The organism is Rhizobium sp. BK312, assembly GCF_014193605.1.
Classification (GTDB): domain Bacteria; phylum Pseudomonadota; class Alphaproteobacteria; order Rhizobiales; family Rhizobiaceae; genus Rhizobium.
The window spans coordinates 56,934-114,604 of record NZ_JACHZP010000002.1; the positions used below are offsets into that span (position 1 = coordinate 56,934).

The 57,671-nt window shown below is 60.0% G+C and carries 48 protein-coding genes (2 of these 48 cut by a window edge); 19 read left to right on the top strand and 29 right to left on the bottom strand.

Features of this window, described 5'->3' with window-relative positions; translation table 11 throughout:
* The 4 genes from FHT85_RS05005 to FHT85_RS05020 all read left to right on the top strand — a co-directional run.
* Positions 1-543 carry the 3' portion of an HlyD family type I secretion periplasmic adaptor subunit gene (locus tag FHT85_RS05005; RefSeq protein ID WP_112410192.1) on the top strand. The gene continues 768 nt to the left of window position 1, outside the view, so only the last 543 of its 1,311 coding nucleotides appear in the window; its start codon lies off the left edge, out of view; its stop codon occupies positions 541-543.
* 88 nt (positions 544-631) lie between these two features.
* A complete protein-coding gene (locus tag FHT85_RS05010) occupies positions 632-1,990 on the top strand; it encodes a calcium-binding protein (protein WP_246779886.1) in 1,359 nt (452 codons plus the stop codon).
* Positions 1,991-2,175: 185 nt separating this feature from the next.
* Positions 2,176-3,750 (top strand): carbohydrate-binding domain-containing protein, encoded by a 1,575-nt coding sequence (locus FHT85_RS05015; RefSeq protein WP_112410439.1) that lies wholly within the window; start codon positions 2,176-2,178, stop codon positions 3,748-3,750.
* A gap of 227 nt (positions 3,751-3,977) precedes the next feature.
* A complete protein-coding gene (locus tag FHT85_RS05020; protein WP_112410194.1) occupies positions 3,978-4,526 on the top strand; it encodes a cytochrome c in 549 nt (182 codons plus the stop codon).
* 737 nt (positions 4,527-5,263) lie between these two features.
* On the opposite strand, the gene FHT85_RS05025 is transcribed toward FHT85_RS05020, so the two are convergent.
* The 9 genes from FHT85_RS05025 to FHT85_RS05065 all read right to left on the bottom strand — a co-directional run bounded on the left by FHT85_RS05025 (position 5,264) and on the right by FHT85_RS05065 (position 14,855).
* Positions 5,264-6,103, bottom strand: coding sequence for a MurR/RpiR family transcriptional regulator (locus FHT85_RS05025; RefSeq protein ID WP_112336098.1), 840 nt, complete (start codon positions 6,101-6,103; stop codon positions 5,264-5,266).
* A 92-nt stretch (positions 6,104-6,195) separates the two neighbouring features.
* Complete coding sequence (locus tag FHT85_RS05030; RefSeq protein ID WP_112410195.1) at positions 6,196-6,876, bottom strand: aspartate/glutamate racemase family protein; 681 nt, start codon at positions 6,874-6,876, stop codon at positions 6,196-6,198.
* Positions 6,877-6,939: 63 nt separating this feature from the next.
* A complete protein-coding gene (locus FHT85_RS05035) occupies positions 6,940-7,905 on the bottom strand; it encodes an ABC transporter ATP-binding protein (protein ID WP_112410196.1) in 966 nt (321 codons plus the stop codon).
* 1 nt (position 7,906) lies between these two features.
* Entirely contained in the window at positions 7,907-8,968 is a 1,062-nt protein-coding gene (locus FHT85_RS05040) for an ABC transporter ATP-binding protein (protein ID WP_112410197.1), read from the bottom strand.
* The gene (locus FHT85_RS05045; RefSeq protein ID WP_112410198.1) at positions 8,965-9,855 is read right to left on the bottom strand and encodes an ABC transporter permease; all 891 of its coding nucleotides are present in this window, start codon (positions 9,853-9,855) and stop codon (positions 8,965-8,967) included. The genes FHT85_RS05040 and FHT85_RS05045 overlap by 4 nt, the downstream gene beginning before the upstream one ends.
* A 2-nt stretch (positions 9,856-9,857) precedes the next feature.
* Positions 9,858-10,811, bottom strand: coding sequence for an ABC transporter permease (locus tag FHT85_RS05050; protein ID WP_112336093.1), 954 nt, complete (start codon positions 10,809-10,811; stop codon positions 9,858-9,860).
* Between the two features lie 87 nt (positions 10,812-10,898).
* Positions 10,899-12,491, bottom strand: coding sequence for an ABC transporter substrate-binding protein (locus FHT85_RS05055; RefSeq protein ID WP_112410440.1), 1,593 nt, complete (start codon positions 12,489-12,491; stop codon positions 10,899-10,901).
* Positions 12,492-13,067: 576 nt separating this feature from the next.
* The gene (locus tag FHT85_RS05060; RefSeq protein WP_112410199.1) at positions 13,068-14,063 is read right to left on the bottom strand and encodes an MDR family oxidoreductase; all 996 of its coding nucleotides are present in this window, start codon (positions 14,061-14,063) and stop codon (positions 13,068-13,070) included.
* A gap of 39 nt (positions 14,064-14,102) precedes the next feature.
* The gene (locus FHT85_RS05065; RefSeq protein WP_112410200.1) at positions 14,103-14,855 is read right to left on the bottom strand and encodes a FadR/GntR family transcriptional regulator; all 753 of its coding nucleotides are present in this window, start codon (positions 14,853-14,855) and stop codon (positions 14,103-14,105) included.
* A 178-nt stretch (positions 14,856-15,033) separates the two neighbouring features.
* Between FHT85_RS05065 and FHT85_RS05070 the strand changes: the two genes are divergently transcribed.
* The 8 genes from FHT85_RS05070 to FHT85_RS05105 all read left to right on the top strand — a co-directional run bounded on the left by FHT85_RS05070 (position 15,034) and on the right by FHT85_RS05105 (position 25,743).
* Positions 15,034-16,446 carry an FAD-binding oxidoreductase gene (locus tag FHT85_RS05070; RefSeq protein ID WP_112410201.1) on the top strand — a complete coding sequence of 471 codons (1,413 nt, stop codon included), beginning with the start codon at positions 15,034-15,036 and terminating at the stop codon, positions 16,444-16,446.
* Entirely contained in the window at positions 16,447-19,959 is a 3,513-nt protein-coding gene (locus FHT85_RS05075) for an indolepyruvate ferredoxin oxidoreductase family protein (RefSeq protein WP_112410202.1), read from the top strand.
* A complete protein-coding gene (locus FHT85_RS05080) occupies positions 19,956-20,777 on the top strand; it encodes an enoyl-CoA hydratase/isomerase family protein (RefSeq protein WP_112336088.1) in 822 nt (273 codons plus the stop codon). Before FHT85_RS05075 ends, FHT85_RS05080 begins: the two co-directional genes overlap by 4 nt.
* Before the next feature lie 75 nt (positions 20,778-20,852).
* Positions 20,853-21,818, top strand: coding sequence for an isopenicillin N synthase family dioxygenase (locus tag FHT85_RS05085; RefSeq protein ID WP_112398796.1), 966 nt, complete (start codon positions 20,853-20,855; stop codon positions 21,816-21,818).
* A 69-nt stretch (positions 21,819-21,887) separates the two neighbouring features.
* Complete coding sequence (locus FHT85_RS05090) at positions 21,888-22,925, top strand: PotD/PotF family extracellular solute-binding protein (protein WP_112410203.1); 1,038 nt, start codon at positions 21,888-21,890, stop codon at positions 22,923-22,925.
* 117 nt (positions 22,926-23,042) lie between these two features.
* Complete coding sequence (locus FHT85_RS05095; protein ID WP_112410204.1) at positions 23,043-24,107, top strand: ABC transporter ATP-binding protein; 1,065 nt, start codon at positions 23,043-23,045, stop codon at positions 24,105-24,107.
* Entirely contained in the window at positions 24,104-24,961 is an 858-nt protein-coding gene (locus FHT85_RS05100) for an ABC transporter permease (RefSeq protein ID WP_112410205.1), read from the top strand. The genes FHT85_RS05095 and FHT85_RS05100 overlap by 4 nt, the downstream gene beginning before the upstream one ends.
* Positions 24,961-25,743, top strand: a complete 783-nt coding sequence (locus FHT85_RS05105) for an ABC transporter permease (RefSeq protein ID WP_112410206.1) — start codon at positions 24,961-24,963, stop codon at positions 25,741-25,743. Before FHT85_RS05100 ends, FHT85_RS05105 begins: the two co-directional genes overlap by 1 nt.
* A 105-nt stretch (positions 25,744-25,848) precedes the next feature.
* Here the strand turns inward: FHT85_RS05105 and FHT85_RS05110 are convergent, their stop codons facing one another.
* The 11 genes from FHT85_RS05110 to FHT85_RS05160 all read right to left on the bottom strand — a co-directional run bounded on the left by FHT85_RS05110 (position 25,849) and on the right by FHT85_RS05160 (position 42,563).
* Complete coding sequence (locus tag FHT85_RS05110) at positions 25,849-28,194, bottom strand: beta-glucosidase family protein (protein ID WP_183774010.1); 2,346 nt, start codon at positions 28,192-28,194, stop codon at positions 25,849-25,851.
* Between the two features lie 51 nt (positions 28,195-28,245).
* Positions 28,246-28,725: a MarR family transcriptional regulator gene (locus FHT85_RS05115; protein WP_112398802.1), complete on the bottom strand. Its 480-nt coding sequence runs from the start codon at positions 28,723-28,725 to the stop codon at positions 28,246-28,248.
* Between the two features lie 52 nt (positions 28,726-28,777).
* The gene (locus tag FHT85_RS05120) at positions 28,778-29,374 is read right to left on the bottom strand and encodes a cysteine hydrolase family protein (protein ID WP_112336080.1); all 597 of its coding nucleotides are present in this window, start codon (positions 29,372-29,374) and stop codon (positions 28,778-28,780) included.
* 2 nt (positions 29,375-29,376) lie between these two features.
* Complete coding sequence (locus tag FHT85_RS05125; RefSeq protein ID WP_112336079.1) at positions 29,377-30,426, bottom strand: ABC transporter ATP-binding protein; 1,050 nt, start codon at positions 30,424-30,426, stop codon at positions 29,377-29,379.
* On the bottom strand, positions 30,413-31,192 hold the full coding sequence (locus FHT85_RS05130; protein WP_112410208.1) for an ABC transporter permease: 780 nt from the start codon (positions 31,190-31,192) through the stop codon (positions 30,413-30,415). Before FHT85_RS05130 ends, FHT85_RS05125 begins: the two co-directional genes overlap by 14 nt.
* A gap of 15 nt (positions 31,193-31,207) precedes the next feature.
* Positions 31,208-32,122, bottom strand: a complete 915-nt coding sequence (locus tag FHT85_RS05135) for an ABC transporter permease (RefSeq protein ID WP_112336077.1) — start codon at positions 32,120-32,122, stop codon at positions 31,208-31,210.
* The gene (locus tag FHT85_RS05140) at positions 32,112-33,188 is read right to left on the bottom strand and encodes a PotD/PotF family extracellular solute-binding protein (RefSeq protein ID WP_112410209.1); all 1,077 of its coding nucleotides are present in this window, start codon (positions 33,186-33,188) and stop codon (positions 32,112-32,114) included. Before FHT85_RS05140 ends, FHT85_RS05135 begins: the two co-directional genes overlap by 11 nt.
* A gap of 373 nt (positions 33,189-33,561) precedes the next feature.
* Entirely contained in the window at positions 33,562-35,790 is a 2,229-nt protein-coding gene (locus tag FHT85_RS05145) for an MGH1-like glycoside hydrolase domain-containing protein (protein ID WP_112410210.1), read from the bottom strand.
* Positions 35,791-35,795: 5 nt separating this feature from the next.
* Entirely contained in the window at positions 35,796-38,483 is a 2,688-nt protein-coding gene (locus tag FHT85_RS05150; RefSeq protein ID WP_112410211.1) for a carbohydrate-binding protein, read from the bottom strand.
* Between the two features lie 10 nt (positions 38,484-38,493).
* Positions 38,494-42,042 carry a molybdopterin cofactor-binding domain-containing protein gene (locus tag FHT85_RS05155; RefSeq protein ID WP_112410212.1) on the bottom strand — a complete coding sequence of 1,183 codons (3,549 nt, stop codon included), beginning with the start codon at positions 42,040-42,042 and terminating at the stop codon, positions 38,494-38,496.
* A complete protein-coding gene (locus FHT85_RS05160; protein WP_112336072.1) occupies positions 42,039-42,563 on the bottom strand; it encodes a (2Fe-2S)-binding protein in 525 nt (174 codons plus the stop codon). Before FHT85_RS05160 ends, FHT85_RS05155 begins: the two co-directional genes overlap by 4 nt.
* Positions 42,564-42,919: 356 nt before the next feature.
* On the opposite strand from FHT85_RS05160, the gene FHT85_RS05165 reads away from it, so the two are divergent.
* From FHT85_RS05165 to FHT85_RS05195, 7 genes are all read left to right on the top strand, one after another.
* Positions 42,920-44,056, top strand: a complete 1,137-nt coding sequence (locus tag FHT85_RS05165; RefSeq protein WP_112410213.1) for an FAD-dependent monooxygenase — start codon at positions 42,920-42,922, stop codon at positions 44,054-44,056.
* Positions 44,053-44,853: an alpha/beta fold hydrolase gene (locus tag FHT85_RS05170; RefSeq protein WP_112410214.1), complete on the top strand. Its 801-nt coding sequence runs from the start codon at positions 44,053-44,055 to the stop codon at positions 44,851-44,853. The genes FHT85_RS05165 and FHT85_RS05170 overlap by 4 nt, the downstream gene beginning before the upstream one ends.
* Positions 44,854-44,924: 71 nt before the next feature.
* Entirely contained in the window at positions 44,925-45,677 is a 753-nt protein-coding gene (locus FHT85_RS05175; RefSeq protein ID WP_041678490.1) for an Asp/Glu racemase, read from the top strand.
* 11 nt (positions 45,678-45,688) lie between these two features.
* Positions 45,689-46,330, top strand: a complete 642-nt coding sequence (locus FHT85_RS05180) for an N-carbamoylsarcosine amidohydrolase (RefSeq protein ID WP_112410215.1) — start codon at positions 45,689-45,691, stop codon at positions 46,328-46,330.
* A gap of 42 nt (positions 46,331-46,372) precedes the next feature.
* Positions 46,373-47,404 carry a leucyl aminopeptidase gene (locus FHT85_RS05185; protein WP_112336068.1) on the top strand — a complete coding sequence of 344 codons (1,032 nt, stop codon included), beginning with the start codon at positions 46,373-46,375 and terminating at the stop codon, positions 47,402-47,404.
* 152 nt (positions 47,405-47,556) lie between these two features.
* The gene (locus FHT85_RS05190; protein ID WP_112410216.1) at positions 47,557-48,870 is read left to right on the top strand and encodes an MFS transporter; all 1,314 of its coding nucleotides are present in this window, start codon (positions 47,557-47,559) and stop codon (positions 48,868-48,870) included.
* Between the two features lie 159 nt (positions 48,871-49,029).
* Positions 49,030-49,503: a MarR family winged helix-turn-helix transcriptional regulator gene (locus FHT85_RS05195; RefSeq protein WP_041678274.1), complete on the top strand. Its 474-nt coding sequence runs from the start codon at positions 49,030-49,032 to the stop codon at positions 49,501-49,503.
* A gap of 456 nt (positions 49,504-49,959) precedes the next feature.
* Here the strand turns inward: FHT85_RS05195 and FHT85_RS05200 are convergent, their stop codons facing one another.
* The 9 genes from FHT85_RS05200 to FHT85_RS05240 form a co-directional block, all read right to left on the bottom strand.
* A complete protein-coding gene (locus FHT85_RS05200; RefSeq protein ID WP_112410217.1) occupies positions 49,960-50,421 on the bottom strand; it encodes a MarR family winged helix-turn-helix transcriptional regulator in 462 nt (153 codons plus the stop codon).
* A gap of 110 nt (positions 50,422-50,531) precedes the next feature.
* Positions 50,532-51,248, bottom strand: a complete 717-nt coding sequence (locus tag FHT85_RS05205) for an SDR family oxidoreductase (protein ID WP_112410218.1) — start codon at positions 51,246-51,248, stop codon at positions 50,532-50,534.
* Positions 51,249-51,316: 68 nt separating this feature from the next.
* Entirely contained in the window at positions 51,317-51,691 is a 375-nt protein-coding gene (locus FHT85_RS05210) for a hypothetical protein (RefSeq protein ID WP_112410219.1), read from the bottom strand.
* Positions 51,692-51,718: 27 nt separating this feature from the next.
* A complete protein-coding gene (locus FHT85_RS05215; RefSeq protein WP_112410220.1) occupies positions 51,719-52,600 on the bottom strand; it encodes an NmrA family NAD(P)-binding protein in 882 nt (293 codons plus the stop codon).
* A 256-nt stretch (positions 52,601-52,856) separates the two neighbouring features.
* Positions 52,857-54,659 (bottom strand): allophanate hydrolase, encoded by a 1,803-nt coding sequence (gene atzF / locus FHT85_RS05220; protein ID WP_112410221.1) that lies wholly within the window; start codon positions 54,657-54,659, stop codon positions 52,857-52,859.
* Positions 54,656-55,009 (bottom strand): cupin domain-containing protein, encoded by a 354-nt coding sequence (locus FHT85_RS05225; RefSeq protein ID WP_112410222.1) that lies wholly within the window; start codon positions 55,007-55,009, stop codon positions 54,656-54,658. The genes atzF and FHT85_RS05225 overlap by 4 nt, the downstream gene beginning before the upstream one ends.
* Positions 55,002-55,670, bottom strand: a complete 669-nt coding sequence (locus FHT85_RS05230; protein ID WP_112336059.1) for a cysteine hydrolase family protein — start codon at positions 55,668-55,670, stop codon at positions 55,002-55,004. The genes FHT85_RS05225 and FHT85_RS05230 overlap by 8 nt, the downstream gene beginning before the upstream one ends.
* The gene (locus FHT85_RS05235) at positions 55,670-57,220 is read right to left on the bottom strand and encodes an ABC transporter ATP-binding protein (protein ID WP_112410223.1); all 1,551 of its coding nucleotides are present in this window, start codon (positions 57,218-57,220) and stop codon (positions 55,670-55,672) included. The genes FHT85_RS05230 and FHT85_RS05235 overlap by 1 nt, the downstream gene beginning before the upstream one ends.
* 1 nt (position 57,221) lies before the next feature.
* On the bottom strand, positions 57,222-57,671 hold the final stretch of the coding sequence (locus FHT85_RS05240; RefSeq protein ID WP_112410224.1) for a ring-opening amidohydrolase. The gene runs 606 nt beyond the window's last position; 450 of the gene's 1,056 nt are visible here — the last part of the coding sequence; its start codon lies off the right edge, out of view — the gene reads right to left on this strand; the stop codon is at positions 57,222-57,224.

A 57,671-nucleotide genomic window follows, 5' to 3' on the forward strand; every position in this document is an offset into this window, starting at 1 on the left:
GAAGTGTCTGAGCAACTGCGCCAGGCGCAGAGCGATACTGGGCAATTTACGGAGCGATTGATTGCCGCGGAGGACGATCTGAAGCGGATCGACATAAGAGCACCACAGGCCGGTATCATCGATCATCTGAGCGTGCATGCGGCGGGTGCCGTGATATCGCCCGGAGAAACCATTATGCAGATTGTGCCGGATCGGGATGCGCTTGTCGCCGAGCTTAAACTGTCGCCGCAGGATATCGACCAGGTGACCGTCGGGCAGCCGGTCATGCTCAGGTTTTCAGCGTTCAATCAGCGGGATACGCCTCAACTGAACGCGCAAGTCACAAAGATCTCGGCCGAGCCGACCACTGACCAGCATTCCAGTGCAAGTTATTACGTCCTTCGCGCCAGCATATCGAAGGAAGAGTGGGCGCGGCTCGGAAAGCTGACGCCCGTCTCCGGCATGCCGGTCGAGGCCTTCTTGCAGACCGGTGATAGAACGGTACTGACCTATTTGACAAAGCCGATGGCAGATCAGATGGCGCGAGCCTTTCGCGAAGAATAGCGCCGCGCTCTCCTATTTCGCTTCGCTTAATTCGCTGCAGCTAAAAAACCTAGTCTGCAGGATCAATAGGATAGGAGGCGAGCTTGATTTGACCCTTGATTTCAGGGGGGTTCGGTCGCAAGGTGAAATTTCATTTAAGCTTGGAGGGGCCGAGATGATTAAAGTAATTCCCATAACAACGGCGAATTTAACTGACCATCAAATCGGCTCGGACGATATATTGATAGCGCCGGATTCGACGAACATCCTTTACGGGGATGCCGGAGGCAGCCTGTTGGATCACTCCACGGGCGGCAACGATAATCTGACCATACATGGCTCGGGCAGCTTTTATGGCGATGTCGTCAGAAATATCGCTGATCACGCGATCGGTGGCGACGATTTTCTGTTCGTCCAGATAACCGGATCAAGCAGTACTACGACCAACTTGTATGGGGACGCGGGAGGTAGTCTCTCTGACAGCGCGAAAGGCGGCAACGATGTTTTCAGCGTAGCTCCAAGCCCAACCAACATCACGGTCGCCATGTATGGTGACGCCGGAAAGGATATGTCAGGGCACGCAGCGGGAGGCAACGATACGTTTCAGCTTTCTGCTTTTCAGAGCACCTTCACAATCTACGGCGACGCTGGCGGTAACCTGAAGGATCATGCCGTCGGCGGTAGCGACACAGTCACAGACGGTAGCTCCGAGGGCTTCGTTACATTCTACGGCGATGCGGACAAGAACATGTCCGGCCATGCGCATGGCGGTAATGATGTTCTTAATACAGGCCTCGAAGACAGCGTAACGTTTTACGGTGATGCTGGTGGTGATCTCCGCGATCATGCCATCGGCGGCAACGATACAATGAACGTTGCTTCCGTCGGGGCCGTTCTGGCCTATGGCGATGCGAATAGCATGTCGGGTAATGCCCGTGGTGGCGATGACAGCCTTATTGTTAAGGCGCAACAGACCGCGAATGATATACTCATAGGCGATGCGCAAACGATGTCGGGCCATGCGCATGGAGGCGACGACGTACTGAACGTCTCTGCGGTTCGTCACACGGACGGGCCTATTACCCTGATTGGCGACGCGGTGAAGATGTCCGGTAATTCCCATGGCGGCAACGACACCCTGATCAGCGGCAACGGCAACGAGGACATGTGGGGTGATGCACAGGTAATGGTCGGCCACGCCGAAGGTGGAAATGACACGTTTATATTCAAGCCCAGTAACGGCAGTGACAAAATCGAGGATTTTGGTCAGGGCGCTTGCGGGGTCGGGTCGAATTGGGGAGTCGACCATATCGACGTCTCGGCACTGGGAATCAAAGACTTCAGTCAGCTCAATATTATCTCAGCGTTCGACCCAGTTACGCACGACACCACGATTGTATTCGGTACGGGTGGTGTGGTCGTGCACAGTCAGCATGCGCTGCTGGCGCATGACTTTCTGTTTGCATAAGCAGCGGAGTTAAGGCCCTTTGGGGATGAGCCGAGAGGCAGCAGCGTCAATTTGACGAGGGTGCCATCGGACAACGGGATATAGTACCCCTGTATTGTTGCGTATTTGCATTTTGTTGGCATTGCATGTTGGCGGTCCACGCAATGGCGAAAACCGGAGCGGACCAATTTGTCGTGGAGGTAGAGATGTCTACGATCGATCTTACCCAATACCAACTGACGTTTGACGACGAGTTCAACACACGCAGCATTTCTCAGACTGGTAACGGCACGACTTGGGCCGATATCCGTCCGCAATGGCGCTATGACGCCAATTCTGATATCGGCTTTGGTCATTCTTCATTCGTTGACCCTTCGTCGGGTTACGATCCTTTCGAAGTGAACAACGGTGTGTTGAAGATTACGGCCGTGCCCGACCACACCGCATCCGGCTTCCCCGGCAGCTGGGAGTCTGGCCTGATAACGACGCAAGGGCATTTTTCGCAAACATATGGCTACTTCGAGATGCGGGCTGATTTCTCGAACCTTCCGGGAGCATGGGCCGCATTCTGGCTTCTACCGGACCATATGATAGCCGATCCCAATAATGCCGGGCACTGGCAGGAACTTGATGTCGTCGAAAACTATGGAAGTTTCGAGAAGGGCATATATAGCGGTATTCACACGACCGATGCCGCGCCGAATCTTAACTGGCAACAAAATTTGCAGGTCTATAGCGAGCTCGCTCAGCCATCCGGTTTTCATACATATGGATTGGATTGGAACGCCGATACCCTAGGCTTCTACGTCGATGGTCAGCTTATGGGAACGAAGGCCACACCCAGTGATATGCATGGGCCAATGTATCTCTTGGCCGATCTGGCCACGCAGGACGATCCCAATAACAATGCGGATGTTACCAAAGCGCCGATTTCAGAGCAGATCGATTATATCCGCGTGTATTCTCACCTTCCCGCTACCACTCCGACGCCTCCGGTAACCGTTCCTCCGCCAGCGAGCGACGGGACCACGATCGGTACCGGAGCCGACAAACTCGTTTTGTTGATCAGCGAGGATGCCTATCTTGGCGACGCCCAGTACAGGGTTACCGTCGACGGAATACAAATCGGTGATATACAAACGGCGCACTCTCCTCACGGCTCTGGCCAGTCAGATCACTTGGTGGTGCAGGGTGATTGGGACCAAGGTGTCCATGACGTGAGCGTGACGTTCCTGAACGACGCGTGGGGCGGGACACCCACCACCGACCGAAATCTGTATTTGGATGGTGCTACCTACAACGGCGCGGATGTCTCCGGCGCGCAACATGCTTTGATGGGTGTCAGTGCATTCCACTTCAATATAGTTTCTGACCCTCCCGCTACCACTCCGACGCCTCCGGTAACTGTTCCTCCGCCAGCGAGCGGCGGGACCACGATCGGCACCGGAGCCGACAAACTCGTTTTGTTGATCAGCGAGGATGCCTATCTTGGCGACGCCCAGTACAGGGTTACCGTCGACGGAAAGCAAATCGGTGATATACAGACGGCGCACTTTCTTCACGGCTCTGGCCAGTCAGATCACTTGGTGGTGCAGGGTGATTGGGACAAAGGTGTCCATGACGCGAGCGTGACATTCCTGAACGACGCGTGGGGCGGGACACCCACCACCGACCGAAATCTGTATTTGGATGGTGCTACCTACAACGGCGCAGATGTCTCCGGTGCACAACATGCTTTGATGGGCGTCAGCGCGTTCCACTTCAATTTCTTCGATGTCTGAGGCCGGTGGTGGTCACTGTTGGTGCATTCGGATCATTGGCGCCATGCAGGACTGCATGGTGGCTGCCGCCCCTGCGCAGAAAGTTCCCGTCAAATGACAGCCTAGGATGAAGGGTGCTCCGCGCCCTCTTTTTGCCCGCTTCGCAACCGAGAGGATGGACGTCAGACAGACGGCGGTGATGGCTTCGCTAAAGTCTCTATTGAAGCCATCGAACGTGCGGGGTTCTTATGATTGTTTCCAAAATGGTGCCGCTCTTCAGTTTGGTGGCTCTCGCCGCCGTGCTCGCCTCCATCGCTTTTGCAGCGCAAGACCTCGTCGCGCTCCGACAGGCCGACATGAAGGCCATGGCAACTGCTACGAAGACCATGGCGGAGATGTTCCGCGACCCTGGCAGCTATTCGTCGATGGAATTCGAGAGAGCTGCCGCTGCGATCAGCGCCAGATCCGGTACGGTGCTGGCTGGTCATTTCGCGCAAGGATTGGGCGATCCAGGCTCGAAGGCCAGCTCCGAGATCGGCGCCGAACGCGAACGCTTCGGCGCTTTGGCGAACGATCTGCGCGATTATGCGCGGGCGCTAGAGGCGGCCGCTGTCGAGAACCCCGGAGCGATGACAGAGAGCATGCGGATGAAGCCCGGCGAGGCGATGGGCGGAGGTCCGTTCGGGACTCACGTCCAGAGCAAGGCACAACTGGCATCCATTCCTGCCGAGCACATCTTCCACTTGATGATGCAGACCTGCACGACTTGCCACGCAAGGTTCAGAACGAGCCGCTAAGACATCGGTCGCGACAAGTGGTAGGCGGGTAACTGCCAAAAGCGCTGGCAAGCCACGGCCACACTTTGGCAAAGTAGCGGTAATATCGTTGATCCCAAAACAGCTTTGCCAAAAAGTTCCGATCATCTTTCGTTAGAGCTGATGAAAGATAGGCTGTTGAATGGTCCGGAAACTGTACTGCAACCAACTCGCATTTCTTTATCAGGGCATCCCATTGTTGGGCGAGATCGGAAGACATCTCAGAAAACGCATCAGGCCAAGGGCCTTTCCCGGGGGCATAGCTCACCTCATAAAAAGGCTTTGTCCAACCAGTGTTCCATGGCATTTCCAAAGGCGCAGGCTTGGCTGGAACGCCAAAAGCGAAATAGCTGATTCCTATCAGCCAACATGCGCGGCTGCCTATAAGCCACAGCCGGAAAAAGCCGCCGCGCCAATTCTTTGACGCTCTTCTTTCTCAGGCCTTCATTGTGTCCCGCTCTTTCGATGAGCGTTCCCTCGTCATTAAAGGATTCAACGGCAGCTCAGCATGGTGCTGGCGCGGACGATCACCTGGGCCGAAAACGGACTTCCGCAACCTGCGGCAGCTTTCGTATCTTGCGTTCGCGAAGCAGTCAGACCGCGCACGGCCTCAAATCGGTCGTTCCTGCGGACAAAGTCAATGTCCGTTACTGAGGAATTTCAGACAAATAACTTTTGTGACAACCGGGTCGCGGGCTCGAATACGCTCAAGAGCTTCATCAGAGTTCTTCTAGGCTTTCATTGAGCGCCTCGATGTTGCGTAGGCGCTTGCGCCCTTCCACGCCGGCTTTTTCGAGGCAGCGGGTGATCAGCAGGTGGCATAGCGCCATGACCGCGGTGTGATTGAAGAGCGGGCCGGGGGCGAGCGTCTGGCACTGGAAATGCCAGGTCGCGCCGGTTTCGAACGCGGCGCCCTCGTCGGTGATGTAGAGAAGCTTCGCCTTCGACATGCGGACCTGTGCGAGAATGGTGTCGACCTGGGCGATCCGGCGGCGCATGGCGAAGAAGACCACCACATCCTCCTCCCGCAGGCTGACGAGATGTTCGCCCAAAGTCTGCCCGGCGCCGGGGACCGCGACAATTTCCTCGATCACCTGCGTCAACTGCCATTGCAGGTAAGAGGCGAAAGGATGGCTGCTTCGGAAGCCGAGCACCCAGACCTTGCGGGCCGCCATCATGGCGTCGGTCACGGCTCTGATCTGGCCATCGGAAATGGAGAGAAACGTCGCTTCCAGATTGGCGATGCCTTGCGCGACATGCGCCTGCATCGACTGTGCCGCCGACGCATCGGCCGCCGCCGTCAGGAACAGCCGCGATCCCGTCTGCTTTTCCGCGCGCGCGTGGCGGCGCGCTTCTTCATAGGTCTGGTAGCCGAGGCGCTGGATGAAGCGGGTGACGGTCGCCTTGGAGACATGTGCAAGGGCCGCAAGTTCCTGCGCCGAATAGCTGGCGAGTTCGCCCGGAAAGTCGCAAACGAATTCCCCGAGCCGCTTTTCGGCGGGATGCAGATCGGGCAAGGCCTGCCTTACGCGATACAGGAACGATCTATCCTTCGGCACCGGAAGCTCCTCCAAGACATCAGGGGGCGGAATTTCGCGTGGAGCTCTCGGGCTTGCAACAGAAAAAGCATCCCGGTGACGGCGCGATGCGCTCATCGCCGTGGCCCCGCATTTGCCGTCCGCAGCCCGGCGATACGGGACAGGAGAAGTTCGACGGCGGAGCGGATCGGCGCGATCACCGGCGCAAACATCAGCCGCTGCAGGTCATCGGCCGCCTGTCCGAGTGGCCCGCCGCCGATGATGACGGCTTCCGCCCTGTCCTTTTCGAAACATTCGCGCACGGCGACCGCGAGTGCCGCGTGCAGGCGTTCGAGATCGGAGGCGAGGGCGACCGGGTCGCCGCTCGTCAGCCGCGTGCCCATGAAGAGCGGGGAAATACCCAGCGCATCGGCCTTTGATGCGAAGCTTCCGACAAGGTTGGGCGTTACCGTCGCGATGCCGAAGCGCCGTCCGCCGGCGGAAGCTTCCAGCATGCTCGCCTCGCAGATGCCGACCGCCGCAATGCCGGAGACCTCCCTCAGCCGCTCGAGCCCCGGATCTCCGAAGGCGCTGACGATCAGCCCGTCCGAGCGGCCGGCCGCGGCGACCCCCATGTCCACAACGCCCTCCGCTGCTGCCGAAAGCGCCGCAGCGTCGAGGATCATCGGCACGCCCCGGGCGGCGGTGACGCCCTCAATGGTGAATTCCCCGGGAATATATTTTCGGGCGATCTCGGTCATCATCGCAGTGGTCTTCCGCGACGTGTTGGGGTTAATCAGGGTGATGTGCTTCATGTCGAGACCGGTATGCTCCGCCGGCCGCCTCCCTTTGTTTGTTTTTCATCATCCTAGTCCCCTTCAGGCATATTGCACACAGGCGACCTTCGAGGTTTCATCGGCTGCCATAAGCGCAGGTATTTCGGTTCGGCAGAGATCGGAAACTTGGGGGCAGCGGGGCGCGAATGCGCAGCCGGCCGGCATGTTGGCGAGATCCGGGGGCGCGCCGGGAATGGTGATCAGCCGGTCACGGCCATTGGCGAGCTCGACGCGGGCGCCGAGTAGTCCTCGCGTGTAGGGGTGCCGCGGGTCGCGGATGATGTCCGTCACCTTGCCTTCTTCGACGATCCGTCCGGCATACATGACGGCGATCCGGTCCGCGACTTCGGCGGCGACGCCGATATCGTGGGTCACGAAGATGACCGCGAGGCCGTATTCCTTCTGAAGCTCGCGGATCAAGAGCAAGATCTGGATCTGCACGGTGGCGTCGAGTGCCGTCGTCGGCTCATCTGCGAGTAGGACCTTCGGATTGCAGGCAAGCGCCATGGCGATCATCGACCGCTGCAGCATGCCGCCCGACATTTCATGCGGATAGTTCTGCAGCCGGCGTTCGGGGGAGGGGATCCTCACCTTCTGGAAAAGCGCAAGCGCCCGCGCCGCCGCTTCCGACCGCGAAATGCCCTCGTGCCGCATGATCGTCTCTTCGATCTGCCGGCCGAGCGTGTAGACCGGGTCGAGCGCCAGCCGCGGCTCCTGGAAAACCATCGAGACGACCGCGCCGCGCAGCCCCGAAAGGTCGCGCGAGGAAAGCCCCATCACATCCTGCCCCGCGACGAACATCGAGCCTTCGATTTTCGTGCCTTTCGGATGCAGGCGCAGCAGCGAGCGCATGGTGACGCTCTTGCCGGAGCCCGATTCGCCAAGCAGCGCCACCACCTCGCCGGGCCGGACCGACAGGCTGACGCCGGTGACTGCCTTCACGGGCTTACGGCCGCGGTTGAATGTGACGGAAAGGTTGTTGATGTTGATCATCGCATCGTTATGCATCTCAGCTCTCCATCCGGGCCGGCGCGCGGCCGTGGCCGGATCCCGGTATGGACATCAGGCAGGCGGCCGCCTGGCTTGCGGACACGTCGGTGAGCGGCGGTAGCTTTTCGCTGCACACGTTTTCGGCAAACGAACAGCGTGTGTGGAAACGGCAGCCGGACGGCGGATCGATCGGGTTGGGCGGGTCGCCGGAAAGCGGCGGCTCCGTGGTCCGCGCGGACGGGTCCATCTTCGGCATCGAGGCAAGCAGCGCCGACGAATAGGGATGCCGGGTATTGTCGAAGATCGCCTCGCGGCTGCCGACTTCGGCAACCTTGCCGAGATACATGACCATCACCCGGTCGCACATGAAGCGCACGACGTTTAAGTCGTGGGAGATGAACAGGTAGGTCAGGCCGAAATCCCGCTTCAAATCGAGCAGCAGGTTCAGCACCTGCGCCTCGACGGATTTGTCGAGCGCCGAGACTGCCTCGTCGAGAATGACGAGACGTGGTTCGAGCGCTAAGGCGCGAGCGATGTTGACGCGCTGGCGCTGGCCGCCGGATAGTTCATGCGGATAGCGGCCGGCAAATCGGGATGGTTCCAGCCCGACCCGGAAGAGCAGGTCATGGACCCTCGCGATCGCCTTGGCGGTAGGCACGCCGTGGACGCGCGGGGCAAAGGCTATGGATTCCTCGATCGTCAGACGCGGATTGAGCGAGGCGTAACTGTCCTGGAAGACCATCTGCACCTGGCGGCGGTAATCTGCGAGCGCCAGCGCCTCGCCGACCTTTTCGCCGTCGAACAGGATATCGCCCCGGTCCGGCACGATGAGCTGCATGAGCAGGCGCGCCGTAGTCGACTTGCCGCAGCCGCTTTCGCCGACGATGCCGAGTGTTTCGCCCTTGAGGATGTCGAAATCGACACCGTCGACGGCGCGGACGGCCTTTTTGGGCCTCAGGAAGCCGCTTCCCTTCACCGGAAAATGCTTGAGCAGGCCGCGGGCGGAAATCAGCGGCTGGGCTGGGCCGCCGCGTTCGCCGACGGGCAGGTCGTAGGCCGGTTTTTCAACGATGCTGATCATGATTTCACGTCCATGGCTGAGCGCAACCCGTCTGAGAAAAGATTGAAGCAGATCGAGGTGATGAAGATCATCACGCCGGGAAGGGCGGCCACGAACGGGTTGTTGTAGATCGCCGTTCTCAGCGTATTGAGCATCAGCCCCCATTCGGCATCCGGTGGGCGCACGCCGAGCCCGAGGAAGGAGAGGCCGGAGGCGAGGATCATCGACACCGAGATCAGGCTGGTCGCAAAAACGAAGATCGGCCCGAGAACGTTGCCGAGGATGTGCACCCGGATGATTGTGGCCGGCGGGGCGCCGGAGGCACGGGCGGCATCGACGTAATCGAGCTTGCGCACTTGTGTCATGACGCTTTCAGCGACGCGGGCGATCTGTGGGATGAACACCACGGTCAATGAGACGAGCGCGTTGGTGAGTCCTGATCCGAGCGCACCTGAGAGCGCGACCGCCAGGAGCACCGAAGGGAAGGCATAGAACACGTCGATGGTGCGCATGATCAACGTGTTGACGAGACCGCCGGCGTAACCGGCGATGATACCAATCGCCGAGCCGATCACGAAGGCGACTGGCACCGGCACGACACCCATGATCAGCGACAGCCGGGCGCCGTAGATCAGCCGGGACAGCATGTCGCGGCCGAGTTCGTCCGTGCCGAGGATATAACCTTCTGTGCCAATCGGCTTCAGGCGGCGAATGACGCTGCCCTTGGACGGGTCGTAGGGCGCGATATAGGGTGCCAGGATCGCGATCAGCACGAGGATGATGAGGATCGCCAGCGCCGTGATCGCGACGGGATCATGACGGAGGCGGCGCAGTACGCCGCTCCAGAAGCCCGGGGACCTGGCGATGTCAGGTGGGGGAACCGAAATGTCTGCGGTGACGACGGCCATGGTTAGTTCCTCTGGATGCGCGGATCGATCACGCTCTGCAGCACGTCGACCACCAGGTTGAGGAAAACGAAGAACATTGCCAGCACCAAGATCGTGCCCTGCAGGATCGGCAGATCGCGGGTGAAGATCGCTCCGTTCAGCAGGAAGCCGGTGCCCGGCCAAGAGAAGACGGTCTCGATCAGGATCGAGCCGCCCAGGAGATAGCCGAGCTGCAGGCCCATGACCGAAAGCGCGGTAGGCGCCGCGTTGCGCACCACGTGCCGCAGGATTTGCCGCGTCATCAGTCCCTTAGCCGCGAGTGCCTGGGTGAAATCCTGGGAAAGGATGTCGGCCACCAGCGAGCGGATGGTACGGGCGATGATTCCCATGGGGATGACCGACATAGTCACTGCCGGCAGGATGAGGAACTGCAGATAGGCCCAGCTCAGGCTGCGGCCCGATGACCCTTCCGGCCCGCCTCCCATTGCCGGTAGCCAGCCGAGCGTGACGGAGAAGGCGATCACCAGCACCATGCCGAGCCAGTAATGCGGCACGCTGACGCCGAGCATTGACACCGCCGAGGCCAGCCGGTCGATCCAGCCGCCGCGGAAGACGCCGGCGAGGAAGCCGAGCGTCAAGCCGGCCACAAAACCGATGAAGGCCGCGGCGACCGCCAGGATGATCGAGTTGACCGAGGCATCGAGGATCTCACCGAGCACCGGACGGCCGGTGGCGATCGAAGTGCCAAGATCGCCCTGCAGTGCATGCCAGGCCCACAGCGCGTATTGCACGGGTAGGGGCTGATCGAGGCCGTAGAAGGCACGCATCCGCGCCTGCATGTCGGCGGAAGCGTCCGAGGGCAGGATGGCGGCGAGCGGATCGCCCGGCGCGATATGGATGAGCATGAAACAGACGATGCTGACGCCGATCGTGACAGGGATGACGTGGAGCAATCGTTTCAGGGCATAGAGCAGCATGGTGTCCTCACCGGAAAGGGTTGATCGGGCATCATGAAAGGCGTTGCGCCGCCGTGGTGCAAATGGCAGCACACCGCATGCTCGAAGTCATTCTATCGAGATCGGTGAGAAATCCTGGAACCAATTCTGCGCCTGCACGAAGCCCTTGACCTTGGCCGTCATGGCACGCGGGTTGACATCATGCGTCACCATCAAGAACAGCGCATCGTTCACATATTTCTCGTGAATCTGCTGCATCACCTTGTCCTGTTCCTTGGCGTCGAAAGTGTTGCGCACCTTGTCGAACAACGCGTCCATCTCCTTGTCGCAATAATAACCCCAGTTGGTGCCGGTCGGCGGAGCGAGGTTGCACTGCGACTGACGGATCATCGCCGTGAACGGATCCTGGATAAAGTAACTGTAGTTGATTGCCGTGGCGCCCTTGGCGCTCGCATCCTTGGCACCGGCGCGCCAGACATTGATTACCGTGTTCCAGTCCATCACCTCGTATTCGACCTTGATGCCGACTTCGGCGAGCGTCTGCTGGATGTATTCGTTCATCTGCAGCGGCAACATTTGGCCGGAACCAGACGAGGAGATGATGACCTTGGTTGTCAGCGGCTTTTCCGGCGTGTAGCCGGCTTCCTTCATCAGCTTCTTGGCTTCCTCGACATTGTAATCAAGCTTGAAGGTCGGCTTGCCGAACCACTGGTGGCCGGGCGGCATGTAGCCTTGGGCCGGCACCGATAGGCCGCCGAGCAGTTCGTTGAGGCCGGTGCGGTCGACCGCGAGGTTGGCGGCCTTGCGAATGCGGATGTCGTTCCACGGCGAACCTTCGATGCGCGATAGATGCCAGGTCCAGTTATGCGGGTAGGAATTGGTGATGACCTTGAAGCCGGCGTCCTTCAGCGACTTCACCGAATCCGGCGCCGGGGCCTCGATCCAGTCTACCTGGCCCGAGCGCAGGGCGGCGACGCGGGTGTTCGGCTCTGGCAGCGGGATCAGCACCAGTTTATCGAGCTTCGGGATGCGCGCCTTGTCCCAATACTCCTTGTTCGGGGTCAACTCGGCGCGCTCGCGTGGGGTAAAGCCGTTTTCGAGCTTCCAGGGACCGGTACCGGAGGGCTTCTGGGCAACGGTATCCCAGTTCTTGCCCTGCTTCTCCCAGTTTGCCGGCGAGGACATGAGGATCCAGCTCAGCTGGTAGGGAAGCGTTGCATCGGGTCCATTGGTGGTGATCTCCACCGTCAGGGGATCGATCGCCTTGTAGGACGCAACGCCAGGAATACGCGACTTGCCCTGCGCCGACTGGCGCTTGTCGAACTGCGGCGCGTCGGGCTTCAAAAGCTTGTCGAGGTTCCAAACGACGGCATCGGCATTGAACACGCTGCCGTCATGGAACTTGACGCCGTCCCGCAGCTTAAAGGTCCACTTAGTTTTGTCGGTCGCATCCACCTGCCAGGACGTGGCGAGGCTCGGGATGAGGGCAGAGGGCTTGTCGGCGCTCGACAGGTCCCATTCGATTAGCGAATTGTAGACCGTGTAGCCCATGAAGCGCTGACCTTCGCCGCCCTGGTCGGTCTGGCCGGTGGTGAGCGGAATGTCGGAAGCCGTCATGCCGATGCGCAGCGTCCCCGCTGCAAGCGCCGGATCTGCGGCCGCCGCCGTTAGGACGATGGCCGCGAAGCCGGCCGCCGCCATCGTCTGAAGGGTCGCAATCAGGCCGGTGTCATGTTGGGTATTCGATGATGTTCTGGTCATGCTGTTTCCCTCCTTTATGAATTGCTGCCGAGCTTTCGCCCAGTCAGGAAAAGAGAAGCAGATTTCATGCCATTTTATGTGAAATTATAGTTTCATATAAATATCATAAGGATAGAAGAAAATCGCCAAAATGCGCCGGAAGATTTGCTGATTTCCGAGGCGTGGCAACGCGATCTGATGAAAATTGTAACGCCGATCATCCGGTATGGTGTCGGCCGCAATAGCCCTCCAGTGGACACCAGGCGACTTTGCGGAGTAGGTGCTTGCTGAAATCACCAGGCGCAGGGCCTTTTCTCATCCCTATCCTCCGGTCGCTCTTGTGCCTTGGGATGAGGATGGTCGGGTGTGATGCCCCTACCATGAGCTGTCCATAGTACGTGCTTCGAGGCACCAGCTACCCGGTGGATATGCGGCGATTGCTCCGAGGATGAGAGCCCATCGCAACGGCTGCTCATTCTCGGCATGACATCTGGCAATGGCGATTTACGGTAGGGCAGATCGCGGGTGGGAGCAGCCTTACGGTGCGATCTCCACCACGACACGCCCCCTGATTTTGCCCTCGACGATATCCTGAGCGAGGCTCGGAAGCCGGGAGAAGGGCTCGATCCTCGCCAATGTCCCGATCCTTTCTGCTTTCAGGTGTTCGGCCAGGGTCTGCCATGCGCGGATTCGTTTGGGCATCGGTGCCATAACGGAATCAATGCCAAGCAGTGCCACGCCGCGCAGGATATGCGGGAGAACCGTTGCCGGCAGGTCTGCGCCTGCCGCAAGGCCGCAGGCAGCAACCGCCCCGCCGTAGACGGTCTGTGAAAGTGCGTTTGCAAGCGTCGTCGAGCCAACGGAATCAATTACTCCGGCCCAGCGCTCCTTTTGTAGAGGGCCGCCCTTTTCTGAAAGCGATGCCCGGTCGACGAAAGCGCTCGCGCCGAGCGACCCGAGATAATCCCAAGTTTCCGGGCGGCCGGTCGATGCGGTTACTTTGTAACCCTTGTCCGCAAGCAGGCTGATCGCCACCGAGCCGACACCGCCCGCCGCACCGGTCACGAGAATTTCGCGATCATCGTTGGCGATCGTGCCCCAATCCTCAAGTGCATTGACACACAGCGCCGCCGTGTAGCCGGCCGTTCCAATTGCCATTGCCTGCGAAAGACTGAAGGTTTCGGGCAGTGCGATCAGCCATTCCGCTTTCAGGCGCTGAAATCGCGAATATCCGCCCCATTCTGTTTCGGACAGGCCCCAGCCGTTGACGATGACCTTGTCGCCGGGCGCCCATTTGTCCGATCGGGATTTAACCACGATTCCGGCAAGGTCGATACCTCCGACCATGGGAGTACGCCGGGCTATCCGTCCCTTGCCGGTTAGGGCAAGACCATCCTTGTAATTGACGGTCGAATAATGAACCTCGACGAGAACATCATGATCCGGCAGATCGGAGAGTGAAAGCTGGCGGAAGCCGGCCTGCGGCTTGCCATCGGCCATGTCGATGACCATTGCCTGGAATGTATCGGACATGCGTTCCCCCTTTACACTTGAAATCGGCCGTTCGCCTTGTCAGGCCTGAGGCTGTGCCTTCATCCTGTCGCGTGCGTCCATCGCGGTTGCGTAGCTGTTGCGAATGTAGGCTAGCAGGTCCGCCAATGCCCTTGTTGCCGTCTCGGTATCGCGCTTGGCGACGGCCTCCATGATCTGCCGATGGAAGCCAGTGACCTTGCGGCGCTCGCGAACCCGGAACACGATCATGTTGGTGATGGGGATGAAGGACTCGATCACCGTGTACATCATCAGCTTCAGTGGGCCATTGCAGGTGGAATCCACCAGAGCGCGATGAAAGCGCACGTCGGATGCACAGAAGTCTTCGTCACTGATCGTCTCGTCGCGCTGGATCTCTATCTCCGCCGCCATTCGCTCCAGATCGGTAGCGCCGTGATTTTCGCAGGCGAGCCTGCAACAGATCGTCTCCGTCTCAAGGCGGGCCGTAATGATCTCGTCGATATCGAAGGCGCCGATGCCGACAAGCAGGGTTGCTGCTGCCGTGATCGCGTTGGAAAGACCTTCCGGATCTGGCCTCTTGACGAAGTTTCCGCCGAGCGGGCCACGCCTCGAATGGATGAGGTTTTGCGCTGCCAGGCGTTTCAGCGCCTCGCGCACGGTCGGCCGCGATATGCCGAAGCTTCTCGCGAGATCCTCTTCCGTGGGGAGCCGTTCGTCGATCTTCAGGCGGCCATCCATGATCGCGGACTTTATATTCTCCGCAACCTGCTTGGCGATGCCAGCCCTCACCACCTCATCAAATTTCAACGTCATCGATTGTTGCCCTTACCTCGATTCATAGATGCCATGGCTGCCTCGAAAACGCTACTGAAAATTGAATATAGGTTTGACAAATATCGGATAGACGATAACCTGCCCTCGATCCAGATAACCAAGGGGAACGAAATTGGGCGGATCGACTGGTCGGGCGAAGATTGCCCAAGATGCCTGTATGCCTGTCGGCCGGCATGCAGAGTTGCTGCGCCGTCTGAGCGGGAGGATCGGTAGTAAGGCCGTTCTCGCCGGCGACGACGTCGGCGACGGCTATCGTGGTGACGCAACCGACGAGCGCGGTGAGCGCCCTATAATCGTTTTCCGGCCAGCGGATACGGCGGAAGTGTCTGCTATCCTTGAAGAATGCAATCGTCTGGGTCAGCCCGTCGTCGTCCAAGGCGGCAGGACGGGCCTTGCGGGCGGGGCAAGGCCTCGTGTCGGCGAAGTGTCGCTTTCGCTTGAGCGAATGGTGAACCTGTCGCCGGTGGATGAGAATGCCGCCACCATCATCGTAGAGGCCGGTGTTACGCTTCAATCGGTACAGGAGGCTGCGGCAGGCTGCGGGCTGTTTTTCGGCGTCGATATCGGCGCGCGCGGCACGTCCACGGTTGGCGGCAATGTTGCCACCAATGCGGGCGGTATTCGTGTCCTGCGCTATGGCATGTATCGGTCCCAGGTTCTGGGGCTTGAGGTTGTGCTGGCGGATGGCTCCGTGTTGACCAGCTTGAAGGGATTGCCCAAGGACAATTCGGGCTTCGATCTCAATCAGCTCTTCGTCGGAAGCGAAGGTGTGCTTGGCGTGGTCACGCGGGCCTGTCTGCGGCTGCATCCAGAGCCGCGGTCGCAAACGAACGCCTTTTGCGGATTGCCGTCGTTAAGTGCCGCTATTGCCCTTCTGAAGCATTTGCGTTCTGCGCTCGGCCCGTCGCTGTCGGCCTTCGAAGTGATTTTTCCGAACGTTTATGACGGGGTTCTGTCGCTGACCGGTGCTCAGCCACCTGTTGCGGCAGGTGCCGGGATGTATGCCCTTGTGGAGATGCAGGGGCAGGACGAGGCCGGCGATCAGGAGCGTTTTTCCGAAGCGCTCATGGCGTGCTACGAAAGCGGAATCGCGACGGACGTGGCTGTTTCGGGGTCGTTGCGCGAGTATCACGCAATCTGGAAGCTTCGCGAGGCTGCCAGTGAATTCATCTTCTCGATGGACCATGTCTCCGGCTTCGATGTCAGCCTGTCCTTGTCCAACATACAGGCCTTCCTTGATGCTGCCAGCCACGAGATCGCGGCCGCTGATCCGAATGCCGAGATCTATATTTTCGGCCATCTCGGCGATGGCAACCTGCATTTTCTTGTCCGCACTCATCATCACGAGGAGATCGCCGACATCACTCTCTCTGCCGTGATTCGTGCCGACGGCGCGATTTCCGCCGAGCACGGAATTGGCCTTGAGAAGAAGAAGTGGCTGCCTCTCGGGCGAAGTGCCGCCGAGATGAATGCCATGCGCCGCCTGAAGGTCGCCTTCGATCCTAACGACATTCTCAATCCTGGTCGGGTTTTCGATATGCCGTCGCCGGGCGTGCCGGAGCGTGCGTAGATGCAGAACCTGTCCGAGACGGCCCGCGCATTGCCCAGTGAAAAAGGCCCGAGCCTTGATGACCGGTATACGGTCGATCATGGAAAAATCCTTGTGTCGGGCACACAGGCGCTGGTGCGTCTTCCGATGATCCAGCGACAGCGCGATCTGGCAAGGGGCCTCAACACCGCCGGTTACGTCTCCGGTTATCGCGGTTCGCCGCTCGCAAGCTTCGACCGCGAGATGGCGCGCGCCAAGACCTATCTCGACCGGAACCATATCCGCTTTCAGCCCGGCCTCAATGAGGACATGGCGGCGACGGCTGTATGGGGAACGCAGCAAACGGCAATGTTCTCCGGCGTCCGCTACGACGGTGTCTTCTCGATGTGGTATGGCAAGGGCCCGGGCGTCGATCGCACCATGGATGCGATCCGGCATGCCAATGCCGTCGGCACCAACCCGAACGGTGGCGTGCTGCTGCTCGTCGGCGACGATCATGGCGCCGTCTCATCGACCTTGCCGCATCAGAGCGAGCACAACCTGATATCGGCCATGGTGCCTTTGCTGTCGCCTGCCGGCGTCGCCGAATATATCGACTACGGTTTGCTGGGATTTGCGCTGAGCCGCTATTCGGGTGCGTGGATCGGCTTCAAGTGCCAGACCGAGATTGTCGAATGCACGGCAACAGTCGATCTCGATCCGGCTCATCCCGCGATCGTCTATCCGGATGCACAAGGCAATCTGTCGCTTCGCTGGCCTGACGGGCCGCATGCGATGGAGCGCCGGCTGGAAGACAAGCTTTCTGCGGTCCATAGATTTGCCCGTCACAACGGGCTCGACCGCACTATCTGGCAGGGGCAGCGCACCAAGGCACGTCTCGGCATCGTCTCGACCGGCAAGTCCTGGCTCGATCTGATGGGCGCGCTTTCGCGCCTCGGCATAGACGAGCGGCGCGCCGGCGAGCTCGGCATCCGGCTCTACAAGGTGGGCCTTGTCTGGCCAATCGAGCCGGAGGGGATCGCACGGTTTGCCGCCGGCGTCGAGACGCTGCTGGTCATCGAAGAAAAACGTCCGATCATGGAAGACCAGATCAAGGCTCTGCTCTTCAACATGCCATCCGATGACAGGCCAAGAGTGTTCGGCAAACTCGGGCCGGCGGGCACGCCGCTTCTATCCGCCGTTGGCGAGATCGATGCGGTGGCCGTCGCGAGGGCCATTCTTGCTGTGCTCGGGCCACAGGCCGATGATCTCGATAGCCGGTCGCGGGAGATGGAAGCAATTGTTGCAGCCAGCGTGACGGAAAGTCCGGCACTAAAGCGTGATCCGTATTTCTGCTCCGGCTGTCCGCACAGTGTCTCGACCCGACTGCCCGAAGGAAGCCGTGCGTCGACCGGTATCGGATGCCACATGATGGTCATCGGGCTTGAGGACCGGAACACCTCGACCTTTACCCAGATGGGAGGTGAGGGCGGCGCATGGATCGGGCTTTCTCAATTTACCGATGAAAAGCATATCTTCGTCAATATGGGCGACGGCACCTATTTTCATTCGGGCCTGCTTGCGATCCGGGCCGCGATCGCCGCGAAGGTCAACGCCACTTACAAGATCCTCTATAACGATGCCGTCGCCATGACCGGCGGTCAAAAGCACGACGGTGAGGTCTCCGTCCCCGGTATTGTCGGGCAGATGCTGGCCGAAGGGGCTGCAAGAGTGGCCGTCGTCGCCGAGCGGCCGGAGGTCTGGCAGGGCCGCTTGCCTCGCAATGTCACGGTCAACCATCGCGACGAACTCGATCAGGTGCAGCGTGAGCTGCGTGAGATCGACGGGGTGACGGTGCTGGTCTACGATCAGGTCTGCGCGGCAGAGAAACGCCGGCGTCGCAAGCGCGGGGCGCTGGCGGTCTCGGACAAGCGAGCCTTCATCAACGAACTGGTCTGCGAAGGATGCGGCGATTGCTCGGCCGTTTCCAACTGCATCTCGATCGAGCCGAAGGAAACGGAGTTTGGCCGTAAGCGCAAAATCAACCAGTCGAGTTGCAATACCGACCTTTCCTGCATCAAGGGCTTCTGTCCGAGCTTCGTCACGGTGGAGGGCGGAAAGATCAGAAAGCCGGCTGCGAAAGCTCAGCAAGCGACATTCGATGACATGCCGCTACCTGTTCTGCCGGATATCGGAGCGCAGCCATACAACATGCTCTTAGCCGGTATCGGCGGGACGGGGGTGATTACCGTCAGCGCTGTCCTCTCCATGGCGGCGCATCTCGATGGTCTTTTTGTGCAGACGCTGGATCAAACGGGGCTTGCGCAGAAGAACGGGGCTGTCATTTCGCATCTTCGCGTGGCGCGGATGGCTGGTGACTTGTCGTCGGTCCGGATCGGCGTTGGCGAAAGCGATCTGGTGCTCGGCTTCGACATCGTGGTGTCGGCCGGTCGCAATGCGCTATCGACCTTTGGCGCTGGCCGCACGCGCGCTGTTCTCGACGATCACTTCGCGCCGACGGCGTCTTTCGTCCAGAACACGGCGATCGATTTCCAGCAGGAAGCGACGCTGAAAACGCTGCGCCGCGCAGCCGGCGAGGACGCCGTTTACCTCGTCTCGGCGACCAAGCTTGGCGCGGCGCTGATGGGCGATGCGATTGCAGCCAACATGTTCCTGCTTGGTCATGCATGGCAGCGCGGCCTGGTGCCGATCAGCCTTGCCTCCATCGATCAGGCGATTGCACTCAATGGAACCGGCGTTGCGATGAACCGTGCCGCCTTCGGCTGGGGCCGCCGCTCGGCGGTCTCCCCCGATATCGTCGCCGGCGCTGCGGGAACTGACCTAGCCGAGGTCAAGGCCGTCGAGACACTCGACACGATCATCGAGCGCCGTGAGGCTTTTCTCGTCGCGTATCAGAGCGCTGCCTATGCACGCCGGTACCGGGCACTGGTCGATGCTGCGCGGCGGGTCGAAAACAGGCTCATGGCTGGCGAGGAGTTTGCAATGGCCGTCGCCAAAAATGCCTTCAGGCTGATGGCCTACAAGGACGAATACGAGGTGGCGCGCCTGCACCGCGACCGGAGCTTCAAGGCTGCGATCGAAGCCCAGTTCGAAGGCGACTTCAGCATCAAGCATCACCTGGCGCCACCAATCCTGTCACGGCGGATCGACAAGCGCACCGGAAACCCGGCGAAGATCGCCATCCCTCAGAAAATGGTCGGACCGGCATTCGCGCTTCTGGAAAAGCTGCGCTTCCTGCGCGGTACGGCGCTGGATCCCTTCGGCTATACCGAAGAGCGCCGGATGGAGCGGCGCCTGATCGCTGACTATCAGGCGATGATCGAGTCTCTCACCAGACAGCTTTCCGCCGAAACGCACGGCCAGGCCGTCGCGCTTGCCCGGCTGCCGGAAGAGATCAAGGGGTTCGGCCCCGTCAAGATGGCGTCGATCGGGCGCTTCGAGAAGAAGATGGCGGCCTTGCTTGCAGCGCCGGCCAATGACGAGAAACGAACAGCGATGCCGGATCAGGACGCGGCCAAGAGGAAAAGCATATGAGCACTTCCGAGACCTTCGAGACAATCCTTTACGAGAAGGACGGCCAGGATAAATTCGCGACGATCACCATCAATCGTCCTGAAAAGCTCAATGCGATGAACAAGACGACGGTGCGCGAAATCGATCGCGCCGTCGCCATGGCTATCGCCGACAAGGAGGTCAACGCGCTCATCATCACGGGGGCGGGCCGCGCATTCTCGTCCGGCTATGATCTTCAGGGCGCCGATTACGACGTCGGTATCGAGGACTGGCATGCGGATATGTCGGAGAACGCTCAGGCGCTCCTCAACATCTGGAAGGCACCGATCCCGGTCATCGCTTCCGTGAACGGTTATGCGCTTGCCGGTGCGCTTGAGCTGATGATGGCCTGCGATCTAGCCATTGCCAGCGACAATGCGAAGTTCGGCGAGCCGGAGGTGCGGCACAATTCCGGCCCGCCGGCACTGTTCATGCCCTGGCTGCTGGCCACCCGTGACGTGCGCTGGCTGATGTACACAGGCGATGTGGTCGATGCCGAGGAAGCCTTGCGCATGCACCTCATCAACAAGATCGTACCCGCCGATCAATTGAGGGAAAAGACCGAGAACCTGGCACGCAAGCTGGCCCGCATGCCCGTGCCGGCAATCAAGTTCGCCAAGTCCTCCATCAACAACCAGCAGATGGCCGCTGGCCTGATGACATCCTTCGATTTCAACGTCCACGCCATCGCCGCCCTGCATGTCAGTCGCGACGGGCAGGAGTGGATGCGCAATCTGCAGAAGATGTCGCTGAAGGAATATCTCGAGTTCCGCGATGCCCCGTTCAAGGGGCTCGACTGACCCTGTTTTACGATGTCGCCCGGCGGCACTCATTCGGTGCCACCGCCACCGCCGATCAAGGAAGGAGGCTCCAGGATGCAGACGATCACAGCGCCGGATGAGGTGCAGGACAGCATACCCGTCATCGATATCGCACCATTCATCGCAGGCGCGGAAGCAAGCCCGAAGGTCGTCACCGCCATCGAGGATGCCTGCCGCCGAACCGGCTTCTTCCTCGTTACGGGGCACGGCGTCAGCGCTGACGTGACAACCCGTCTCTATAACCTCGCTCGCGATTTCTTCGATGAGCCGCAGGAGTGGAAGATCGGGCAGGGAAGGGGTACGTCGATAGAGGGTGGTGTTGCCTTCTCGCCGATCGCCGACGAGGCGCTTGCAGCGACGCTCGGCATCAAGACGCCGGGCGATTACAAGGAAAGCCTGAACTTTGGCCCGCGCCTGCCCGGCGATCTATGGCCAACCAGGCCGGAAGGGCTGGAACAGGCCTTTGCCGACTATTTCACAGAGATGGAAAAGCTTGCGGGTCACTTGCGCCGGGCATTCTGTGAGGCTTTAGGCCTCGCCCCGGACTATTTCGAGCCGGCCTTTGAAAACCACCTCTCGGCGCTACGGGTGATCAATTATCCGGAGCAGAAGGAGAGCCCGCTTCCGGGGCAACTCCGCGCCGGCGTCCACACCGATTACGGCTTCATGACCATCCTGCGTTCGGAAGCCTCTCCGGGTGGACTGCAGGTGAAAAACAGGGCGGGTGACTGGCTGGATGCGCCGAATGTCGAAGGCGCCTACGTCATCAATATTGGTGACGCCTTCATGCGCTGGTCCAACGATGAATGGCTGTCCACGCCGCATAGGGTCGCCAATCCGCCCGGTGCTTTCAAGGGGGCGACGCGTCGCCAGTCCATCCCGTTCTTCCTCAATCCGTCCAGGGACACCGTGATTGAATGTCTCGCGCCTTTTGCAGCAAAGGGCGCCGCCAAATACGAGCCGATCACCTACGGCGACTACATTTCACTGAAGACCAGCCAGGCCTTCGGCAAAAGCTGACGGCAAGAAGCGGAATACCGCCTGCCCCGCAATGCATGACCAAGTCAGAACCATTTTGAGGGAACGTCAATGATGAACATGAACAGGCGGCAGGTTCTTGCCGGAATGGGTGGAGTAACAGCGGCGGCCATGGTTGGCCTGCCGGCATGGGCGCAATCCAAGACACTTGTCGTGCCGACGCTCGGCGGTGCATGGGAGCAGTTCTGGCGCCAGACGCTGGCACCGGCCTTTACTCAGAAAAGCGGCGCCCAGGTGACGCTGGACGCGGGTAACGGGCGTGTCTGGAGCGCCAACCTGCGGGCGGCAGGGGCGCAGAAGCCGCCATATTCGATCCTGATGACCAATGAGGCATTCGCATCGAGCCTGCGCAAGGAAGGCTTCTTCGAAAAGCTCGATCTGGCGAAATTGCCGAACTATGCCGACCTCTATCCGCTTGCCAAGAAGACCGACGGCTGGGGTGCCGTGGCCATGGTGTCGCCGATCGGCCTCGCCTATCGCACGGACATGGTCCAGACGCCGCCGAAAGCCTGGAAGGATCTCTGGGACAACCCCGAGTTTAGGGGGCGCATCGGCCTCTACAATTTTGCCAATACTGCCGGCAAGATGGAACTGATGCTGGCATCCAAGATCTTCGGCAAGGATCAATATGATGTCGATGCCGGTTTCAAGGCGCTGGAAAAGCTTGGCCCGGTCATCCAGGCCGATTTCAACCTTTCCACCGGCATCGCATCCGGCGAGTTCGTCGTCGCTCCCTTCGATTTCGGCGAGGTGGCGCGTCTGCGCGGCCAGGGCCTTCCCATTGACGTCATCGTGCCGGAAGAGGGGCTTTTGATGTTCGATCAGACCCTCAACATTCTCGCAAACGGCCCCGAGAAGGATCTGGCCTACCAGTATGCCGACTTCCTTCTGTCACCTGCAGGCCAGTTGCCGCTGATGAAGCAGTTCTTCGTCTCGCCGACCAATGTCAAGGTTGTCGTCCCTGACGATCTGAAGAAGGACGTGCCGATTTCCGGCGAAGTGATGGACAAGATCCTCACCTGGGACTGGGACTTCATGAACGAGAAGCAGGCGGGCTTTGCCGAGACCTGGGCGAAGATCATGAAATGATCTCTGCCGCTCACTATGAGGCAGCAACACCGGATCGCCTCGTTGCGGCGATCCTGCATTCTCCCCTGACGCAGTGAGATTTGCGGTGCGCCGCACAGACAATCTGGAAGATCGATCATGACCGAGGTGAGCATTGAAGGGCTGACCAAGCATTATGGAGCCTCGCGCGCCGTCAACGGCATTTCCGTCAAGATAGGGCAGGGCGAGTTCATCTCGCTGCTCGGGCCATCAGGATGTGGCAAGACGACGACGCTTAAGATGATTGCCGGTTTCGAGGACGTCACATCCGGCGCCATCCGCTTCGACGGACAGGATGTCTCGCATGTGCCGGCGGAAAAGCGCGATATCGGCATGGTGTTCCAGAACTATGCGCTCTTCCCGCACATGACCGTGGCGCAGAACCTGGCTTTCGGGCTGGAAATGCGCAGGATTTCGCGGTCTGAAATCACAATCCGCACCGCCAAGGTTCTGGACATGGTGCAGCTATCCGGATATGCCGACCGCTATCCGCGCCAATTGTCCGGCGGGCAGCAGCAGCGCGTGGCGCTTGCCCGCGCGCTGATCATCGAACCCCGTATCCTGTTGCTTGATGAGCCACTTGCCAATCTCGATGCCAAGCTTCGTGACGAAATGCGGGTCTTCATACGCGACCTGCAGAAGCGCGTGGGCATTACCACGGTCTATGTGACCCACGATCAGGCCGAAGCGATGACGATGTCGGACAGGATCGTCGTGATGTTCGGCGGGCAAATTGCGCAGTATGGCGCTCCGTCTGATGTTTATGACCGACCGGCAAGCCTGGAAGTCGCGCAGTTCGTTGGGCAGGTGAATACGTTGCCCGGCCGCCTGAAGGGCAGGAACGATGACGGTACGTCGGTCGTCGAAACCGCGCTTGGAGCGGCGAATGTCAAAGGTACCGTGCCGTCAAGCGACGGCTCCATCCCCGTATTGCTGCGGCCGGAGGCCATCGAACTTGCGGCCGCGGGGGAAGAGGACGCTGGTATTATCGCAACCGTTTCGCAGAGCTATTATTCCGGCAGTCTGATCGACTATCGGCTGGTGCTCGAAAGCGGCGAAGCGCTGAGCGTCCAGACCTTTCCGCGAAGCCGCTTCCAGCCGGGTGATCGCGTGACGGTGAAGGTCGACAGCGAGCGTTTCTGGGTGCCGGGAACGATCGCATGATACACCGCGCCAGATCCGCCTATCCGCTTCTCCTGATCGCGCCTTCGGCATTGCTTCTCGGGCTGTTTCTTGTTCTGCCTTATCTCAATATTGTGGTGATGAGCCTGCGCAACCCGGCCAACGGCTCGCCCTATGCGCCCGGATTTACGGTCGGCAATTACCTGAGGCTGGCGACCGATACCTTCTACATGCAGCAGGTGGCGAACACGCTCTTGATCGGTCTGTTCACGACCCTTGTTTGCCTCATTCTCGGCTTTCCGGTTGCGTGGCAGCTATCGCGCGAGAAGATGCGATTTCGCGGCCTTGCCTATGGGCTCGTGCTGTCGCCGCTTCTTGTCGGCATTGTCATCCGTAGCTATGGGTGGACGATCCTTCTTGGGAATAACGGCATCATCAACAAGACGCTGATGAATTTGGGCCTGGTCGATCGCCCGATCGGACTGATGTACAACGTCCTCGGCATCGTCATTGCGCTCGTCCACGTCTTCCTGCCCTTCATGATCCTGCCATTGATGAGCGCGCTGCAGGGGATCGACCCGTTGTTGAAGTCGGCTGCGCGCTCGCTTGGTGCGGGAAAGCTGACGGTCTTCAGGCGCGTAATCCTGCCGCTGGCCATGCCGGGTATCCAGGCAGGCTGCATTCTGGTGTTCGTGCTTTCATTGAGCGCCTACGTCACCCCCGCCCTGATCGGTGGCCTGAGGGTGAAGACAATGGCAGTCAGTGTCGTTGATGCGCTGATCGACACCTTCCAGTGGCCGTTCGGCTCCGCCATGGCGCTGACCCTTTCCTTCACCGGAGCGGTGATCGTCGTGATCTTCGCGAGGCTTACCCGCATGAAATGGAAGATGAGCTGATGTCCAAGCATATGTTGAATGGCTATTGCTTCATCATCTACGGCTTTCTGCTGCTGCCCATTCTCGTAGTCGTCGGTGCCTCCTTCAATGCGGGAGCATTTCTGACCTTTCCGCCGCAGGGCCTCTCATTTCGGTGGTATGTTGTTTTCTTCCATAACGATGTCTTCTGGCGTGCCATCCGAACCTCGCTTTGGGTCGCGGCCGTCTCGACCCTGATTTCCGGTATCATTGGTACGATGGCCGCAATGTTCTACGTGCAGCATGCGGGGCGATGGAAGGAGAGTGTCCGGCTTGCGATGCTGTTGCCGCTGCTTTTGCCGGAAGTTCTGACAGCGATCTCGCTTCTGTTCTTTGTCTACGCGATCGGCATCGGCACGACGACAATGGCTGGCATGCTGATTGGGCATGTGCTCATGACGCTGCCCTTCGTCTTTATCAACGTGTCTGCGGCGATGGAAGCCTATGAACCGTCATGGAGCCTTGCCGCCCGCAGTCTTGGTGCCGGACCATTTACGCGCTTCAGACGTATCATGCTGCCGTTGATCAAGCCCGGCGTCATCGGCGGCTGCCTGTTCGCGTTCATCATCTCGTTCGACCTCTTCACTATATCATTCATGTTGAAGAATGTCGGAACAGCCACGCTTCCGATCCAGATCTACGATTATCTCAGAACGAACTTTACCCCGGAGGCGGCGGCCGTATCGACATTGTCTATCGTGATGACGGTCGTCGTGGTCGTGGTTTCCGAAAAGCTGTTCGGCCTGCGGATACACCGTTTTTGAACGGGCTCTGTTGCAAATATTCCAGATGACTGAAGAAAACTAGCTTAATTCGCCGTCACGCGAGCTGCCCCTCAAGGTTCTGGGTGAGTAGAGCTACAGCTTCCGTCAAGGCGCTCGATTCAGGGTGTCAAAGAGCGCTGTGATGTCAGCTTCGTTGATCGCGTCACCGACATACCAGCTCAAGGTATCGTAGAAGCCCAGGAAAGAGCCGTTGAGCTTTTCGAGGATGACCATCGCTTCATCGCCGGAGATGCGGAGCTTCCTCGCCAGTAATTCTGTCAACGCAGGTATCGCCCGTTCATTCGCGAAAACCAGCGCTGGCGGCGAAAGCGCGGAAAGGGCTGCCGGAGGGAAGCGCTCGGAACGGCAAGCGAGTCGGCTTTCGAGGCGGATATCGCGCGAGGAAGCCGCCGCCTCGATGATGAAAGCTTCTGCATCGAGCACCCATGCACCGCGCGCGGTATCGAAATATTGGAAATCCCGAGCGGAAAGCGTCAGGGTCACAACCTTGGCTTCGCCCGGTTGAAGCTCGACCTTGGTAAACGCCTTGAGTTCCCGGATCGGCCGCCGGAGACCGGGCTTTACTGGACGGACGTAGAGTTGGACGATTTCCTTGCCAGCCACTTCGCCGGTGTTGCGGATGGTGACGCTCACCCTGCAGCCCATCGACGGGCCGATTTCCTGCCTGTCGAGTGCCATGCTCTCGTAAGAAAAACGCGTGTAGCTTAGGCCATGACCGAAGGGGAACAGGGGCGTCACTGCCTTGAGGTCATAGAAGCGATAGCCGACGAAAATTCCTTCGCTGTAGACATGCCGGCTGTTCTCACCGGGATAGGTGTGCCACCCAGGAATGTCCTCGATGCGGATGGGCATCGTCGCCGTCAGTTTTCCGCAAGGGTTCTGTTCGCCGAACAGAACCCGGGCAATGGCTTCGCCGCCGCCCTGGCCAGGATAAAAGCAGGCCAGCACGGCCTGCGTGGCACCCAGCCACGGCATTTCGACCGCATCCGGTGTCGTTAGAACGACGATTACTTTCCGGCCGGCCTCCGTGAGCGAGCGGATCAGGCTGTCGTGGCCGGCCGCCAGTTTCAACGTGTCGCGATCATTGCCTTCGCCGTTGCGCGACTTCTCGTTCTCGGTGAAGATGATGACTGCGTCCGCTGTCGTCGCAGCATCTAGAACGGCTTGTGTTTCACTCTCCATCGGAATGCCTTGCGCTGTCGGGAAAGGCACATGACGTACCTTCAGATGTTCTCCCGCACGCGCTGCGATCCGCTCCAAGGGGCTGTCGACGCGATAAGGATTGGTCGTCGCCGACCCCGATCCCTGGATCGTCGGGACCGGGGCGCCATCGCCAACCACGAGTAACTCGCCGGTAGCAGCCGCATCGAGCGGCAGTGTCTGCTGTTCGTTGCGCAGCAGCACGATGGACTCAGCTGCGATCTGTTGGGCGAGGGCGTGATGGCGGTCCAGATCGACAGGGGCTGCGGGCAGCTTCTCGGCATGACAGCGGCGCACGAGGCCGATAACCCGCTCACAAGCCCGATCGAGTATGTCGTCGGCGACTTTGCCATCTTCGATAGCCAACAGAAGCCGTGCCTTGCGAGGTTTGCTTTCCGGCATGTCGAGGTCCGTACCGGCTTTAAGCGATGCGGGCCGATCCTTGATGGCGTGCCAATCAGACAGGACAAGCCCGCCATATCCCCATTCATCCCTCAGGATGTGTTTCAGCAACCAGTGGCTTTCCGCCGCTTGAACGCCGTTCACCGGATTATAGGCGCTCATCACGGTCCAGGGCGGGCTCTTCAGGATCGCGCGCTCGAAGCCTGCGAGATAGATCTCCCGCAGAGCCCGTTCATCCACATCGGAACTTGTCGTTGTCCGATCGATTTCCGAGTTGTTACAGGCAAAATGCTTCAGCGAGGCACCGATACCGTTGTCCTGCAGGCCGGAAATCAGAGCGGCGGCAAGATCGCCGTTGATGACCGGATCCTCCGAGTAATATTCATAGGCGCGGCCGGCGAGCGGCATCCTTCGTGTGTTGATACCCGGTCCGAGCAGGAGATGAATTCCCAGGCTGCGGCATTCGAGAGCAAGCGCTTCGCCCATGCGATACAGCAGGTCCACATCCCAGGAACAGCCGACGAGATTGCCGTTCGGAAAGCAGGTGGCCGGTCGCGTCGTGCCGAACATGCCGCCTTTATCGTCGGCCTGTTGGTTAATCAGGTCGAGGAATGCGGCGAGACTTTCTTCATCGCCGGTGCCGGCATCTATCTGGGTTGTCGAGTAGCGCACGCCGTAGGTGCCATCTGTCATCAGAATCGAGTCGATCCCCAGCCTTTCGATTGCGGCTGTTCTCCAGAGGCCTTGGCCGCTGACGAGAGCGACTTTCTCATTCGTGGTCATGGAGGTGACCAGCGCTCTGATTCCCCCATCGTCCGCTCCGGGCATGGTGTGTCTTCCTCCGTCTGAGTGAATGGGCTCGGACCGCGTGTGATGCCGTCAACAGATCTTCTGGAGCAGTTCCATCAGCATCATGCGCTCGGCAGCCGTCAGCGGCCCCAGGGTCTCTTGCGAAATCTCCAGCGCAATGGAGAGATTACGCTCTACAGTGGCCTCGCCTTCGTCGGTCAGTGTCAAAACCAGGCGCCGTGCATCTGCGGGGTCGGGCGCGGTGTGCACCAGGCCACGCTTGACGAGGCGGTCGACGACCCCCTTGATGGTCGCCATGTCCATTGCGGTTTCGCGGCCGAGATTACCTTGCGAGCAGGGCTGCAGATCCTTGAGCTTGACGAGCGCCGCCCATTGGGTGGTCGTCAGCTTCTCGGAGATCAGGCTGGCGAAGATCGAGACGTGGCGTTGGTTCGCCTGGCGCAGGAAGAAGCCGATCTGCTCGCCCAGTGCATATTGGGTGTAGTTCGGTTTCGCTGCCATATCTGCACCCTTCGCTCCCCGGGCCTTGTCCTTGAGTGGAATATCCATCTTGTCTCTCAGCCGGGCTTGCTGCCGCCGAATCGGACAATCCAAATCAACGTCATACAGTCCACAAACCCAGAATGGCTTCAGTTGTCAAAATTTCAATCTGCTCCGAAAACCTCGGTGCCAGACGCGTCAGTACCATCTCATGTGCCATCATGTCGCCGCTCGCCAGAGCGTCGCTGGCGAGGACCACCCTGTAGCCGAGATCGACCGCGTCCAATGCGCTCGCATACACGCAGACATCAGTCTCGACACCGGTGAACACAAGCGTATCGACGCCTTCGCTATCAAGACGATCGATAAAGCCGGGCGCTCCGAAGATCGAAAAGGTTTCCTTGTCGACGATTGACCCCAGCTGCGCGAGCGCAGCCAGCGGTGCAACGAGATCCAGCATCACCGGATCGAGTTCGTCCAGAGTTACCGTTTTCCAGCGCTCATAATAGGCTTGCCATCGGCCTTTCGCCTCCTCGGGACGTTGCGCGACGATGAAGCGGGCAAAGACCGTCCTTTCAGGCCTGGCCTCGGCAAGCCGCTGCACATTCGGCACGATGCCTGCGAGGGCTGGCGTAAACCAGGGCGTTTCCTCGGCGAAGAGCCGTTGCATGTCGATGACGACATGCAACGTGTTATGGGACAACGGTGCCCTCGTCATTGTCAATCCACAACGCAGACGGTGTGTTCCGGCGACCAGTTCAGCGTCACGCTGTCACCTTCCTTGAGGACGGTGCCGTCTCGGTTCTGAACGAAGAGTTTTAGTGGCAGACCGTCTTTGGTCTCCAGGAGATAGGAGAGCACCGGTCCAGCGTAGATGACCGTGGTGATCCGCGCCGTGAGGCTGTTGCCTTCAGCATTCCCCGCCAAGATCGACATCTTCTCCGGGCGCACTGCGAGCGTGACCTTGGTCCCGTTGCCGGGCAGGGGGCTTGCGCTGCGCACCGTCGTGCCGTCGGAAAGCCGCACCGCACCGTTCTCGACGGTGCCGACAAGGAAGTTGGAATCACCCAGAAACTCCGCGGCGAAACGCGTCAGAGGCTTCTCGTAGACAGTCTCGGGCGCGCCGATCTGAACGATGCGACCCTTGTCGAGAATGGCTACCTTGTCGGACAGCGTCAGAGCTTCTTCCTGGTCGTGGGTGACGAAGATCGTCGTCAGGCCGCTCTCGCGCTGGATCCGTAGCAGTTCGACCTGCATCTCCTGCCGCAGCCTACGGTCGAGCGCGGACAGCGGCTCGTCAAGCAGCAACACGCTCGGCTTGATGACAATGGCGCGTGCCAGCGCTACACGCTGTTGCTGGCCGCCCGAAAGCTGCTTTGGCATCCGGTTGCCAAAGCCCGGCAGGCGAACCATTTCGAGAGCGCGATCGACTTCTTTGCGCGCGGCGGCACCCTTGATGCCGCGCCGCTCGAGACCGAAGGCCACGTTCTGGGCGATCGTCATGTGCGGGAACAGCGCGTAGGACTGGAACATCATGCCGATATTGCGACCCCATACGGGTACGTTCGTGACATCCCTACTGCCGATGGTCACCACACCCTGGTTGGGCTTGATGAAGCCGGCGATGATGCGCAGGAGCGTCGTCTTGCCGGAGCCTGAAGGCCCAAGAAGGCTGGTGAACGAGCCCTCTGGGAATTCGGTGGTGATATCGGCCAGGACCGGCGTGGTACCGTAGGTCTTGGCTACGGAATTGACGTTAACGTTTGTCACGGGTGTCTCCGGGCTTGGCGAAGCGCGCGAAAATCAGGATCACGGTCATCGAGCCGAGCAGAAGCACAGTCGAGATCGCATTGATTTCGGGGGTGAAGCCCTTGCGGATCGAGGAGTAGATCTGAACCGGCAGCGTGGTGAAGCCGGGCGTTGCGAGAAAATAGGAAATCACGAACTGGTCGAGCGAGACCGCGAAGGCAAACAAGGCGGCGCCTAGGATGCTGGGGTAAAGCAGCGGCAGGGTGACGGAGAAGAACGCATGAACGGGGGTGGACCCCAGGCTCATGGCTGCCTCTTCGAGATCGGCCCGGATTGTCCGGAAGCCGGTTCCCACCACCAGGACTACATAAGGGATGGCAAGGGCAACGTGACCGATGATAATCGCGTGCATGCCGCGGCCGATACCGGTCCAGTAGAAGAAGATCAGCATCGCCGTGCCGGTGATCAGCCATGGAATGGCGATCGGCGGCAGCAGCATGATCTGCAGGAAGCTCTTGCCACGGAACGTGCTGCGCGACAGGGCAACAGATGCCATGGTGCCAAGCGTGGTTGCGACAACCGCCGTAATGATGGCGATGATGATGCTGTTCATGCCAGCGGTGAGCAGGATGCTGTTGTTCCAGAGCGCCTCGTACCAGCGGGTCGAGAAGCTGAACGGCAGTTCGTAGAGCGGCGAGGCATTAAAGCCCATCGCCATCATCACGAGGATCGGCGTGTAGAGGAAGACCAGTACGGCGATCAGATAGAAACGACCAAGCGATCTCATTCGGTGTTCCCTCCTTTAAGCTGCCGTGCCGCGGCGCAGGACGCCGGAGAACGTGCCGAAGATTGCAAGTACGACGGCAAGCAGCGTGAAGGACAGCGAGGCGCCGAGCGGCCAGTTAAAGGCCTGCGTGAACTGGTCCTCGATGACGGTGCCCATGGTGACGCCCACGCGGCCGCCCAGGATTCGGGGCTCCATGAAGGACCCTATGACCGGGATGAAGGTCAATACGGCACCCGAGATCAAGCCTGGAGCAGCCATAGGCACGAGAATCTTGAAGAGAATGGTCCACCAGCGCGCACCAAGGCTGGCGGCCGCTTCGATGATCGCGTCATCGATCGTAACCAGCGCGATATAACAGGTGAGGATCATGTAAGGCAGATAACCATGGACCAGGCCAACAACGACTGCATAGCGCGTATAGAGGAATCCGATCGATCCAGCGTCCGGTAAGACCATGTGGAAGATGGTGTCGAGGAAGCCGTTTTCGCGCAGCACCATTGTCCATGAGAAGATACGGACAAGGCCGTTCGTCCAGAATGGCAGCAGGATGAGGATGAGCAGCATCTCGCGCGTCTTGCCGAAGGTGGAACGAGCAAGCGCAACGGCTGCCAGGAAACCGAGCACGGCGCAGGCAAACGTCGTCCAGAAGCCGATAAGCAGCGATGTGAAAGCAATACCGATCAGATAGGGCTGGTCGATGAAGGCGCGATACTGCTTCAGGGTAAAGACGATCGGCGCCTTGCCCATTGGGGTTGCCGCCATGAAGCTGAAGACCAACATGGTCAGCAGCGGGAGAAAGACGGCAAGCGTCAGCCAGCCGTAGGTTGGCATCAGCAGCGCCGTCGTTGACACCCAGGACGGCAGGGGACGCCGCACGCGCGGACCCGAAGGTCCGCGCTCTGACGCCGATGTCAGATTGTCATTCTGCATAGAAGGCTTTCACTTCCTGCCACAGGTTGTTGAAGGCTTCACGACGGTCATCCGGCAGAGCCGACATGATGCCCATGGTCTTCAGGTATTCCGGCTTGTGAACCTGGCGGCTCAAGTCGTCGGCCGGAAGGGTTGCAAGTGCTGCGGAGTTGGACGATGCCGGTGCACCGACCTTGGTGGCCCATTCGACATAGAAGGTTGGGTCGATCAGCCAGTTCGCGAAGACCAGTGCGCCTTCGGCGTTGGGAGCCGACGCCGGAATACCGAGGCCATCGACCCAGCCGATGCCGCCTTCCTTGGGAACGACGAAATCGACAGGCAGCTTCGAATTGCGCTTTGAACGGACCGAGCCGCCCGACCAGAAGAGCGAAAGGTCGAATTCCTTGGCTGCAAAGGACTTGTTCCATTGGTCTTCCGTCGACCACAGCAGCTTGACGTTCGGCTTGATGGACTTCAACGCGTCGCGGATGGCACCGAGATCCTTCGGGTTATTCATGTCCTGACCGGTCATCAGGGCACCGGCGGCAACGCAGATAATCGCATCGTCGTCCATGGCAACACGGCCCTTGTAGGCGGGATCCGCCAGAACCTTGTAGCTGTCTGGAACAGGCATGCCGTCGCGGATGGCGAGCGAAGTCATGCCCCAGACCCATGGCACCGCATAGCCCTTGCCATCCTTCAGGAAGTTGGCGTTGGAGCGCAGATTTGCGTCGATCGTGGCAGCGTTCGGAACCTTGCTGAAATCGATCGGCTGCAGAAGGTCTTCCGCGGTTGCCTGCGCGCAGCGCGCAGCGTTGAGAACGACGAGATCATAGGCGCCCGGGTTGGTGCGCAGCTTGGTCAGCATTTCCGACTCGGAGCTGTAGTAGTCGTGGACGACCTCGATACCGGTCTTCTCGGCAAAGGCCTTGATCGACCAGGCTTCGTCAGTGCCGTAGCCCTGCCAGTTTAGAACCGTGATCTTACCGGCGGAAAAGGCCATGCGCGGCATGGCCGAGAAGGCAGCGCCGGCAATCACCGCTCCGGACATCAGCTTCAGCGTGTTGCGTCTTGTGATTTCAGTCATTTGGAACCCCTCTTGAAAATGTACTCTTGTCAACGGCCGCGGCGACGGCCGACGACCTCAGGCTTCACGCAAATCATCGGCAGTCCGCCTATTAAAAAGCGGCCATATGATTTGTATGCAAACTAAATTGACGTGAGGCTGACGACTGGTCATACCCAATTGGAATGTACGGGTTCTCCCAGCGCCTTTCGGCGCAGCGTTAAATCCTAGCCATTCTATCAGGCATTGCCGTTATAAAGCTGCTATCGCGAGCGTGTCGCTCCCGATAGACAATTCCGTTCAACCCTCATGCTCTTTCGGCATTCTTTTTATTTGTATGCAAAGTAATATGGCTGATCGGCGCCTGTCAAGTTCCATCAGGCGCCAATACCATTCACACTGTCAAAAAATAGACATCCAGTTTCCGGCCGTGCGCGGCCCTTGCCATTTCGAGACGCGCGCCATCGGTACTCGCCTCGAACCGAACTTCCTGGCCATCGAGACGTGCTGCCACGATGCGATCTGGCTCGACATTCGGAAGCGTGACAAACCCGTCGCTGCCCGCCGGAGTGATGGTGCAGGAGAAACGTGCATCACTGACAGTGATCTGTGTGAATGATGTTTGCAGGTTAGTCTTCAGCGATGCGCGGCCGTCCAGACTCATTTCCAGCAGGCCGTCGGCGATCGAGACCGAAAGCATTCCTGAAGGCGACAGCATCGGACCGACCGAAAGGTCAGTGCCGGCATTGTGAAGGGTCCAGCCGCTCCACGGATCGAAGTCGATGATCTCGCCGACAGTCATCAGCGGCAGCATGGCGGCCCAGATGTAGAAGGGATCCGTATCGCCCTGGTCCATCGCCTCGCCAGTCGTGGCGTTGTAGTTCTCCGCCGCGATCCGGTCCTTGCTCCAGGACTTCATGAAGAGCTCGTAGCTCTGCCGCGCAAGCCTACTCGCCTCCGCCGCAAAGCCGTAGCGGCGCAGCCCGAGCCAGACCATGTAGTTGACGTTCGGCCAGATGCGGCCACGCCAGTAGACATTGTCGGCAAAGGCGGGATCGTCACGCGTGGCGTTCGGCAGGACGTAGTCCCCGCCAAAGGTGGTTTCGTCGCTGAGGTGCTGGAGCAACTTATCGGCCTGCTCGGGCGTGGCTGCGCCACATAGCAGGGGATAGAAGCTGGTCGGCGAAAGCGACCGCACAAAGCCGCCGTGGCGCTGCCGGTTGGCGAAGATGTTGCGGCTTTCATCCCACAGGTTTTCCGAGATCAGCTTGCGGCAGCGTTCGGCGATGGCCGCGAATTCGCGGGCATCATCCTCCTTGCCGAGAACCTTGGCCATCTTCGACAGCATTTCAGCATCAAGCGCCGCAGCGCAATTCAGCCCGAGATCGAATGTCGACAGGGTACGCGTGATGGGATCGTAGAGGGCCTCGTCATGAGTGGCCGAATTATCCATGCCTGTTTCGTTGCGCGCGGCAAAGTGCGTGCCCTTATAGAGACCTTCGCCGACGTCCGATGTGCCGCAGGACAGCAGGCCGAAGGCGTCGGGATCGCGGTGTTCGCGCCACCAACGCTGATTGCGGGCCAGCGCATCATAGCTTGCCGCCAGAAGCGAACGCTCGCCGGTGCGCTGGTAAAGCTGCCAGGCAACGAGCGCGCCGTTTGGATGCTGGCTGCGGTCCACCCAGGCATCATTCGAGGTGACGATGCAGGCGATATTGCCCTGGGGGGTGGCGCTTGCCATCGCCGTTGCCATATTCTCGCGAGCGAGATCAGCGTCGAAGACACCGGCCAGCAGAGCGGCAAACAGCTGGTCGTTGTACCAGACGGCGAATTTGCCGAGATTCCAGATGCGCGTCACAGCCGTATAGGGCCGGGAGTTGGTCTCATCCCAGATCGTGTTCCAGGCGACGACGTCGCGGATCGCGTCCAGGGATCCTTCGTAGGTGCCATTATGGGCGGTGGGAGCGGTGCTCGGGTTGCCGGCCGCGAGGCAGGTCTGTGCCTTGACGATCGCAAGTTCGGCGCTGTCGGCCACGGCGGCGGCATAGGCTCCCTGGCGCATCATTTCCAGATTGAAGCGCAAGGCGATCACTGACGCCTCGTTTTTCCGGCTCGCAGTGTAGAAATATCCGTTCGCCTCGAAATCGGCGCGCAGGTCGTTGATCGTATCATGGCCAGTCACATGCACCGGAGCTTCCGCCGTTGCGACCGCCACGAAGCGCGTGCCGATCTTGACGAGTGTGACGTTGCGGCCGGCTTCGTGCGTGACCACTTCTCCGCTGTCAGCCGAAATCGCCAGGGTCAGCCAGAAGCGCAGTCCCCACTCGCCGCCAGCCTTGCCCTCCCAATTTCCGCGAACCGCGAAGGGATCGGACTTCTCGGTTCTGAAGGCGACGGTGGTCCCGCTATGCTCCGTTTCCAGCTCGATCAGCGATCCGTCGATGGCATGGCGGCCGAGCCGCACCGTGTCGCGACGCGGCTCGATGGCTGACGTCGTCCGGCTGCGCGTGGAATAGAGAACGGGCGTGATGCGCACACCGAGGGGCAGAAACACCATTTCCGCCGGTCTGTCGGACCAGCTGTTCCAGGCGCGCATCAAGGGAACGGTAGAATGTTTCAGCATGGTTCTTATTCCGGTCTGTTTTGCAGCGGTATGAGCAGGGGTGTGGCTGTCAGCCCGCTCTTGTCCGGGCCGCTGCCGAGATAGGGTGTGTTGTCGTAATAGCGGTTTGCTGCCGTGTTGGCGACGTGAAGCTCGAGTTCATGGGTGCCGGCGGCAAGGTGGCCGAGCCCTAAGCGATAGGGCCGCCAGCCACGGCGTCCCACTTCGGTTCCATCGATATAAGCAGTGACCGCCGTATGAACGGTCGGCAGTTCCAGCATCCAGTCGGCCTCGGTTTCCATTGTGAAGGAAAGCCGGTAGATGCCCGTGCCGCTGAAGGCCGGAAAGCCTTGCTCTTCCCAGCCGCTGTCAACGGAAATAGGCACGAAGGCCTGATCTTGGTCGGGCGCGAATGTCCAGCCGTCTGCCAGAGCAATGAGCCGGTTTCGCTCAAGCGTCGGTCGGCTCGATAGATGACCGATGGGCCTGGCCGCCTGGTCGCTTTGACGGAGACGGATGCAGCGAACTTCGTGCGGTTCCAACTCTACGGTCAGCTTGTGAACGGCGGCGAAGGCTTCGACAGACCCATGTTCTGAGTCCCATATCGCATAATCAAAGCCATCTCCGAGCAGGATGTCAAAGCCGATATCTTCTGCGCCATCGTTGAAAACGACCATCCTCCACCAGCCGTCAACATCACGACCGATCCATTGCCACGGCCTTTGGCCCGAAATCTGCGGACCGTCGAGCGTCAGGGTCGACAGGAGGGCGGACACCGTTTCGGCATTGGGTATCGCTGTGGTGTGCGACGTGACGCCAACCGAGTCGGAGACTCTCTCGCCCGTGCAAACCGTGGAGACGGTTTCGCCCGAAGACCAGATCCGACCGCCGGCCTTCGTGAATGCATCGAGCTTTTGAATCGTAACAGCCGTTTCCAGTACCGTCACCGAAGGCAGCACCACCGCGTCGAACGCGAGACCGGATGCAAGCAGCCGTCTATCTTCTATAGCCGCGTTTGCGATATCCGCCTCGCTCACGAACATGAAATCGCAGCCCTGCGCCAACAGTTGCTCGCACCAGGCGGCGATATGGGTGGCATGGCCGTGGCGAGGCCCTTCGGCAAAGGCAGTGTAGAGAGGATAAAGAATAGCAACCGGCGCTCGCGGTTTTGCAGCCTCTATGAAGGCGGAAACGCGTGCGATCTCTTCGGCGAAAAGATCATGATAGGGCCACCACGGCTCGAAGTTGATGCCGGGCGCGAAGTCGAAGCGCGGATTGGTGAAGGGCGTCGGGTCGTTGTCGAGTCCATCGGTCTGGTAGACGCCGTGCCAGAGGAACTGCCGTGTGCCAAGGCAGGCAAGCCGGATCGCCTGGGCGCGCGATGCCTCCAGCGTCACCTCCCATTGGCCGGCAGCGCGCACTTCAGTGCGTTCGGCGGTGAAATAGGTCTCGACGACGCAGCGGCTGCGTCCGTTCGAGCGGGCGACGGAATCACCCATCTTGGGAGCCAACTGTGGCGTGAGATTGTTTGCGTCCACGGCCGTGTCGTGCCTGATGGCGTCGATGCCGAAGAAGTCCACCGCCGGCGCGACGCGCGGATCGATGCTTGTGAAGCCGCCATTGGGTGCCCATGAGCTGACATGAGCGAGGATCTCATGCCCCGTGAGGACGATCCCTTTTCCTTCCGCCCAGGCCCTGAGCGTGCCGAAGAATGCCTCGTTCATCAAGGTGGAATAGGCTGCGTGAAACAACGCACGCAGCCGCAAGGTTTCCGGCCCAACGTTGCGCACCACCGCGAGAAGGGCGACGGCGAACGATACGCCCGTATTGGACAGGACACAGTCTTTCAGCGCAGGCGCAAACAGCAGGCTGTTGCCGAGATTTCCCGCCATCTGGTCCCAGCGATAGAAGCCGGGGGCCGGCTGATCGTAGAATACAGATCCAACGGGATCGGGCACGCTCTTGCCAAGGGCTGTGGCAATGGGTTCGAGGCCAACGTCGATGAAACGCTGGGCTGCCTCCGGCAGCAGATAGTTGATGATCCGTGATGTTGCGGAACGCGCGCTTATGAAGACCGTCAGCGTCCAGCCGAATGCGACCGCGCCATCATAGGAATAGCTGCAGGACGCACGATCGGAACCTGTGATGCTGACCTGCGATGTCACGTCGATGATCCGATCATATGCCTCAATTGGGCCGGAGGGATGCAGCACTGCTGTCTCGACAGTCCATTCGCACCATTCGATGCGCCCGCCTTCATATTGCCAGGCAATGATGTCGGCGCCCATCTTCAGTGTGAATGCCGGATGGATCCTGCTTATCGTGCCCTGCCTATCTGCCGAAGACGACCAGAACAGGTGACGCTCGCGCAGTTCGTCACGCCCTTCTACCGTCCTGCCACCGGCATGGCCGCTGATCCAGTTATAGTCGTCATAAATGCCAAGCTTGAGCCCGAGTTGAGCCGCGATGTCGGCTGCCTGCCTGTAGGCTGACAGATAGTGCGGTGACAGGTACTGCTCGCGCGGCAGGGCGAGTCGCGCCTGGATCAGGATGGTGCCGATGCCCTTCGCCTGGAAATCGGCAAGCTGTGTCCGGCAGGTCGCCTCATCGGGAATGCTATGCCAGAACCAGTAGGCTGAAGGACGAAATGCGGCAGTCGGGCGCTCAAAGAGAGCCCGACTTTCGATATCCGCAATGGCCGCTGTTTCAGGCAATATGTGTTCCTCAGTGTGCGGTGGCGGCAATGCGTTGCAATGCCGCCGATGTGTCGCTCCAGGCCGGCTTGTCCGGCGCGAAACGGGCGCGCAGGTAATCGGTGAGATCCTTCAGCTGCGTCTCGTTCAGCGTATCGCGGAATGCCGGCATGGACATGACTTCCGGCGCTCCGCGGCCAGTGGTTTCCGCAAGGATCGCCGGCGCCTCGACACCGCCGAGGATCGCCTGGATGAGATTGTCGGGCGTATCGGCATGCAGATTGCTGTTCAGCGCCAGCGATGAGAGGACCGTGTTGCCGGTATGGCAGGTGGCGCAGGCGCCATTGAAGATGCGCTCGCCCTTGGGCGAAACCAGTCCCGCACTGACCTTTGCCGCCTCACTGGCTGCAATCGCTGCTTGGCTCTGGGCCACGGCCTTCGAAGGGTCGCTGTCCTTATTCAGGCTGGCCAGATAATTTGCCATGGCGCGGATGTCCGAGTCCGGCAATGGCTGCATGACCTCCACCACATGGGCCATCGGACCGGCGGCGCTGCCGTGGTCGCGCGAATGGCCCGTGCGCAGGTAGTCGTAGAAAGCATCTTCTGTCCAGCCAACCGGACCCTTGGCCATGGCGTTGAGCGCAGGCGCCTCCCAGCCATCGGCAAAGCCACCCGAGAGATGGGCACTTCCGGTCTTTTCAGCACCCAGCGCATTGCGTTCGGTGTGACAGGCGGAACAGTGGCCGAGCGTCTCGACGAGATAGGCGCCCCTGTTCCAGGTGGCATTGCGCGTCTGGTCGTAGGTCATGGGCGTCGACCTCAGGAACAGCGCATTCCACCCTGCCATCATCATGCGGATGCTGTAGGGAAACTTCAGCTTTGTCTCCGGCGCCTTTCCTGCCACTGCCGTCTGCGTCATCATGTAGGCGTAGAGCGCCTGCAGGTCCGCTTCCTCAGCGCCAGCGAAGGATGTGTAGGGATGGGCCGGATAGAGGTGGTGGCCATCGCGGCTGATGCCTTCACGCATGGCCCGCTCGAAGGCGGTGTAGGACCAGGCGCCGATGCCGTTTTTCACGTCCGGCGTGATGTTGGTGGCATAGACCGTGCCGAATGCCGTGTCGAAGCGTCGGCCGCCGGCGAAGGGCGTGCCGTCGTTGCCGACATGGCAGACATTGCAGGCGCCTGCCGCGGCGGCCAGGCGGCCGCGCTCGATCGTCGCTGCGCTGTAGACATTCACGTCCGGCCGCTCGATCGTGGCGATCGCGGGCCGCCATGGGGATGCCATCGCCACAAGCCCTGAAATTGCCGCCGCGGCTCCGGCAGTCGAGATGCCGATATTCCACCACCGCTTCCTTTTCGCGGGCGCTGCCGGAGGCGGCGTGGACGTACCGCCCTTCAGCGCCGCCAGCACCATTTCCGGTGTCAGCGGCAGTTCGCGGAAGCGTATGCCGATGGCATCATAGACCGCGTTGGCGATGGCCGATGCGCTCGGGACGGAAGCGGATTCACCGACGCCGAGCGGCGGCTCGTCCTGTCTTGGAACCATCAGCACGTCGATATCGGGCAATTCGGGGAAGGTGATCAGCGGATAGCCGCCCCATTCCTTCGAGGTGACGGCGGTGGAGGAAAACTCGACGCGCTCCTTCAGCACACGACTGGTTGACTGGATGACGTTGCCGTGGATCTGATGCCGCACGCCGTCGGGATTGATCATCATCCCGGAATCCTGTGCGCAGATCACCTTGGTTACGGCGATCTCGCCGGTCTTGGTGTTGACGGCGACATCGGCCACCCAGGCCGCCCAGGCGGCAGCCTTGCCCGGAAACGGCCCGTGGATATAGACAGCATAGGCGAAGCCGCGGCCGTAAAGCAGGTCGCCTTCGCCGCCAAGCGTGCCCCATTTCGTGTGGGGCACCCAGTTCGCCCGCTCTGCCAGGGCATGCACAAGGTCCACGGCACGGGGATCGTGAAGGTATCGCAGCCGGTATTCGATCGGATCGACGCCGGCCGCGGCCGCAAGTTCATCAATATAGCATTCATGCGCGAAGGTGTTCGGCATCGCGGAAACGCCGCGGAACCACGAGGCCCGGGCAATCGGCGGCATATCGTGGACGGTGACCCGGAGATTGCCATAGGCATAGGGTGGGATCGCCGTTCGGTCACCCATCTGCACTACGTCGGACACCGGCGGGATCTTGCCGGTCAGGATCAGCGATAATGTCGGTGCGAGATTGGACGGATAGCGCGTCTCGAAATCATAGGCCGAAGGACCACCCTCAAGATCGAGGCCGCCGCGCACGTCGATGATCTGGGCAGCGCCCTTTGGCTCCCAGGCATGCTCCTGCTCGCGCGTGAGCTGCACGCGCACTGGCGCGCGCACGGCGCGGGACAGAAGCGCGGCATCGGCAGTCACATCGTCGGCGCAGTTGCGGCCATAGCAGCCGGCGGCTTCCAGGCGCTCCACGAGGATCATGTTCTCGGGCATGTCGAGGAGGAGTGCCAGATCGCGACGCATGGGGAAGGGGTTCTGCGTGCCCGACCAGACGGTCAGCCCGGTCTCGCTATAATCGGCCACGGCGCAGGACGGCCCGATCGAGCCATGCATTTGATAGGGCCAGATATAGGTGCGGTTCATGGGTTCGGCGCTGCCGGCGAGAGCCATTTCGACATTGCCGCGATCGATGAGCTTGCGCGGCGTGGCGGGATTAGCACGCAGCGCCATCTCCGGCGCATTCAGATCCGGGCGCTGCGGCGGCTCCCGCCACAAGACCTTCAGCGTCTTCGCAGCCTCGATGGCGATTTCCTCGCGCGTTGCGACGACGCCAACGAAATCACCGATGGCGACAACGCCGACAACACCATCGATGTGGGCAATCGAGCCTTCGTCGATGGAGATGAGGCTGTTGCCGACATGCTCGCCGTGATCAAAGCCGGCATAGAGCGGCCGGATGACCCGGCCATGCAGCATGCCGGGTACGCGCACGTCATGCACATACGTCCATTGACCGGTTGCCTTGGCCGGGATGTCCACGCGCGGCCGCGAGGAGCCGACGATGCGGTAGGCAGACGCGGGCTTCAGCTCCGCACTGGCGTCGATCGACAGGCGCACATGCTCTCCCGCGACGAGTTCGCCGAAGGTGAAGCTCCAGTTCGCTCCGTTGCCGGCGCGGATGACGCCGTCTTCAAGGACAAGGTGCTCGACCGCGGTGCCCTTCAGGGCAGCAGCCTTCGCCATGAGGTGATGACGCGCCGTTGCCGCGGCCTGCCGGAGCGGCACGGCGGTGATCTGGATCGTCTCACTGGCGATGGTGGCGCCCTGGTTGGGGGCGGCGGAAGTCGCGCCCAGCACCATTTCCACATGCTCGAAAGGAACATGCAGTTCCTCGGCGACGATCTGCGCCAGTGACGTGCGGATGCCGGTTCCAAGATCGACATGCCCGTTGAATGCCTTGACGCGACCGTTGCTATCGATGGCGACGTAGAGCTCGGCTGCATCGCCCAGGGATGCATCGGAGACGATCAGTAGGATGTCTGATGTGGCGAGGTAGGTAGCTCTCGGCGTTTCGCGGTGGATGCTCATGGCGAAACCTCGATCCTGTCTTCCGTTCCCGAGCCGGCGGACTTTTCAGCCTTCGCATAGGCGACGGCGCGGCGTGCTGCGGCAAGTATTTCCATATGCGTGCCACAGCGGCAGAGATGATGCCGGAGCGCCGCGCGAATATCGCTCTCGTCGGGCTCCGCCTTCGCTTCCAGCAGGCCAACGATGGCAATGATCATGCCGTTCAGACAGTAGCCGCACTGCGCCGCGGCCTCTTCGATGAAGGCGCGCTGGACGATATGTAGATGGCCGGGCTTTCCCAGCCCTTCAAGCGTCGTGACCTTGCGGTCGCCGATCGCCTTCAGCGGCACGGTGCACGAGCGTACGGGCCGGCCGTCGACGAGGACCGCGCAGGCTCCGCATTCGCCGAGGCCGCACCCGTATTTGGGTCCGTTGAGGCAGAGATCGTTCCTAAGGATGTAAAGGAGCGGCGTTGCGCCGCCGGCTTCGATGTCGCTGACAGTGCCGTTGACGCTCAGGCTGAATGAGGCGGCCTCTTTCAAAAGCCCCGCTCCACTACGCGGTCACCGGCCAAAGTGAGGCCGCCGATACTCAAATACGCCATTATGCTGAAGGCCTGTTCCTGGTGCCTGCAATTCATAATGACGCGATTGCAGATCACGTCACGCATTTGCTGTTCCTTGCTCATTTATAAAGCGTATGCACTTTATATGACCGTTTCTCCATGCGTATGCATGTGCCGGCAACAGCGACGATAATCATATTTTGCGGAAAAGCCAGAAGGAATTTTTGCAAAAGTGCAGATGCTGTACTTGCTATTTACAGCGTATGCGCTACAAAATTTGTCATACTTCCAATTTCAGTTTACGCGTCCAGGTGACGGCGAGAAGGGTCGGCCATGTCCAGCAGCAAGGAAAGAATCGCGATTATTGGCGCCGGCCTCGGCGGCGCCGTGGCGGGAGCGCTGCTCCAACATGCCGGCTTCGACGTGAACGTCTATGAACAGGCGCCGAGCTTTTCGCGGCTGGGCGCTGGCATCCACATGGGGCCGAATGTCCTCAAGATCTTCGAGCGCATCGGCGTTGCCGAAAAGGTTGTCAGCATCAGCAGCACGCCTAGTCATTGGTTCAGCCGTGATGGCATCAGTGGCGACTATCTGTCGCGTATTCCGCTTGAAGGTTACGGCGCGACCTACTGCACTGTGCACCGCGGTGATCTTCAGGGCATCCAGTGCGATGCTCTGCAGCCAGGAACACTGCATTTCGGCAAGAAGCTGACCCGTATCGACGATAATGGCACGGATGTTCTCATCGAGTTCGAAGACGGCACGTCTGTAAGGGCGGACATCGTGATCGGCGCCGACGGCATCAATTCACGCGTCCGCGAAACGCTGCTTGGTGCGGAGAAGCCAAACTACAGCGGCTGGGTCGGCCATCGTGCGCTGATTTCCTCCGACAAGCTGCGGAAATACAACCTGACCTTCGAAGATTGCGTCAAGTGGTGGGGTCCGGACCGCCACATGATGGTTTACTACACGACGGCTCGTCGCGATGAATATTACTACGTCACCGGTGTGCCTCATCCGGCCTGGGAATTCGATACTGCATTCGTACCCAGCAGTCGCGAGGAAATGGCGTCCGAGTTCGAGGGTTATCACCCCATCATCCAAGCGTTGATCGAAAGCACGGACGGGGTCACCAAGTGGCCGCTGTTCAACCGCAACCCGCTGCCTCTTTGGAGCAGCGGCCGACTTGTCCTGCTGGGGGATGCCTGCCATCCGATGAAGCCGCACATGGCGCAGGGTGCGGCCATGGCCATCGAGGATGCCGCCATGTTGACGCGCTGCCTCCAGGAGACCGGCGTCAACGATTTCGCCACCGCGTTCGGCCTTTACGAAGCCAATCGCCGTGATCGCGCAACCCGCGTGCAGAGCGTCTCCAATGCCAATACCTTCCTGCTGACGCAGGAGGATCCGTCCTGGGTATACGGCTATGACGTCTATGCCGAACCGCTGCGCACGGAGAATGCAGCATGAGCAGCCGGTTCCTCCATGGTGCGAATGTCTTCGCCAACGGCATCCGCCAGCACTATCTGCGCTATGGCGGCAAGGGGCCGGTGGTCATTCTGGTTCCCGGCATAACATCGCCGGCAATCACCTGGGGTTTCGTTGCCGAAAGCCTGTCGCTGCACCATGACGTTTATGTTCTTGATGTCCGCGGCCGTGGTCTTTCGTCGACGGGCCCGGACCTCAACTACGGCCTCGATGCGATGGCCGATGATGTGATCGCCTTCGCCAGCGAGCTCGAACTGAGACAGCCCGCCATTCTCGGCCATTCCATGGGCGCGCGCATCGCGATGCGGGCGTCCAACCGCTCCCCCGGTTCCTTCAGCCGTCTGGCGCTGATTGATCCGCCGGTTTCCGGTCCCGGTCGTCGCCCGTACCCGAGCAAGCTGCCGTGGTATACGGATTCGATCGCACTGGCCGAGAAGGGAATGGATGCCGAGGCGATGAAGGCGTTCTGCCCGACCTGGACCGGGGAACAGCTACAGCTGCGCGCCGAATGGCTCCATACTTGCTATGCGCCTGGGATCGTCAAGGCGTTCAACGATTTCCACGACATCGACATCTTGCCTGATTTCGCCACCCTGACCATTCCCGCGATGCTGATGGTCGCGGGCCGCGGCGGCGTGATCCAGGCGGCCGACGAAGAAGAGATCAAGGGTCTCAATCCGTCGCTGCAGATCACCCGCGTGCCAGACGCCGGTCACATGATCCCGTGGGATGACTTCGACGGCTTCTTCCTGGCGCTCGGCGACTTCCTGTCCCGCTGATTGTGGTGGTGGAGCGTTTTGCTTCGCCGCTTGCCTGTTTTTCGCCTTCCATGCAGCAGAGGATTTCATCCGTGCAGAAATATTACCGTATCGGCCAGATCGTTCCGAGTTCCAACACCACGATGGAAACCGAAATTCCGGCCATGCTGACCGCCCGCCAGTCCATCCGGCCCGAGCGCTTCACGTTCCATTCAAGCCGCATGCGGATGAAGAAGGTCGTCAAGGAAGAGCTGGCGGCGATGGATGCGGAATCGGACCGCTGCGCCGTCGAGCTTTCGGATGCCCGCGTCGATGTGCTGGGTTATGCCTGCCTTGTTGCCATCATGGCCATGGGTCTCGGCTACCACCGCCAGTCGGAAAAGCGCCTGACGGGGCGCACGCAGGAAAACGGCGCGAACATTCCAGTCGTTACCAGCGCCGGTGCTCTGATCGAGGGCCTAAAGGTAATGAATGCACGGAAGATTGCCGTCGTTGCGCCCTATATGAAGCCGCTTACGGAGCTCGTAGTCGATTATATCCGCGAAGAGGGCTTCGAGGTCATGGACTGGCGCGCGCTGGAAATCCCGGACAATCTCGATGTTGCCCGGCACGACCCGGAAAATCTTCCGGCCATCGTCCAGACGCTAGACCTGACGGATGTCGATGTGATCGTCCTTTCGGCCTGCGTCCAGATGCCTTCGCTGCCTGTTATCGCGAAGGTCGAAGCCATGACCGGCAAGCCGGTGCTGACCGCCGCCGTCGCCACGACCTATTGCATGCTGAAATCGCTCGGGCTGGAAGCCGTTGTGCCGGGCGCCGGCGCGCTTCTGTCCGGCGCCTACTAAGGGAGACGACAATGCAAACTGCCGAAGCCAATTATCAGGGTGTCTGGGGCAACCGTATCGGCTTCGGCCAGCGGCCAGCGCTCGTCGTTATCGATTTTCTCAAGGCATACACGATCGAAGGAGCGCCGCTCTATGCACCCGGCGTCGTCGAAGCAGTGGCGCAAACACCGGCGCTGATTGCCTCCGCCCGGGCTTCAGGCATCCCCGTGATCCATACACGCATTCTCTATCTTGCGGAAAACTGCGCCGATGGCGGCATGTGGGTCAAGAAGTCGCCAGTCATGAAGGCCATGGTCGAAGGCAATGTGCTGGCCGAATTCTGCGAGGGCGTGGAGCCGGCGGCCGGCGAGCTGGTCATCGTCAAGCAATATGCCAGCGCCTTTTTCGGCACCAGCCTTGCTTCCCACCTGCATGCGCAGGGCATTGATACCGTCATCATGGCAGGATGCTCGACGAGCGGCTGCATCCGCGCCAGCGCGGTCGATGCCGTGCAGCACGGGTTTCGGGCCATTGTCGTGCGTGATTGCGTCGGCGACCGCCATCCGGACCCGCACAATGCCAACCTCTTCGATATCGATAGCAAGTATGGCGACGTCGTTTCACGGGAGGAGGCGATTACCGAAATCGCTAAAGTCAAGCCCAATAGTCCGTAACCGCAAGAGCACCTGAGCCTTAAACCAACAAGGGGAACGAGCATGGATCAATTCAGCTTCACGGAAATCTGCCTGCATCAGCTGAAGATGTCGGGCGTCCACGAGGGCGAAAAACTTATCGTCTTGACACAGGGTAACGAGCGTCTGGACTATGCTGACGCCTTCATGGCGGCAGGCATGCGTCTCGGCGCCAAAATGTATCACATGCGTTTGCCGCCAGTGCCGCCGGCAGGTGCATGGGCGGTCGGCCAAACGGGCCTCGCCTCCATGCCGGAAGCGGTTGAGGCTCTCAAGGCCGCCGACATGCTGATCGACTGCATCTTCTTGCTCTTCAGCCCGGAGCAGATGGCGATCCAGGCAGCCGGGACGCGCATCCTGACCGCTGTCGAACCGCCGGAAGTTCTCGCCCGCATGCTGCCGACGAAGGAACTGCGTGAGCGCGTCGAGTTCGCCGGTGACCTGCTCTCCAAGGCGAAGGTCATGCGGATCACCTCGCCACACGGCACCGACGTCACCTATAAGCTCAACACCTATCCTGCCATCACCGAATATGCATGCACCGACGAGCCAGGCCGCTGGGACCACTGGCCGTCCGGCTTCGTCTTCACCGGCGGTGACGATGATGGCGTCGACGGCACAATCGTCGTTGCACCGGGCGATATCCTGCTGCCGCAGAACATCTACGTTCGCGACCCGATCACCTACACGATCGAAAAGGGCTGGATCACCGACATCAGAGGCGGGCTCGATGCCGATCTGGTCAAGTCCTACATGGAAGGCTTCAACGATCCGCGCGGCATGGGCATGAGCCATGTCGGCTGGGGTCTGAACCAGAACGCCAAGTGGCATCGCATGGTGCCGGGAGAATTCCCGGGCGGCATGGGCATGGAAGCTCGCTCCTTCTACGGCAACGTTATGTTCTCCACCGGTCCGAACAACGAGCTCGGCGGCCCGAACGACACTGCCTGCCATCTGGATATTCCGATGCGCGGTTGTTCACTGTTCCTGGATGATGAGCCGATGGTGCTCAACGGCAAAATCGCCGTGAAGGAAATGCAGGCAAAGTTCGACTGATAGAAGCGCCGGGTTTCCGGCATATTCGGTCAATCCCAACGTTCCGGTCGCGCGACCGGAACGGATGAGTTCGTGCGTCAATTCACTGGCGCCAAGGTGGCGAAGATCACCGCTTCGACTGTAATCCCAAATAAAAAGGAACGAGGGGTAACATGCAAACTCCAATCACCGTGGAACAGGGTCTCAGGGCGGCCGGCGTCGGCAGCTTCCAGAAGCGTCTGTTCATCATTTTCGGGCTTGTCTGGGCCGCTGATGCCATGCAGGTGTTGGCAATCGGTTTCACCGCACCTTCAATCGCCGCAAGCTTCGGCATCACCGTTCCACAGGCGCTCCAGACCGGTACGTTTTTCTTTCTCGGCATGCTCGTCGGCGCGTTCACTTTTGGTCGCCTTGCCGACCGGATCGGCCGTCGGCCGGTGTTGTTCATCGCAATCATTCTCGATGCGATCTGTGGTGTGGCATCGGCCTTTGCTCCTGATCTGCACTGGTTGCTCGTCGCGCGCTTCCTGACAGGTCTCGGTGTGGGTGGAACGCTTCCGGTTGACTACGCCATGATGGCCGAGTTTCTTCCGTCAGACCGACGCGGTCGCTGGCTCGTGCTGCTCGAAGGCTTCTGGGCTGTGGGAACTGTGGCACTGGCGCTTCTCGCACTGGTCGCCGGTTCGCAGGGCGGAGAGCCCTGGCGCACGATCTTCTTCGTGACCGGTCTGCCGGCGCTTGTCGGTGTTGTCCTGCGCTTTTACGTGCCGGAGTCACCACTCTATCTCAGCCAACAGGGAAAATCGGAAGAGGCACGCAAGGTTCTTCAGCGCGTCGCCGCCACCAACGGCAACGTCGTCGAGATCGCACCGCTGACGCCACAGGCGCCACAGCACAAGTCGATTGCCGCGCTGCTGTCGCCGGAGCTTCGGCGTCGGACCATCTTCCTGATGCTGGCGTGGATGCTGATCTCGGTTTCCTACTATGGCGTGTTTGTCTACCTGCCGGTGCGGCTGGCAGGAGAAGGCTTCGGCTTCATGCGCGGTCAGTTGTTCCTCCTCGTGCTGGCGATCGCCCAGCTTCCGGGCTATGCGCTGGCAGCCTACGGCGTCGAGAAATGGGGGCGCAAGCCGACCCTGATCGGTTTCCTGATCCTGAGCGCCATCGGCACATTGGGTTATGGGCTGGGCCAGTCGGTCGAGATCGTCATCTCCGCAACGCTGCTGCTCAGCTTTGCGCTGCTCGGCACCTGGGGCGCGATCTACGCCTTCACGCCGGAAATCTATCCGACCACGCTTCGCGCCAGCGGTATGGGCTTGTCCGGGTCCGTCGCGCGTTTCGGGGGGCTTCTGGCGCCGTCGATTGTCGCGCCGGTCATGACCTCGAATTTTGGTCTGGCGCTCGGTGTCATCTCCGGTCTTCTTTTGCTTGCGGCAGTCAGCGTAGCCTTCATCAACGCTGAATCCAGAAACATGGCTCTCGAATAGAGTGGCAGCCCCGTGGTCGGCCCTATGCCGTTCACGGGGATTCTCTCAGGAAGCGATTGCTCGTCCGCCTCTCCTCCATATCACGCTGCGCTTCGGCCCGCTTGCGATTTGTTGGATTTTGGAGGATTAGAAGCGTCAATAGGAGCGGACGACGCGAGCATGGCAGAAAATAGCGACATCGGAGAAGCGGACCCGCGGGCGGGCTATCAGGTGACCGAGCAGGTTGGACATCTGTTGCGCAAGGCCTATCAGCGGCATCTTGCGATTTTCCAGGAAAATGCTAGCGATCCCGACCTGACCTCCGTGCAGTTTGTCACCCTTTGTACGCTCCACGACCGTGGCCCAAGTTCGCAGGCCGAGCTGGTGAAGGCAACCTCGGTCGATCAGGCAACTATTCGCGGCATCGTGGAGCGCCTCAAGGCGCGTGGTCTCATCAATCTCTCTAAGGACGCTGCCGATGGCCGCAAGGTTATCATCTCACTGCTGGCGAAGGGTGAAGCGGTCCTGCGCTCCATGTATCCGAACGCGCATATCATCAGCGAAAAGACGATGGGACGGCTTAACCCTGCCGAACGGGTTGCGCTACTGTTCCTGTTGAAAAAGATCACGGAAGATGAACCGGGCGAAGACTGAGATGCCGCAATGTCGTATCACCAACGCTTTCGACAAATATGCTTCACCAGCATCTCTCGTTACTGCAACCTAAGGGAGACCGGTAATTTTGTCGCTTTGCGCTTAATTAGGATCTTCCTCGATTTGGTCAACTGAGTGTTAGCGCCACGACGGTGATACTATCGAGACCAGACCGTAGCTCTGGAAGACCTTCGCGGCGCTCCTGTGATCCTGGCCTTCTATCCCACCAACTAGAGTCCCGTCTGCGGCGATCAGATGGCCCTTTACAACGCCGCACACGCCGAGTTCCCGCCCATGGTGCACAGCTCATCGACATCTCGGTGGACGGCGTGTGGTGCCATACGGCCGTCTCAAACAGGCAAAGCTCGACCTCACAGCCTACCCCCAGCCTTTTCCCGCTCCCGTTGACGTTCGTCCATTTGATTGGTTCGTGATCGGCGGGCCTCTTCCGAAGGCTCAGTCTCCGGACGAGACGGCCGGCAAGTCGCCAACGACAATCTCTCTCAGGCCTTGCCGGAGCGTTGCGACATTGGTCCTACCGTTCAGTCGTTCGAATTCTTGCTGCGCATCCCGCCAGAGGGGAGCCGCTCTCTCATGCAAGCGTCGGCCTTCGTCCGTGAGTTCAATGATACGAACTCGACCGTCCGCGGGTGATGGCTTGATCGTGACGAAACCGTCGCGTTCCAGAAAGCCAACCATCTTTCCCATCGCCGTCCGCTCGATATCGAGCCGTTCCGCGAGAGCGTTGACGGTGGCACCGTCAGCTTCGTCGAGAGCCGCCAGGGTCAGGAACTGCGTGATACGCAGCCCGACGGATTCAAGATGGGCATCGTAGAACCGCGTGATCTGTCGGCTCGCCTTTCTCATGGCGGAGCAATTGCATTGATCGATTCCAAGCGGTTGGTTCGCTGACAACATGTCGCTTTCCTTTCGAATCCTGCTTATTGTCCGCAGGCTATATGGCGCAAAGGCCAAGGCCTCCGCATCACATAGCCTGCGGCTTGGCGGTTTCTCCACCATTTTGGCGCTTAGAACAATCCTGCCGGCGGCGTGATATAACCGGGTACCTCGGCAGCGAGCGTGCTCTTCAGTAGTGCCGTTCCCTGGTCGGCCATGATCTCGCTCTTGCCGGCGGCGAGCGCTTCATAGGTTTGGCGCACCACATCTCCCGGGCTGGCTTTTGGCACATCGATGCCATTGGTCAGGTCGGTATCCACGAAACCCACATGCAGACCGAGAACCTGGATGCTACGATCCTGAAGGTGAAAGCGAAGCTGGTTCGTGAAGCTCCATGCCGCCGCCTTTGATGCAGCATAGGGTGTCAAAATAGGCCGCGGAAGCCACACGATATCGGATAGCACGTTGATGATGGCAGCACGCGGCTTGGCCGACAGGATCGGCTCGAAGGCCTGCGTGACGCGGACGACGCCATAATAGTTGGTATCGAATAGACGCTGCGACTGCTCTTCGACATCGTTTGCCAGAGGCCCGTCGATAAGGGCAGCGATGCCCGCGTTGTTGATCAGCAGATCGGTATCCGTCGCCAGTTCCGCTGCCGCAGCGATTGATGCTTTATCCGTGACATCGATCCGGACGGGAACGATGTCCGGTTCGTCGAAGCCGTTCGTATTGCGCATGCCTGCATAGACCTTCTTTGCTCCGCGACGACGGGCTTCGCGTGCGAAGGCGAGGCCCAAGCCGCGATTAGCTCCGGTAATGAAGACGGTGGCGTTGGTGACATCCATGACAAATTACCTCTCTAAAGCCACAGATCAGGGCATCCAATATCGATACCTGCCTGTGGGCGTTCGGTTTAAAGAAGAAGGTCTTCCGGCAACCGGCCGGAGAGTGCCTCGCGAAGATTGGCGGCAAGAGATAACACAGCACCAAGCGGGCTCATCCGCACACTGACGCGTGGTACCGAACCATCAGAGTTGCGATCGACGACGACGGTGGCGTTCAGCCTTTCCCCGCTTGTCAGAACCGCCTCGTATTCAAGAAAGAGGCGCGCGCCGACAGTCTCGAGAAACGTGGGATCCTGCGAAGCGTAGAAGGCCCCGACTGTGTTGACGGCCAGCTTGATCTCGTCGCGTCCGATGACGGGACCTCGCAGCACGGAACTGGTCAGCTCCGCGTCCGCAGTCAGGTCGTCCAGAAACGGGTGACGCTCGCCTTGAATATTCGACATTGTTCAAGCTCCTTACCTCGACGGTGCTCACGCAAAGGCGGCACGATTGTTGGTGATGAATTGCTGGACCGAGAGTGCTGGCGTTCCGGTGATTTTCTCAACAGCATCGTTCGTGCCCACAAAGATGCCATCACGATAGTTTTGGGCAACTTCGACCAGGTGCTGCACGAGGAAAGGCGGAAACTTGTAGAGATTTTCCATCTTGTCTTTGAACACATCGATCGAAGTCGGCGCATAGTCGATCTTTGCGCCGAGCACTTCGCTCATGGCGGCAGCGATCTCGGTATGGTTCATCTCGATCGGTCCATGGAGGGGATAAATCTTGCCCTCATGCCCCCCAGGATTTGCCAAAAGATGCGCAATCACCCGCCCCTGATCATCGGTCGCGATCGGTGCGTGACGCCCATCAGCAAACGGAAACTCGATCTTTTTCGTCGCCCATATCTCCTTTGCGAAATGCGGATAAACGAGCCAATCGGCAAAGAAGGTGGGGCGAAGATGGGTCGTTGGCACGCCGGACCAGTCGAAGACCCGCTCGGAAATCCAATGGTCCTGCGCCGCGTGGCTCGCCGATTCGCGGCGCGCCGATATCTGCGACATGTTGACGATTGCTGTGACGCCCGCTTCCTTTGCGGCCTGTGCGAAATAGGCCGCGGCGCCGATGATGCCTGGCGCGATCGGATGCAGGAAATAGGCCGATCGGACGCCTTCCATGGCGGCACGGATGCTGTCTATATGAGTGAAGTCGCCGATGGCGATATCAACTCCCCGCTGCCTAAGGGCCGTCGCCCGCTCATCGTCCGAACGCACATAGGCGCGCACCGACTTGCCCATCTTAAGTAATTCATCGATTGCGGCACCGCCGGTCCGTCCGGTTGCTCCGCTTACAAGTACCTCGGCTTCACTCATAATCTCGCTCCTGTTCTTTATATAAGGGCATATGCTCTTATAAGAGCGAAAATAAGAGCATATGCGCCTATCGTCAATAGGGAGCATTTGCATTTTTAAGAGAGACCGTTTTTGGAGCGACCGTGAACCATCACTGAAGGCGTCGAATGACCGAGGTCGCGGGTTCCAATCCGTTTCTTAATCTTCATCTGAAAAATGGATTTGCAGGAACTTCTTTAGATGTGCGGTGGCGCATTATCGGCGCTTCTTTGAAGCCTTACACCGTCGCAGCGATATAAGTGCGCCATCCGCCATAATGCGTGATATCCGTCGTGTCGGCGATGGCGGTGGCTTCGACCAGAAATCCCTTGGTCGACGTGCCATCCGATAAAAAAAGGGTGCCGATGCTGAGGGGTGAGGGGATGGCCGCAACGAATTGGCCGAACGCGGCCGGGGTCATTCGCCAGATTTCGACATCGATTTGACCGCCTGTCGCCTGTGGAACACGGATAAGTCCCGGCTTTGCCGGCTTCTGCCCCGGCAAGACATAAAGCCGATAGCAATCCGATGTTCGTGCTTTCCGCAGAAAGCGGCTATCGAGGGCAAGGAGTTGTGCGTTCAGCGGCATGCCGGAGAGATGGGCGCCGACCACCGCTATATCGATCAGCCCGGCTTCGTCAACGCTGATCGTATCGTTCGGCTTCGGCTGCAGCCATCCGGTTGCGCCGAGCGCCAAGCCGCTGCTTGCGTGAATGTCACGGGCAAGCGAAGCCGTGAGGCCGTCGCGTCCCGACGATGTCAGCAGGGTCACGCTGGCTGGACGACCGTCGCTGCGTATGCCCGCTGGCACGGCGATGCCGCACATGTCGAGCAGATTGACGAAGTTGGTGTAAGTGCCGAGACGCGAATTTTCACGGATCGGTTCGGCCTCAAGGTCGGCACGTGTGTAATGTGTCGGCGCCGTCGGTACACAAAAGAGATCAACCGATGCGATCAGCTGAGCAACCTTCTGTTTCAAGGCCTGCAGCGCATAGAGACCCTTGAAGGCGTCCGCGGCCGAAAGCTGCTTGGCGCCGCCATAGATCCCGCGGGTGACGGGATGGAAGCTCGCCTCCTTGGCGTCAAAGAAATCCTTGACCGCCGCATAGCGCTCGGCCACCCAGGCGCCTTCATAAAGCAGGTTTGCCACCTTGTAGAAATCGCCAAACGGTACTTCCACCAAGCGATGGCCCAGTTTCGTCAACATACGCAAGGCCTCGTCATAGGCCGCCTCCATGACGGCGTCACCGAAGAACAACCGGTCGGCCCTCGCCGGCACGCCGATGGTCAGGACCGGCGGTGCTTGCCTAAACCCATTGGCCGGAATGGTTTTCGAATAGGCGTCCTTGGCATCGTGACATGCGGCAACCTCGAATACCCGCCAGGCGTCGTCGACCGTCAGCGCGAAGATTGAAACACAATCCAGCGTGCGGCAGGCGGGAATAACGCCGCTTGTCGACAATGCGCCGAGGCTGGGTTTCATGCCGACGATATTGTTGAGGCCGGCTGGAATGCGACCCGATCCGGCAGTATCGGTGCCGAGCGCGAAGCTGACGATACCCTGCGCCGTCGCCACGGCTGAACCGGAGCTCGATCCGCCTGGCACCAAATCGGCATCCATGGCGTTGCGCGGAACGGGATACGGAGTGCGGACACCGACGAGGCCAGTTGCGAATTGATCGAGATTTGTCTTACCGATTACCAGAGCACCGGCTTCTTTCAGCAGGCGAACAACGGTGGCATCTGTGTCGGGCATATAGGCGTAGTCGGGGCACGAAGCGGTCGTCGGCATGCCGGCGACGTCGATATTGTCCTTTACGGCAAAGGGAATGCCCCAAAGCGGTTTTGTCGCCGGGTCGAAGGCGCCTAGCGCTTCAGCTTCGACGAGCAGATCCCCTATGTCGACAAGATGGATGAAGATGCCGGGATCGTTCACCTCAGCAATGCGCGCAAACACCGTGCCGATCATGTCGGCGGCCGTCAGACCGTTCTGGTAGGCTGCGTGTAGGGAAGCGATGTCGAAAGCTGGTCCCGCTCTCATGTTGTTTTCTCTTCGAGTATTTTGACGGGCCGGTCCCATTGGATGAGCACGACGCAACCGGTGTCACTCCAGACTGAATGTTCGGTGCCGGCAGCATTCACTACATAGCTTCCTCTGCCGTAGTCGCCGGCCTCGTCGGATTGGGTGCCTTCAAGCACCAGGATGGTTTCGAGCCCTTCGTGGCGATGGCGCGGCACCGAGGCTCCGGCCTCGTATTTCAGCAGTGCCACGCCGGGCTGGTCGCCTTCGAAGGGACGGATCCAGTGGATCGTCACGTCCGGTCGGAAGGGTCCGAATTCCAGTTCTTTCCAGCCACCCGCCGTCAACAGTTCGCGAGTTGTTTCAGGCATGGTTGATGGCCTCCAGAATGTCATCGATATGCGCCGTCCAGCCGACGATAGCGCCCTGCGCTTGGATCATTGCGATGGCGGCAGACTTGAATTCGGGGAAATAGCTTTCGGTTGCCTCTTCGACGAGCAGGCATTCATAGCCGCGGTCGTTGGCCTCGCGCATGGTGGTCTGGACGCAGACTTCAGTGGTGACACCGGCAAAGACGAGCTGCTTGATACCCTTACGCTTCAGGATGTCGCCGAGTCCGGTGGCGTAGAAGGCGCCCTTGCCGGGTTTCTCGATAACAATCTCGCCATCGATGGGTGCGAGCTCGAGAAGAATTGCCGTGCCAGGCTCGCCGGCAATCAGGATGCGGCCCATTGGTCCCTTGTCACCGATCCTGAGCGAAGGATTGCCGCGGTCGCGCTTGGCGGGCGGCAGGTCGGAAAGGTCAGGTCTGTGGCATTCCATCGTATGGATCACCGGCAGGCCGGCTGAACGGAAACCCGCGATCAGCCGCTTCACATCGGGGATGATCCTCGTGATGCGGCTGACATCATTGCCGAGGCTGGCGCCGAAGCCGCCAGGCTCGGCAAAATCACGCTGCATGTCGATGACGATCAATGCCACGGCGTCGCGTTGCAGCGGGAAGGGGAACGGTTGAGCCTTGATGTCGGTCATCAGTGATGTCCCGCCATGTGAGCGCCGATCACCGAGACATCGGCGGTCTGCGCCGTTGTTTCGTAGACGAGCCTGCCTTCGGAGATCACCATGATGCGATCCGACATTTCCAGAAGTTCGTCGAGATCCTCCGACAAAAGCAGCACAGCCGCCCCGGCGTTGCGGGCACGCATGATACGGGCACGGATTTCGGCCACGGCAGAAAAATCGAGGCCGAAGCAGGGATTGGAGACGATCAACAAATCAACGTCGCCCGTCAGCTCCCGCGCCAACACGGCACGCTGAACATTGCCGCCAGAAAGGGCCGCGATCGGCGAAGAGGACGATGCTGTCTTCACCTTGAAGTCGGAAATCAGCGATGTCGCCCGCTTCTTCATCCGGCCCCTGTTTAGCCAGATCGCGTCAGTGCCGGTCTCCGTCAGGTCGAAGGTGCGGAAGGCGAGATTTTCGCTGACGGTCATGCGCGGCGCACAGGCATTCTGCAGGGGCTCTTCCGGAATGAAGCGGACGTTGTTCTTTCGTGTTTCGGGCCGCGTTGCACCGTAGATCTCGCCGTTAACGCTGATCGCTCCAGTCTCGGTCGGCCGCTGCCCGGCGAGAATTTCCGTGAGCTCTTTCTGGCCATTGCCGGAAATACCAGCGATGCCGACAATCTCGCCGGAACGCACCGTCAGCTTGTCGATCTCGATCGTCTTCAGGCCGGAACGGTCCGGAGCCTTGACCCGTTCGACTTGCAACACCGGTTTTGCTGTATCTGCGACGGGAATGCGAGTATCGAGTTCAGCGAGTTTGATGTCGCCGATCATCATCGCCGCCATATCCGCCGTTGAGAGTTCGCCGACCTTGCCGCCGCCGACAAGCTTGCCACGTCGCAGGATCGAGACCGCGTCGGCGAATTTCGTCACCTCATGGAATTTGTGGCTGATCATCAAAACGGTCAGCTCGCCGCGTTCGGTCATGCCCCTCACCAGGCCGAGCATCTCATCTGCCTCCGCCGGCGTCAGCACCGAGGTTGGTTCGTCAAGTACGAGGAAGTTGCGGCCAAGATAAAGCTGCTTGACGATTTCGAGCTTCTGCTTTTCGCCGGCGGCAAGCTCGCTGACCCGCCGGTCGAGCGGGATCTTGAAGGGCATCCGCTCCATGAAGGCCGCAAGCGCCTTACGCTCTTTGGCCCAGTTGACGATAGCGGGTACTTCGGTGCGGCTGATGACGAGATTTTCCGCACCTGTGAGCGACGGCACCAACGTAAAATGCTGGTAAACCATACCAAGACCATAAGTAGCTGCGTCCTTCGGGGAGGCGACCGCCACCTCGCGACCGTCGACAGACAGGGAACCTGAGGTCTGGTGATAGAAGCCCATGATGCACTTGACGAGCGTCGATTTCCCCGCGCCGTTTTCACCGAGCAGCGCGTGGAAGGTACCTGCAGGAATACTTACGGATACGTGGTCGAGTGCTGTGAAGCTGCCAAAACGCATGGTCATGTCGAGCGTTTCGATGCCGACCGCCTTGCCGGCCTGTGGAAGAGGGGTATCGCGAATTATGCTCACCTCAATGCTCCTTTTCGACAATGATGGCGACGGGACCACCGCCGGGAGGCCCTTGATGTTCGGCGCCGCCGGAGACGTAGAGATCCGTGATGCCGAAGAGGCCAGCGAGCACGCCGCCAACGAAGGCGCGCGCATGGCGCGTGCCTGAGATATCGGAATCGTCCAGCATCGTATGGCGCTTGCCACGAATCTTTCCGGTCGGATCCGGTTCGGCCTTGGCGAGAACGGCAGCGAGGCGGCTGTTGGCCGGCAGGCGTTCGTATGCCTCGCGCACCGCGGCTACATCGACGGCATCACGCATTACCGCATGGTCGATCGCCAGCGGCCCCGACCATCGATCGCTCATGCCGAGCACGATGATTTCGTGATCCGTCAATTCAACGCCGGCCGAGGCAGAGGCGCGGCGCGAGAAGAGTTCATGGCTGTAACAGATGTCGGTGTCGCGGAGCGC

Coding starts and splice junctions, on each gene's coding strand:
- FHT85_RS05015 (WP_112410439.1), top strand. CDS start 2,176: ATGTCTACGATCGATCTTACCCAATACCAACTGACGTTTGACGACGAG.
- FHT85_RS05020 (WP_112410194.1), top strand. CDS start 3,978: ATGATTGTTTCCAAAATGGTGCCGCTCTTCAGTTTGGTGGCTCTCGCC.
- FHT85_RS05030 (WP_112410195.1), bottom strand. CDS start 6,876: ATGAAGCACATCACCCTGATTAACCCCAACACGTCGCGGAAGACCACT.
- FHT85_RS05035 (WP_112410196.1), bottom strand. CDS start 7,905: ATGCATAACGATGCGATGATCAACATCAACAACCTTTCCGTCACATTC.
- FHT85_RS05040 (WP_112410197.1), bottom strand. CDS start 8,968: ATGATCAGCATCGTTGAAAAACCGGCCTACGACCTGCCCGTCGGCGAA.
- FHT85_RS05045 (WP_112410198.1), bottom strand. CDS start 9,855: ATGGCCGTCGTCACCGCAGACATTTCGGTTCCCCCACCTGACATCGCC.
- FHT85_RS05050 (WP_112336093.1), bottom strand. CDS start 10,811: ATGCTGCTCTATGCCCTGAAACGATTGCTCCACGTCATCCCTGTCACG.
- FHT85_RS05055 (WP_112410440.1), bottom strand. CDS start 12,491: ATGGCGGCGGCCGGCTTCGCGGCCATCGTCCTAACGGCGGCGGCCGCA.
- FHT85_RS05060 (WP_112410199.1), bottom strand. CDS start 14,063: ATGTCCGATACATTCCAGGCAATGGTCATCGACATGGCCGATGGCAAG.
- FHT85_RS05065 (WP_112410200.1), bottom strand. CDS start 14,855: ATGACGTTGAAATTTGATGAGGTGGTGAGGGCTGGCATCGCCAAGCAG.
- FHT85_RS05070 (WP_112410201.1), top strand. CDS start 15,034: ATGCCTGTCGGCCGGCATGCAGAGTTGCTGCGCCGTCTGAGCGGGAGG.
- FHT85_RS05075 (WP_112410202.1), top strand. CDS start 16,447: ATGCAGAACCTGTCCGAGACGGCCCGCGCATTGCCCAGTGAAAAAGGC.
- FHT85_RS05080 (WP_112336088.1), top strand. CDS start 19,956: ATGAGCACTTCCGAGACCTTCGAGACAATCCTTTACGAGAAGGACGGC.
- FHT85_RS05085 (WP_112398796.1), top strand. CDS start 20,853: ATGCAGACGATCACAGCGCCGGATGAGGTGCAGGACAGCATACCCGTC.
- FHT85_RS05090 (WP_112410203.1), top strand. CDS start 21,888: ATGATGAACATGAACAGGCGGCAGGTTCTTGCCGGAATGGGTGGAGTA.
- FHT85_RS05095 (WP_112410204.1), top strand. CDS start 23,043: ATGACCGAGGTGAGCATTGAAGGGCTGACCAAGCATTATGGAGCCTCG.
- FHT85_RS05100 (WP_112410205.1), top strand. CDS start 24,104: ATGATACACCGCGCCAGATCCGCCTATCCGCTTCTCCTGATCGCGCCT.
- FHT85_RS05105 (WP_112410206.1), top strand. CDS start 24,961: ATGTCCAAGCATATGTTGAATGGCTATTGCTTCATCATCTACGGCTTT.
- FHT85_RS05110 (WP_183774010.1), bottom strand. CDS start 28,194: ATGCCCGGAGCGGACGATGGGGGAATCAGAGCGCTGGTCACCTCCATG.
- FHT85_RS05115 (WP_112398802.1), bottom strand. CDS start 28,725: ATGGATATTCCACTCAAGGACAAGGCCCGGGGAGCGAAGGGTGCAGAT.
- FHT85_RS05120 (WP_112336080.1), bottom strand. CDS start 29,374: ATGACGAGGGCACCGTTGTCCCATAACACGTTGCATGTCGTCATCGAC.
- FHT85_RS05130 (WP_112410208.1), bottom strand. CDS start 31,192: ATGAGATCGCTTGGTCGTTTCTATCTGATCGCCGTACTGGTCTTCCTC.
- FHT85_RS05135 (WP_112336077.1), bottom strand. CDS start 32,122: ATGCAGAATGACAATCTGACATCGGCGTCAGAGCGCGGACCTTCGGGT.
- FHT85_RS05140 (WP_112410209.1), bottom strand. CDS start 33,188: ATGACTGAAATCACAAGACGCAACACGCTGAAGCTGATGTCCGGAGCG.
- FHT85_RS05145 (WP_112410210.1), bottom strand. CDS start 35,790: ATGCTGAAACATTCTACCGTTCCCTTGATGCGCGCCTGGAACAGCTGG.
- FHT85_RS05155 (WP_112410212.1), bottom strand. CDS start 42,042: ATGAGCATCCACCGCGAAACGCCGAGAGCTACCTACCTCGCCACATCA.
- FHT85_RS05165 (WP_112410213.1), top strand. CDS start 42,920: ATGTCCAGCAGCAAGGAAAGAATCGCGATTATTGGCGCCGGCCTCGGC.
- FHT85_RS05170 (WP_112410214.1), top strand. CDS start 44,053: ATGAGCAGCCGGTTCCTCCATGGTGCGAATGTCTTCGCCAACGGCATC.
- FHT85_RS05180 (WP_112410215.1), top strand. CDS start 45,689: ATGCAAACTGCCGAAGCCAATTATCAGGGTGTCTGGGGCAACCGTATC.
- FHT85_RS05185 (WP_112336068.1), top strand. CDS start 46,373: ATGGATCAATTCAGCTTCACGGAAATCTGCCTGCATCAGCTGAAGATG.
- FHT85_RS05190 (WP_112410216.1), top strand. CDS start 47,557: ATGCAAACTCCAATCACCGTGGAACAGGGTCTCAGGGCGGCCGGCGTC.
- FHT85_RS05195 (WP_041678274.1), top strand. CDS start 49,030: ATGGCAGAAAATAGCGACATCGGAGAAGCGGACCCGCGGGCGGGCTAT.
- FHT85_RS05200 (WP_112410217.1), bottom strand. CDS start 50,421: ATGTTGTCAGCGAACCAACCGCTTGGAATCGATCAATGCAATTGCTCC.
- FHT85_RS05205 (WP_112410218.1), bottom strand. CDS start 51,248: ATGGATGTCACCAACGCCACCGTCTTCATTACCGGAGCTAATCGCGGC.
- FHT85_RS05210 (WP_112410219.1), bottom strand. CDS start 51,691: ATGTCGAATATTCAAGGCGAGCGTCACCCGTTTCTGGACGACCTGACT.
- FHT85_RS05215 (WP_112410220.1), bottom strand. CDS start 52,600: ATGAGTGAAGCCGAGGTACTTGTAAGCGGAGCAACCGGACGGACCGGC.
- atzF (WP_112410221.1), bottom strand. CDS start 54,659: ATGAGAGCGGGACCAGCTTTCGACATCGCTTCCCTACACGCAGCCTAC.
- FHT85_RS05225 (WP_112410222.1), bottom strand. CDS start 55,009: ATGCCTGAAACAACTCGCGAACTGTTGACGGCGGGTGGCTGGAAAGAA.
- FHT85_RS05230 (WP_112336059.1), bottom strand. CDS start 55,670: ATGACCGACATCAAGGCTCAACCGTTCCCCTTCCCGCTGCAACGCGAC.